Origin of the sequence: Arthrobacter pascens (genome assembly GCF_017052465.1) — a bacterium.
GTDB lineage: Bacteria > Actinomycetota > Actinomycetes > Actinomycetales > Micrococcaceae > Arthrobacter > Arthrobacter pascens.
Genome location: NZ_JAFHKT010000136.1, coordinates 1 through 57,671, shown reverse-complemented (window position 1 = coordinate 57,671; position 57,671 = coordinate 1). Strand labels below are relative to the sequence as shown.

Below are 57,671 nucleotides of genomic sequence, written 5' to 3'. Positions count from 1 at the left end.
CAGGACGCGGCGCGCGCGGCCGAGGGCCGCCGCCAGCGCCACAGCACCGGAAGCAACCGTGAGGGACACCGCCCAACTGGATGCCGCCGTCGTCATGACCAGGACGGCGGCGGCCGCGGCCAGCAGGGTGAGTGGATTGAGCCGCGGGACCACCTTTTCAGGAGTCCTTCTGGACCGGTTTCTTGCCTGCCAGGACGTTGCAGCGGCGCACGAATGGGAACTGGAAGGTGGTGCGGCGGGGAAGGGCGTAAACGAGCATGGCGGCAATGGCGAACACGATGGCCTTGTCCATGGGGTCCGAGATCAGCGCCTGTTTGGTGATGGCGGCAAGCAGAGTATCGCCCATGGCGCGGAAGGCGCTGACGATTGCCCCTGTTCCGGCCCCGGAGGTTCCGCCAAATACGAAGGCCGCGATGGGGGCCGACACCACACCGGCCAGGATTCCGGTGGCAAAGCCGGCAACCGGGGCGAGGTAAAAGCGGCGGAAGAGCCCGTAGCGTGCCGCGGTGCCTGCGAGGAAACCGATCAGCGCGGCTCCTGCGGCAAAGGGAAGCACCGTGGGGTTGATGAAGGACCAGACGATGCTGCTCAGGGCACCGGTGGCGGCCCCGGCTGCGGGGCCCGCGAGGACGGCGATCAGCACGGTGCCGATCGCGTCGAAGTAGAAGGGCAGCCCGCTGGTTCCCATGAGCTGTCCGAGGACGATGTTCAGGACCAGCGCCACGGGCATCAGAACCACGGTGGACGTGGGCAGCGTGGGCAGCACGCCCACAATCAGCAGAGCCGCGCCGAGCAGGAACCCGCCCAGGGCAACGAGTGCAGAGACGCTTCCAAGTCCGCCGGCGATGTCGGCAGGCTGGGTGAGGACGAGGAAGAGGAACGTGGCCGCGATCGCGGCGGCGCCGAGCAGTTCAAGCAGCCGGCGGTTTCGTCCCTCCTGCTGTCCTGGGGTGGGGAGGGTGAGGGAAGGCTGTGACATGGTGGATCCTTAGGCTGATGACGGCGGGCCCCGCCCCGTGGCGTGATCTTCCGCGTGCGCGAAATCTGGCGCCTATGTCACCTCGACGCGGCTACCATCCTACCGATCCGCTGGCCGGCCGTGCTACGGCTGCGCTGCAGGTCGCGGCGCTAGGGCCGCGCCAGTGTGCGGGCCAGGGCCGCCACTGAGGAGATGAGCTCGTCGAAGCACTGCCCGGGATCGTTCGCGGTGACGATCCGGGCATTCGGCGGTTCGTTCCAGATGCCGCGGAAGTCAGCCACCGTGGTGCCGATGAGCCGGGGCGACACGGTTTCCACATGCACGGTGGCCGGCCGCGTCTGCACAGGGGTACGGCCGATGGCGGCGGCTGCCGCGAACGCATCGTGCATGTGGGCGACATAACCCTGGCCGTACAGCCGGTGGAACTCCAGGTAAAAGCGGACGGCGTCCGAGAGGCAGGCCACGAGCGGATTGTCCGAGGCGCTGCGCTGGCCTTCCGGCTGCTCCGGCAGCACGAGCTCCGGTTCCTGTGCCCCGGCAGCCTCCCCCAGGCGTTGCAGGTGCTCGGGCCGGAGCTCAATCCGTTCGGTGGTCTCCAGCGCGCACACCACGGGCAGGCTGTCCGCGGGGAGTCCGCTGTAGGCGGCGAAGACCTCCTGTGCCGCGTGCGGGTCAACCGAGACGTTCCATTCCGCCGTGGGCGTGGTGTTCCCTTGGTAGTTGAAGCACCCGCCCATGATCACGAGGCCCTTCAGCAGCGTGGGCAGAGCCGGCTCGCGGCGCAGGGCCAGCGCGAAGTTGGTCAGCGGGCCGGTGATGAGGCCCGTGATCTCCCCCGGATGAGCCCGGACGGTGTCCACCCACACGTCCACCGCATGCCGCGGAGAAATCTGCTGCGCCGGAAACGGCAGTTCCGCATAGCCGATTCCCTGCGGACCGTGCGTTTCCTCGGTGGTGACCAGCGGAATCTCAAGGGGTACTTCAGAACCGAGAGCCACTTCCACGCCGGATCTGCCGCAAAGCTGCAGCAGTGCCAGGTTGTTCAGCGCCACCTGCCTGGCTCCCACGTTCCCCGCCGTGCAGGTGATCGCCTCGATCCGGACCTCCGGGCGGGACAGCAGGTAAACCAGCGCCAGGGCGTCGTCAATCCCGGTGTCCACGTCCATCAGGACGGAGTGCGTCGGGACGGAGCGCGTCAGGACATCGTCCATCAGAACAGGGCCACCTTGGGTGTCCGCGGGAAAATGGCATCAAGCTCTTCCAGTTCGGCCCTGTCCGGGACCCAGGCCACAGCTTCAGCGTTCTGCCGGACCTGCTCGGGCCGGGTGGCTCCGGCAATGACGCTGCCGACCGCCGGCTGCGCCGCCAGCCAGGAGAATGCGACCTGCACTTCCGTGAGGCCGCGCTCCGCCGCAAAGGCGCTGAACTGTTTCAGCTGCTGCCAGTCGGCGTCGTGCACCAGATGCGTCCGGGTGTGGCTGAGTCGCGAACCTTCGGGGGCCTGGTCCGGCGCATATTTTCCGGTCAGGAGCCCGTTCGCGAGCGGGAAGTACGGCAACACACCGATCCCGTAGGCCTCGGCGGCCGGAACAACCTCCAGTTCCGCGCGGCGGTCCAGCAGGTTGTAGTGGTTCTGCGCCGAGATGAACCGGGAACCGCCACGTGCACGGGCGACGAATTCGGCTTCGGCGATCTGCCAGCCGGCGCGGTTGGAATGGCCGATGTAACGGACCTTGCCGCTCGTCACCAGCTCATCGAGCGCGTCGAGGGTCTCTTCGATCGGCGTGAGCGGATCCGGGCTGTGGAACTGGTACAGGTCAATCCAGTCCGTGCCCAGCCGCCGGAGGGAAGCCTCGGCAGCACGGATGATGTAGCTCCGGGAGCCGCGGGCGCCGTAGTCCCTGCCGTTGGCCCCGCGCATATCCAGGCCGAACTTGGTCGCCACCACAGCCTCGTCCCGCCTGCTGCCGAGCGCCCTGCCGAGCATGGTCTCGCTCAGGCCGGGTTCCCGGCCGTATGAATCCGCGACGTCGAATAACGTCACCCCCGCGTCGAGGGCGGCATGTACGACGGCGTCGGTCCCCTCCTGTGACTCCGTCACCGTATTCGCCCGGCCCAGGTTGTTGCAGCCGAGTCCCACGACGGAGACGGTGAGTCCGGATTTACCCAAGCGGCGGTATTCAGTCATGAAAACACCCTATAACGGCCGTTCGGGGCGGGTATTACAGGGTGAACCCGGCAGCCTGTTTTGGAGAGTGCTTGAGTTTCAGTGCCGTTGGGTCAGTGAACGGGGCGGCGCCGATGCTCAGCTTGGTGAAGTCCAGGTCTTCGCCGCGGATGCAGACCTTGATGGCATTCACGGCTTTGTTCACATCCGGGCACAGGCAGAAAATGTTGAGCTTGGAGTCGCTGAATTCCGAGCGCTCAACCGTGCCCAGGCCGCGCCAGGCCAGGTGGCTGATCAGGGCATCCTTGGCTTTTTCCTCGAGGTACCGGTCCCGGCTGGTGCCTTCCCGGGTCTTGAGGGCGTACTGGGCCACCACCCAGTACTGCTCTTCGTCGGGAATCTCGGCATAGCCGTCCTCGGCGCACTGCGCGGCGAACGCATCCATCAGCCGCTCCGCCGCCTCGGCATCAGCGACGTCGGTTTCATCCGTCTTGCTCTGGTGCCCTACGGTCCCGTGGTTCATGACGAACTGGCTGTAGTCCTCGTCGAACCAGGCCTCCCTGAATTGGAGGACCCCTTCGTCGTCGCGTTTGTAAACCCTGATGATTCCGCTCATGCCCGTCCTTTGGATCGCCCGCGGCCTGTGCCGCCGAACGGTGGGAGTTGTGCCTTTACGGCCTGGTAATTCTTACGGGAGCCGTACTACAGCTTGGGCAGGCTGCCCGTGGTGGGGTGCTCCTGCCCCGGCAGGGGCCGGGCAAAGGGCACCTTGGTGCCCAGGACCTGTGCGACGACGTCGTGGGTGATCTGTTGCGCGGTGAGGCCGACCCGCTCCAGCACCTGGCTGCGGGAGCCATGGTCCAGGAACTCCACCGGCAGGCCCACTTCATTCAGGGCCGTGTCCACGCCGGCCGCGCGCATCTCCTGGCGGATCCGGGATCCCACGCCGCCGGCGCGGACGCCGTCCTCGATGCAGATCACCAGGCGGTGCCGGGCGGCCAGGGCGATGATCGACTTCCGGACCGGCAGTACCCAGCGCGGATCCACCACAGTGGAGCTGATGCCCTGCGCGCCCAGCCGGTTCGAAACGTTCAGGGCGAGTTCGGACATGGCACCCACACTGACAATCAGCACGTCGTTCTCGGTGGAGCCGGCCGGCCGGCGGGCGAGGACGTCCACGCCGTCGGCCAGCCGCTCGATGGCTTCGACCTCGGCCCCGACCGTTCCCTTGGAGTAGCGAATCACGGTGGGCGCATCCTCAACGGCGACCGCTTCGCGCAGTTCCTCCCGCAGCCGCGTGGCGTCCCGCGGGGCCGCCAGGTGGAGCCCGGGAACGATCTGAACCATGGCCATGTCCCACATCCCGTGGTGGCTGGCGCCGTCGGGACCCGTGACACCGGCGCGGTCCAGGACAACGGTGACGCCCGCCTTGTGCAGCGCAACGTCCATCAGCAGCTGGTCGAAGGCGCGGTTGAGGAAGGTCGCGTAGACGGCGACGACGGGGTGCAGTCCGCCGAAGGCCATGCCGGCAGCGGAGGTGAGGGCGTGCTGTTCGGCGATGCCGACGTCGAACACCCGCTCCGGGTGGCGGGCGGCGAACTTGTGCAGCCCCACGGGGATGAGCATGGCGCCGGTGATCCCGACGATGTCCTTGCGCTCATCGGCGATGTCGGCGATTTCATCCGCGAAGACGGAGGTCCAGGACTTCGCTCCCCCGGCCTCGGCGGGCTCTCCGGTTTCGGGGTCGATGATCCCCACAGCGTGGAACTGGTCGGCTTCGTGCGCACGCGCGGGCGCGTAGCCGTGGCCCTTCTCCGTCATGGCGTGCACAATCACCGGGCCGGCGTAATTCTTGGCCGTGGACAGGGCATGTTCCAGGGCCTGCAGATTATGGCCGTCCACGGGGCCGATGTACTTCATGCCGAGGTCTTCGAACATACCTTGGGGAGCCCACCAGTCCTTGATGCCTTTTTTCATGGCATGCAGGCTCTTGTAGGTGAACTGGCCCACCGGGCCGCCGCTCTGGAGCTTTTTCTTCCACCAGTCGAGGGCGACTTCGTAGGCGGGGGCAGCCCGCAGCGAGTCGATGGTGGGGCGCAGGGACGCAAGGTAGTCGGCAAATCCGCCAACAGTGGGGGCATAGGACCTGCCGTTGTCGTTGACCACGATAACGACGCGGCGCCTCTTGTCGGCGGCGATGTTGTTGATGGCTTCCCAGGCCATGCCGCCCGTGAGGGCGCCGTCCCCGACGACGGCGATGACGTAGCGGTCGCCGTCACCGGTAAGCTGGCGGGCACGGGAGATCCCGTCGGCCCAGGACAGCGAGGACGAGGCGTGCGAGCTTTCGACGATGTCGTGCTCGGATTCAGCGCGGTCTGGGTACCCGGACAGCCCGCCCTGCTGGCGGAGGGTGCTGAAATCCTGGCGCCCGGTAAGGAGTTTGTGCACGTAGGACTGGTGGCCGGTGTCGAAGACGATGCTGTCGCGGGGCGAATCAAAGATCCGGTGCACCGCCATGGTCAGCTCGACGACGCCGAGGTTGGGGCCAAGGTGCCCGCCCGTCTGGGAGACGTTGCCGATCAGGAACTCCCTGACCTCGGCGGCCAGCTGATCCAGCTGCGCCTCGGACAACTTGCTCAGGTCCTGCGGATTCCGGATGGTCTCCAAGATTCCCAACGGGCCCTCCTTCGGGTGGTAGACATGCCTTTTAACTCTAACGCCTCCGGGTGGCCGCCCGCGCCGGGCAGGCCGCCGCGGGCGGTCGCCGCGCCAAGCACAGTCACGGGGCCCTGCTTGCGGCGTGAGGTGAAGGCAAAAGCCCCGGCCGGTCATTGACCGGTCGGGGCTCTTTGCCTGATCTGCCCTCGGGCAGGCTCCGCTAGTTTGCGGAGATCTGGCGCAGCACGTACTGCAGGATGCCGCCGTTGCGGTAGTAGTCGGCTTCGCCCGGCGTATCGATGCGGAGGACCGCATCGAACGACTTGACGGTGCCGTCTTCGGCGGTGGCCGTAACCTTGAGCGTCTTCGGCGTGGTGCCTTCGTTGAGTGCTGTGACACCCTCAACAGCGAAGGATTCCGTACCGGTCAGCCCCAGCGTGGCAGCGGACTCGCCGGCCGGGAACTGCAGCGGAAGGACGCCCATGCCGATCAGGTTGGAGCGGTGGATGCGCTCGTAGCTCTCGGCGATGACGGCCTTGACGCCCAGCAGCGCGGTGCCCTTGGCTGCCCAGTCACGCGATGAACCGGAGCCGTACTCCTTGCCCGCCAGGACAACCAGCGGGGTGCCGGCGGCCTGGTAGTTCTGCGCAGCGTCGTAGACATAGGCCTGCGGGCCGTCAGCCTGGGTGAAGTCGCGGGTGAAGCCGCCTTCCACTCCGTCCAGCAGCTGGTTCTTGATGCGGATGTTGGCGAAGGTGCCGCGGATCATGACTTCGTGGTTACCGCGGCGCGAGCCGTAGGAGTTGAAGTCCTTGCGCTCCACACCGTTGGCCAGCAGGTACTGGCCTGCCGGGGTGTCCGACTTGAAGGAGCCGGCCGGGGAGATGTGGTCGGTGGTGACCGAATCGCCCAGCTTGAGCAGTACACGCGCACCGCTGATGTCCTGGACCGGTTCCGGCTGTGCCTTCATGCCCTCGAAGTACGGGGGCTTCCGCACGTACGTGGACTTCTCGTCCCATGCGAAGGTGTCGCCTGCCGGGGTGTCGAGGGCCTTCCAGCGGTCGTCGCCTTCGAAGACACCCTCGTAGCCGCGGGCGAACATTTCCTTGTCGATCGAGGAATCGATGACCTGCTGGACCTCGACCGGGTTCGGCCAGATGTCCTTCAGGAAGACGTCGTTGCCGTTCGCGTCCTGGCCCAGGGCGTCGGTGTCGAAGTCGAAGTCCATGGATCCGGCAAGGGCGTAGGCGATGACCAGCGGCGGGGAGGCCAGGTAGTTCATCTTCACGTCCGGGTTGATGCGGCCTTCGAAGTTGCGGTTGCCGGACAGGACAGCCGTGACGGAAAGGTCGTTGGCCTGGATGGCCTCGGAGATCTCAGCGTCCAGCGGACCGGAGTTGCCGATGCAGGTTGCACAGCCATAGCCCACGATGTAGAAGCCAAGCTTCTCCAGGTACGGCGTCAGTCCGGACTTCTCGTAGTAGTCGGTGACTACCTTGGAGCCGGGAGCCACGGAGGTCTTGACCCACGGCTTGGAGGTCAGGCCCTTGTCGACGGCGTTGCGGGCCAGCAGCGCGGCAGCCAGCATCACCGACGGGTTGGAGGTGTTCGTGCAGGAGGTGATCGACGCGATCGACACTGCGCCGTGGTCCAGCTCGAACTCGCGGCCGTCTTCCATCGTGATGTGGACGGGGCTGGACGGGCGGCCCTCAGAACCGTTGGCTGCGGAAACAACACGTGCCGAATCGGTCGTGTGGGAGTCTGCGTGGGTGAACGACGGTGAATCCGACGCAGGGAAGGACTCGTCGAGGGACTCGTCCACACTGCCGTCTTCGAGCGTGACGTAGTTGTGGATGTCCTTGCGGAACTGCTCCTTGGCGTCCGTCAGCTCGATGCGGTCCTGGGGACGCTTCGGGCCGGAGATGGACGGAACAACGGTGGACAGGTCCAGCTCGAGGTACTCGGAGAACTTGATCTCCTTCGACGGGTCGTGCCAGAGGCCCTGCTCCTTGGCGTACGCCTCGACGAGGGCAACGTTCTCCTCCGAGCGGCCGGTGAGGCGCAGGTACTCGATTGTGACGTCGTCGATCGGGAACATTGCGGCCGTGGAGCCGAACTCCGGGCTCATGTTGCCGATGGTCGCGCGGTTGGCCAGCGGCACTTCTGCCACGCCTTCGCCGTAGAACTCCACGAACTTGCCCACGACGCCGTGCTTGCGCAGCTGTTCGGTGATGGTCAGGACGACGTCGGTGGCGGTGGCGCCGGCAGGAATGGAGCCGGTCAGCTTGAAGCCGACGACGCGCGGGATCAGCATGGAAACCGGCTGGCCCAGCATGGCCGCCTCGGCTTCGATGCCGCCGACGCCCCAGCCGAGCACACCGAGGCCGTTCACCATGGTGGTGTGCGAGTCGGTGCCGACGCAGGTGTCGGGGTAGGCGCGCAGGGCGCCGTCAATTTCGCGGGTCATGATGGTGCGTGCCAGGTATTCGATGTTGACCTGGTGCACGATGCCGGTTCCCGGCGGGACGACCTTGAAGTCATCAAAGGCCGTCTGTCCCCAGCGCAGGAACTGGTAGCGCTCACCATTGCGCTGGTATTCGATCTCCATGTTGCGCTCCAGCGCGCCGGAGTTACCGAAAGCATCAATCTGCACGGAGTGGTCAATGACCATTTCCGCAGGTGCCAGCGGGTTCACCCTCTTCGGATCGCCGCCGAGCTCCTTCACCGCCTCGCGCATGGTGGCAAGGTCCACGACGCAGGGAACGCCGGTGAAGTCCTGCATGATCACGCGGGCAGGCGTGAACTGGATTTCAGTGTCGGGCTGGGCATTTGGATCCCACCCAGCGAGGGCGCGAACGTGATCGGCAGTGATGTTCGCGCCGTCCTCGGTCCTCAACAGGTTTTCAAGCAATACCTTGAGGCTGAACGGAAGGTTTTCTGAACCTTCAACGGAGTTCAACCGGAAAATTTCGTATTCGGTTCCGGCTACATTAAGTTTGCCTTTTGAACCGAAGCTGTCCACAGTGCTCATCGCAGGACTCCTCTCGCAACAGTTTCATCTTTGTCGCGCGGTAGACCGCTTGCTAGTTAGGTCAGCCTAATTAGTACATGGTCCTACAAAAGAGCATGGGGTCAGCCGAGACATACGGCGCGCGACGTGGGACTACTCCGCCCATCCTAGTGGCATCAGCCGCGGGGAGTCAGCAGGGCCACCGTCTCCAGGTGGTGCGTATGCGGGTACAGATCGAACGCCCGGAGCTGCGCGAGGGACCAGCCGCCCTGCTGGAAGTACCCGATGTCCCGGGCAAACGATGCCGGGTCGCAGGAAACATACGCGATGGCCCGCGGGCTGGCGGCCATGAGCTGGTTCACCACGGCCTTGCCGGCGCCGGCGCGCGGCGGATCCAGCACCAGTGCATCGAAGCTCCGGGGGCGCTGGCGCAGCACCCGCTCCACGCGGCCCTGCACGATTTCCACCTGCGGCGCACCGTGGAGATTCTTCCGCGCGTCCCTGCTCGTTCCGGGAGCGCCTTCCACCGACAGCACCGAGCCTGTTTCGCCAACGGCATCGGCGAGCGGGGCGGTGAACAGTCCGGCACCGGCATAGAGATCGGCCACTGCCGCACCAGGCTCCAGGAACCCGCCGTCGTGCAGGAGACCGGTGACGGCGCCCACCAGCGTTTCCGGGGCGTCCCGGTGGATTTGCCAGAATCCGGCGCCCGTGACCCGGTAATCGTGGCCCGCGGCGGACTCCTGTACCCAGGTCCGTCCCCGCAGCTGCAGCGTCTCATCCTTGAGCGGATCATAACTGGCCACCGAAATGTCCGCGGGGAGCTGGGCCAGGATGGAGCTGAGCCGTTTGGCACGGGTGCCGGGCGCAGGCACGAGGAGCACGAGCGGCCGCGATCCGTTTGCCGGTGCCGCAACCTCCACCCGCTCGATGCCCTGCAGATCGATGTCCCACAACCGGAGCGCGTTGACGCCCTCGACCGCGAGCGGCATTTCCCGGACCGGAATGACATGGTCCGAACGGTGCGCGTGCATGCCGAGCTTGCCGCCGGCGGTGATTGTAAAACCGGCCCGGGTCCGCCACGCGAGGCCGGCGCCGCCGTCGTGCGTTTCGCCGTCGTGCGTTTCGCCGCCGTCCGCGGTGGCGCCGCCCACCGCTTCCACCTCAGGTGAAAGATCGACGCCGGCCAGCCGCCTCAGCTGTTCGGCCAGCACCTCGGACTTGAGGCGCCGCTGGCGGGCCAGGGAGATGTGTCCCAGTTCGGCGCCGCCGACCGGCGGCCGCCCGTGCCCCCACGAAGCCGGCGCATCGGCGACGCGCCAGAAGTGCGGGACACGGTCCGGTGAGGGGTCCAGAACCTCCACGACGTCGGCCCGCCAGAATTTGGCGGACTCCCCCGCATCCGTCAGGCGGATCCGCGCCTTCTCCCCGGGGATGCCGTGGCGGACGAATACCACCCGGCCCTCGTGCCGCGCCACGCAGTGGCCGCCGTGGGCCACGGGGCCGATGTCCACCACCAGTTCTGCGCCGGCGGAGGAGGTCAGTGGTTCGGGGTTCATTGGATGTCCTGCAGTTTCTTTGCTTCTTCGGATGATTTGAGCTGCCACGGAACACTGGCCACCATGACGCCGGGTTCGAAGTGGAGCCGGGTTTTGATGCGCAGCGCCGTCTGGTTGTGCACGAGCTGCTCCCACCACTTGCCGACCACATATTCGGGTATGTAGACGACGATCAGGTCGCGGGGCGAGTCCCTGCGCATGTTCTTGATGTACTCCATGATGGGAGTGACAGTCTCGCGGTAGGGGCTGGCGAGGACCGTCAGCGGCACGGGGATGTCCAGCTTTTCCCAGTCCGCCAGCGTGTGGGCCGTCTCTTCCTCGTTGATGTCCACGGTGATGGCATCCAGCCGGGACGGCCGGGAGGCCCGCGCATACGCCAGGGCGCGGAGGACCGGCTTGCGGACGTGCGAAACGAGCAGCACCGCGTGGACCCTGGTGGGCAGGGCCCGCGGCGAGGAGTCCTCGTCCACGGCGAGTTCCTTGGCCACGTTGTCGTAGTGGGCCCGGATGCTCCACATGATGAGGAACAGGACAAACATCGCCAGGAGTGCGATCCAGGCACCCTGCTCAAACTTGGTGATGAGCACGATCACCAGCACCAGCGCGGTCATCCCGAAGCCGATCATGTTGATGGTCCGGGATTTGATGACCCGGAGCCGCACCGCCTTATCCCGGACCAGTTTGAGCTCGCGTCCCCAGTGGCGGATCATGCCCAGTTGGCTTGCCGTGAACGAGATGAACACACCCACGATGTACAGCTGGATCAGCTTGGTGACGTCGGCGTTGAAGGAAATGATGAGCACGAGCGCCCCGGCGGCCAGTGCGAGCACGCCGTTGCTGAAGGCCAGGCGGTCGCCGCGGGTGCGGAGCTGCCGGGGCAGGTAACCGTCCTGGGCAAGGATGGACCCCAGCACGGGAAAACCGTTGAAGGCAGTGTTGGACGCGAAGACGAGGATCACGCCGGTGGCCGCAACCACGATGTAGAAGGGGATGGATCCCGGCCCGAAGACGGTCTGCGCGATCTGGCTGATGGCCGGGCTCTGGATATAGCCCTCGGGAAGCGGACTCCCGTTCAGCAGGAACTCCGTGGCCGGATCCAGCACAATGTGCACCTTGGTGGCATTGGCCAGGTAGATGATCCCTGCCAGCATGGCCGAGGCAATGATGCCCAGGAGCAGCAGCGTGGTGGCGGCGTTCTTGCTTTTCGGCTTCCGGAAATTGGGAACGCCGTTGCTGATCGCCTCCACGCCGGTCAGGGCGGCGGCGCCCGAGGAGAACGCGCGCAGCAGCAGGAACGCCCCGGCAAGGCCGACAAGGCCCTCATCGAAGCCGTCGGCCGGGACGATCGTAAACGCCGCCGATGGCGCCTGGCCCAGCTGCCCTGTCAGGGCCTGGAAAATCCCGACGGCGGTCATGCCCAGGATCGACGCCATGAAGATGTAGGTGGGCACGGCAAAAACGCTTCCCGCTTCCTTGATCCCGCGCAGGTTCACGAGGGCCAGGATCACGACGCCGACGGTGGCGAACGCGGCCTGCTGGCCGTGGAGGGACGGAATTGCGGTGGTCAGGTAGGTCGCGGCCGACGACATGGATACGGCGACGGTCAGCACGTAGTCAACGAGCAGGGCGGACGCCACCGTCAGCCCGGCGTGCTTCCCCAGGTTCACGTTGGCGATTTCGTAGTCGCCGCCGCCTGACGGATAGGCATGGACGTTCTGCCGGTAGGAGGCGACGACCGTCAGCAGCACCACCATGACCGCGAGTCCCACCAGAGGAGAGAATGCCACGGCGCTCACGCCCGCCAGGGCCAGTGTGAGGAGGATCTCGTCGGGCGCATAGGCCACGGACGACAGCGCGTCCGACGCGAAGACGGGAAGCGCGATCCGCTTCGGCAGGAGCGTGTGGGCCATCCGGTCGGTCCGGAAGGGCCTCCCCACCAGCACCCGCTTCACGGCATTCAGAATTGTCAGCACCACACAAAGTTAGTCTGATTCACGCGCGATGTCATGGCGGGATTCCGGCGGTAGAGTCTTACGGAGCAGCAGGACAACTGGAGGAGACACGGGTGGCGCACTTCGTGATCATGGGCTGTGGACGCGTCGGGGCAACCCTGGCTCACACACTCGAGGACGCAGGCCATTCGGTGGCCATCATCGACCAGGACGACCGGGCCTTCCGCCGGCTCCGTTCCGGCTTCACCGGCCGCAAGGTCACCGGCGTGGGCTTCGACCGGGACACGCTGAAGCAGGCCGGGGTCGCAGAGGCGTACGCGTTCGCCGCGGTCTCCAGCGGTGACAACTCCAACATTCTGGCCACCCGCGTGGCCCGCGAAACCTTCCATGTGCAGCACGTCGTGGCCAGGATCTACGATCCCGGCCGGGCCGAGATCTATCAGCGGCTGGGCATCCCCACCGTGGCCGCCGTGCGCTGGAGCGCAGACCAGGTCCTCCGCCGCATCCTCCCCGAACAGCACCTGGCCGGTGATTTCCGGGAACCGTCGGGCCGGCTGGTCCTTGGCGAACTCGACATCAATTCCGCCTGGATCGGCCACTCCGTGTCCTCGATCGAAAAGGCCGCCGATGTGCGCGTCGCGTACCTGACCCGGTTCGGCGAAGGGATGCTTCCCACCGCCGCCACCTCATACCAGGACGGCGACACCGTCCACGCCATGATGCGCCTGGACCGCAGCGCAGAAGTGGCCCACATTCTCGCCCAAGCACCCGCCAAGGAGTCCTAAGTGAAAGTCGTCATCGTCGGGGCCGGAAGCGTCGGCTCCTCGATTGCCCGCGAGCTGCTGGCCCATAAGCACGAGATCCTGCTCATCGATCTCAAGCCGGAGGTCATTGGCCGGAGCGGGCTGCGGGGGGCCCACTGGCTGGTTGGCGATGCCTGCGAACTGAGCACGCTGCAGGACGCAAAACTTGAAGACGCCGACGTCGTCGTCTCTGCCACGGGTGATGACAAAGTGAACCTCGTCGTTTCGCTCCTGGCCAAGACGGAATTCGGGGTCGGGCGCACGGTGGGTCGCGTGAACAACCCGAAGAATGACTGGATGTTCAATGATTCCTGGGGCGTGGACGTCGCCGTCAACACCCCGCAGCTCATGACGGCGCTCGTCGAGGAGGCCGTGGAAATCGGCGACCTCGTCCGGCTGCTCACGCTGCAGACCGGCGTGTCATCCCTCGTGGAGTTCACCGTGCCGCATGACTCGCACGCCATCGGGCTCACCGTGGGAAGCATCGACTGGCCGGAAGACTCCACACTCGTGGCGATCCTCCGCGACCAGGCACCGATTACGCCCAGCCGGGACGATGTCATCGACGGCGGCGATGAGCTGTTCTTCGTCACCACGATTGCCGCCGAGGCGCAGCTGCGTGAGCTGCTGTCGCCTGGATCAGGTGAAGGCCAGGAGCTGGCGCCGGAACCGGAAGAAAGCCAGGCTCAGACTGAATCGTTGGAGGCTGACGGCTTCGAGGGCTGAGTCCCCGGCGGCGCTGCCGGCCGCGTGACCAGCCATGCCAGCCACACGCCCAGGATGTACAGTGGCGCGCCCATGATGAGCCGGGTGGTTGCCAGTGCTGCCAGCCCGTCAGGACCCATGAGGTACAGAGGCACCTGCACCACGAGGCGCAGCGCCAGCACCCCCACGATAATCCAGGTGCCCAGCTGGTAGGCGCGTACCCTTGCCGGGTGCTGCCGCCAGTCCAGGCCTTCGTTGCGGATGAAGCCGAACAGCAGCCCGGCGATGGGCCACCGCACGGCGATGGAGACGACCATCGCCACGATATAGGCGGCGTTGGTCAGGAATCCGGGCAGGTAGAAGTCCTCCGCCTTGCCGGTGGTGTTGGCGAGCCAGGCGGAAATGCCGACGCCGACCACTCCGGCAAGGGCCTGCGTCAAGGGACGGCGCTGAATCAGGCGCACGACGGTAAACACCGCGGCTGCGGCCAGCGCCGCAATGAGCGACGTCGTCAGGTCAGCGGTGATGGTGAACGATATGAGGAAGACCAGGCCGGGGAGGATGCTCTCCGCGATCCCCTGGTAGCCGCCGGCGCTCTTGAGGACGTCGATGCGGCCGTCATCCGTGCGGTGCAGCCCTGCCTTGGAGGCATAGCCCTCGGCCAGGCCCGCCAGCCCCGGAGCGTCCGGTGCCGGCGCGGGTTCGGACCCTTCCGCTCCCGGTTCGGGTTTTTCGGGCAGTGTCATGAGTTCTCCTGGCGGGACAATATTTCGTAGCGGGGATTGAACATGGTCGGCACACCGTCCCGCACGGCCAGCATGCCGTCCAGCCGGACTTCGGTCCCGGGGTCGATGCCCGGTACGCGGCGGCGCCCCAACCAGATGACCCGCAGCCGGCCGTGCTGTGCCGTCGGGGCCGGGGTTGTCCGCGCCGGGCGGTCGTGATCCACAACCGTGGCCGTGAATGCCGCCACCTGCATGGCAGGCACGTACGTCACCGATTCGATGAAGCCGTGGCACAGAACGCGCCCCCGTTCCGGCAGCCCGCTGATGGGTACCGGCCCGTCCTGCGTGCGGCGGCCGGCATCAACCAATCTGGGTGATCTCCGGACCGCGCTCGGGCTGCTCGAATTCCGGCGTGCCCGGAGGCACCGGTCCAGGCGCGTCCTTGGGCAGGCGCAACTGCAGGAGATCCCTGGGCGGCATGGGGTTGTCTCCGCGGATGACCACGATCTTGCGGAACAGTTCCTCGAGTCCGGCGGCGGCGTCCCGGTTCTGTGCCGCTTCGCCTCCGAACACGCCACGGAGAAACCACCGTGGTCCGTCGACGCCGATGAAGCGGGCTACCCGGTATCCCTGGCTGCCATCGCTGGCGCTGGAGGGCAGCTTGGCCACGAGCTCGGTGCCAAAGTCGCCCTGGATTTCTTCGACCTGGCCGCCCTGGCCGCCGACCGACTGCCCAATCTGCTCGCGGATCTCGTCCCAAAGGCCCTCTGACCGCGGTGCAGCGAAAGCCTGGAGCTGCAGGCTGGACGCGTCCAGATCCATGGTCACCGCCACGACCCGTTGCGTTGCCTCCTCCACCTCCAGCCGCAGCTGAAGACCTTCGCGGGGGGCAATGAGCAGGGCGCCCAGGTCCACATAGCCGTCCCGGCTGCTGATTTCGGAGACATCAAAGGGGCCGGTGACGCTGCGGCCGGACTCTGCAGTGGCGGCGTTGGCCGACTCGGCGGCGCCGTCCTCCCGGACGTCCTCCGGCTCTGAGGCCGCTTCTTTTTTGGCTTTCTTGCCCCGCCCAAAAACCATGGGTTGTCTCCTTAGTTGTGATCTTTTCGCACGGGCCCGCGGGGGCCGCATCCTGTCTGGTGCTGGCCGCCTTCGGCCGTCCCGGGAGGCCGGGTCGCGGAAACCCAGGTCGTGGAACCTAGGGTCGCGGAACCGCGAAGCCGCCCGTCGAGCCGAAGCCACCTGCGCCGCGGACGGAGTCACTCAGTTCCCCTACAGAGACAAACTGGGCATACTCCACGCGCTGGATGACCATCTGTGCAATTCTATCGCCGCGCCGAAGCTCAATCGCATGCTCACGGTCCGTGTTCAGCAGCGTCACGGCGATTTCGCCGCGGTAGCCCGCGTCAACAGTTCCGGGCGCATTGACCACCGTGAGGCCGTGCTTAGTCGCGAGGCCGGACCTGGGGTGGATCAGTGCCACGAACCCGTCAGGAAGGGCGATGGAGACGCCGGTGGGCACGAGCCGCCGCTCGCCCGGTTCAAGGACCACGTCCTCACGGGCGCGCAGGTCGGCGCCGGCGTCGCCGGGGTGGGCGTACGACGGCGCTTCCAGGCCGTCGTCGAGCATTTTCAGTTGAACCTGCACAGTTGGCGCTCCATACTCTGCCGCGGGCAGCGCTTCCGCCGAAGCGGGCGTCGCAGCGTCCGGTGCCGCGTGCTGCAGCGTTGGCCTAATGGCTGTTTTTTCGTCAGTCACAGTTCCTCACTCTATCGTCCGCAGCTTCCCCGGACCTACTGGCCGGGACTCCGGGAAGAAGCCCGGAGAGGCCGGGATGAAAAGCCCCGGCAAAGATGGAAAGCTGGGAGCATGCCCGAATCAAGCGCCCCCATGCCTGCCCGCCACCAGCCTCCGCAGGATGACACCGTTGTTTTTGCCGAAAAGCTGTGGCCCGGTGTGTGGATCTGGCTGGTTGCCGCGGGACTGGCCGGCGCGGGCATCCTTGTCTTCGCACCTATCAGCACTGCGGCCGGCTTCACGGCCGCCGCCGTCCTCTTCGCCATCGAAGCGGTCTTGCTGATCCTGTCAACGCCGGCTATATCGGTCACGGGCCGGACGCTCCAGGTGGGGCGGGCCAGCATCGATCGTGGGCTCATTGGCCACGTTGAGGCGTTCCGCGGCACGGAAGCCACCGCCGAGCGCGGTACCCGCCTCAATGGCATCGCCTATCTCTGCATCCGCGGCTGGATCGATCCCGTGGTCCGCATCGAGATCAACGATCCCTCGGATCCCACGCCATATTGGTTGACGTCCACGCGCCGCCCGGAGGAGCTGGTGGCCGCGCTCACCGCGAGGAACGCCGCGGGCCAGTCCTAGCCTGCGCAGTCTTAGCCTTCGCAGTCCCGGCAGTAGAGGCGGCCGTCTTTTTCGCGGGCGATCTGGGAGCGGTGCCGGACCAGGAAGCATGAGGAACAGGTGAACTCGTCAGCCTGGGCAGGCATGACCCGGACCAGCAGTTCCTCGCCGGAGAGGTCAGCACCGGGCAGCTCATACCCCTCAGCGAGATCGGCTTCGTCCTCTTCAACCACAGCCGTCGGTTTGTCGGCACGGCGAGTCTTCAGCTCCTCAATCGAATCCTCGTTGAGGTCTTCTTCCGACTTCCTCGGTGCGTCATAGTCTGTCGCCATGGTCTGCTGCCCACCCTCCGTCGACGCGCGTGGATAATCCACCGTGCACAACGCCGAGCGCCGTCAGTTTGTGCCCGGTCCGGGGCCATTTTTCCCTATGCCGCAAGGAAAAGCCATAGCCCGGCCCGGGGAGCTTCCGGCGCAGTCCCCCGCCGGCGTGACGTCTCTCCGCACGGCCCGAAAGTCCCGGAATTTCGCGGCGCGCCCTTCGTCCTAACAGGAAAAGACAGGCTCGGGTGGCAGAGTTTCGATTGATAGTAATGCCAGGGTGGAGGATTGTATGCAGGATCTACGGCTTGTAGGCGTCCACGACGACGGGGAGCATCTCCTGTTGAGCGGCACCGGCGGCGAGATGTTCCAGCTGCCGATCAACGAAGCGTTACGGCTGGCGGCAAGCCGGCCTTCCGTGCGGAAACCGGCCGGGCCGGTTGCTGCCCTGTCTCCGCGCGACATCCAGGCGAGGATCCGCAGCGGCGCTACGGCCGCGGAGGTCGCCGAAGCTTCCGGGCTGCCGCTGGAAAAAGTCGAACGCTACGAGGGTCCGGTCCTGGCCGAGCGTGAATACGTGGCACAGCAGGCCCGCAGGGTGGAGGTCGCGTCCCCTGCCCCCGGCCATGACATCTACCGGTCGGCTTTCGGCGATAACCCTGCCACTCTGGGCGATATGGTGGGCCACCGTCTGGCCGCCCACGGCATCGCAACCTCCACCCTTGAATGGGATTCCTGGCGGCGCCCGGATGGAACCTGGACGGTGGTGGCAAGATTCGATACCCCGCCGGGCGGGCACGCCAGCATCGGTGAAGAGCCCCCTGCCATGTGGACGTTCAATCCGTCCCGCAAATCCTTGCAGAACGCCAACCGCTGGGCCCAGCAGCTCAGTGAGCTCGAGCCCCTGGACGGTCCGGTGCCCGCGCGCAGGCTTTCGGCCGTTTCGGACCGGCCGTTCGATTTTGAAACCGACGCCGAGGCGACAGCCCGGAAGGGCGCGAACCAGCAGGGCGCGAACCAGCAGGGCGCGAACCAGCAGGGCGCGAACCAGCAGGGCGCCAACCAGCAGGGTGCCGACCAGCAGAAGGACGCTGACGGCCTGCTCGACATGCTGCGCTCCCGCAGGGGTCAGCGGCTGGGCCTCGACGAGGACAGCGACGACGCCCTGGCGCTCCTGCTGACCCACGGGGTCCCGGCGGCGCACCCCCGGCCGGCGGAGATTCCCGCCGCCTCGGAGCGAAACCCGGGCGAACCGGCCGAACGTGATGAACCTGACGAGCCCGCCGAGGCGGAGGCACAGGAGTCCCCGGCGGCCGAGACAGTGCCAGGAACGCGCAGGCGCGACGGCCGGCCCTCCATGATGTCCCGCCTCAGCCTCGCGCCCCGGCATCCAGAGCCTGAAGACGATTCGCTCACGCTCCACGAAGGCGTCAGCACGGACACCCGGGAGATCACCATCGTCCCGTCCCCGCTGCGGCCGGTCGGCAATGCAGGCCGGGACACCCCGGCAGCCCCGGCAGTTCCAGCACCGACCGACAAGCCGGCGGACCGGCCCGCACAGGGTTCCGACAGTCCTGCCGCCGGCAACGCGGGGCTGGACGAACTGCTCGGCCGGGGAACTCCACGCCGCAGGCTTGATAGCGGCAGGGCCGCGGACCAGGGAACACCCGCCCGCCCGGAACCGGACCGTGACGAACCCGAGCGCCAGCCGTCGAGGCCCAAGCGGTCCAGTGTTCCAAGCTGGGACGAGATAGTCTTCGGCACCCGGGGCGACTAGATCCCTGCTAGGCGTTCGCGGCGGTGCTCCCTGCACTGCTACTGGCACCGCGCCACAGGCAGGCGTCAACTTCAAACGGAAGCAACTGGTCCTGCCGGGCCATGATGTTGGCGCCGTGGGCGGTGACCCGGCGCATGAAATGCCGCCGGCAGAGCGTCTCGTACCCGACCGCCGGTCCGGCTGCGGACGCGTCTGCCGGAGAACCGGCGGGCGCCCCGTCAGCGGCCATTTCGACGTCGCCCACCACCACCTGGGCGCCCTCCATGACCATCACGCCGTCCACTGTCCTGGCATTGTGGGTGGCGCGTCGGCCGCACCAACAGAGTGCCTCCACCTGCAGCACCTGGACCCGGTCCGCGAGCTCAATCAGCCGCTGCGAACCGGGGAAGAGCCGGGTGCGGAAATCGGCAGTGATCCCAAACGCGAAGACGTCAACCTCGATCTCGTCCACTATCCGCGCGAGCTGTTCCACCTGCGCGGGCGAATAGAACTGGGCTTCGTCGCAGATGAGGTAGTCGACGCGGACGCCCCGCGTGCGGCGCAGCACCACTTCGTCCCAGAAATCCGTGGTGTCCACCACCTCGACGGCGTCCGTCTCAAGTCCTAGCCTGCTTGAGATGCGTGAGCCGCCTGCGCGGTCGTTGCAGCTGAAGCGGACCCCGCCGCGTCCGCGGGCACGGTGGTTGTAATCCATCTGCAGCGCAAGCGTGGACTTTCCGCAGTCCATGGTGCCGGAGAAGAAGACTAGCTCAGCCACGTGCTCTCCGGGGGCCGGGGGTCTTGCCCGCGGCCTGGAAGCAGAGCAGCGGGACTTCCCGCTCCGCCTTGGTCAGGGACCCGTGCTGCCCCACCACCTCCATGGCGGTGGGACGCACACGGCGGGTGTCATAGAAAGCAAGTGCATCGCGGGCCGCGATCATGACGTCGCCGACACGACGCTCGACGCCGGACCGGACCGGGCCGAAGAGGCCGGCACCAATGGCCTCTTCCCGGGTAAAGGCCCAGATCCGCTCGCCGAACCGGCTCCGCCAGGCGTCCAGGAGACGCTGCCGGGCGGTCCCGGCGTCGGCATTGCCCGCGTCTTCCTCAAGGTAGAGGTGGAGCATGCGGGGTTCCCCCGCGGTGTGCCTGACGCCGGCCACCAGTGCGGGGTCGGCCGAGTAGTCGATCCGCTGGGCCTCCGCCACATCCAGCATGCCGTGATCTGCTGTGAGCAGCACCGTGGTTCCCGCGGGAAGGGTGGAGTCAAGGCGCTTGACCGTTGCATCCAGTTCTTCGAGCTGGTGTTCCCACTCCGGCGACTGCGAACCGTGCCGGTGGCCTGCCTTGTCGAGGTCGTTCACGTAGAAGTACATGAGGGACGCGTCGGAAGCGGCCATCGCCTCCGCAGCGGCAGCCGTACGGGCATGCGACGTTATTCCGGAGACGAAAGTTCCTCCCCGCAGGGCGGCGCGGGTCATGGGCGAGTCGCCGAATTGGGGAAGGCTCACGGTAGTGACGTCGACGTGCTCCGCAGCCCGTTCCAGGATCGTGGGGAAAGGCTGCCAGTCCAGCGGATCCACGCCGGCATCCCAGTTGCCCAGCATGTTGACCACTTTGTCCTGGTCGGGGTCCAGGACGTCATAGCCCACGAGCCCGTGCTGGCCGGGGGCCAGTCCAGTGCCAAGGCTCGCGAGGGAAGCGGCAGTCGTGGAGGGAAACGCGGAATCGAGCCATACCGGGACGTCCCCCTGGCCCCGTTGCATGACGCCGCGGAGGAACGGCGTGTGGGCCGACTTCTGCTTCAGCAGGCTGCGCCCGAGGCCGTCGGCGAGGACAACACAAATCCGCCGGGCCGGCGGCAGCCCGAGCCGGTTCTCGAAGCCGTCAACGCCGATGCTTGCCGCAGCGCTGCCCAGCACCTCGGCCACGGACCGGCGCCCGTAGGCCGGTGCCGGAGGCAGCAGTGTTGCGGAAAGAGGTGATGCGGAAAGAGTTGAGGGGGCGGGGGAAGGCAGGTCGTGTTCCGGCGCCATCTCAGCGCTGGTGTCCGCGGCTGAGGCGGCTGGAGAACACACCCATCCGGGGGCGCGGCTGCGGCGCCCTGCCCCCGTGCGGGACGGGGGCAGACGAACCCGTGTTCACGGCACGCAGGGCGCGGGCAAAAAGCTTGGCGTCCTGGACAGCCTGCAGGCCATCCGCCTCGGCAGAGATACGCAGCACGATGTCCTCCTGGGCGATGGTTCCGCTGTACCCGTGGTCGGCCTCGCACTGTGGGTCGCCGCAGCTGGCCGGGCCCATCTCGAGCCGTTGCCCGCCGGACCAGGCGATGGACAGGGTGACCTCGCGGACGGGGTCCGACGGCTTGTAGTTCTGCGGCTGGGAGTACATGTAGCTCAGCACCACGGAGCGGATCTGCGCCACGGGCACGGACTCGGTGGAAATCTGCGCGACGATCTGTTCGCCCGCATCGTCGAGCTGCTGGTCGTCCACGTGGGTGATCACGAGCATGTCCTCGGTCAGTACCAGCACCGTAATGTGCCGCCGGACTTCGGCCCGGTCAAAGTGTGTTTCGAGGTGAACCAGGTGGGCAAGGCAATCCCGGCCGTCGAGTGCGTCGTCGACGACGTCGGCCACGAGCCTGGGGTAGAAGGCCGCCTGCTGCAGTGCCCCGTCCAGGCTCTGGCCCTGGGCGGTGTGGTTGTGTGAGCTGTGGTGGATGGAAGCCTGGGGGCTGTGGTCCGGTGCTTGAGGCTTCGAGGTGGGAGGCTGGGAGCTCATTTCCCCATTTTCACAGATCGGCTTGGCACATGCTAACCAGCGCTTAGTTGCGCATGGCCCTCCGGGCGCTGTCGGTACGCTGGGCGGCGTTGCCGATCCGGACGTCCGCCGCGAGGATGAACACCCCCTGCGGGGTGGCCAGGACCGGGTTGAACTCCACCAGCGCAATTTCCGGGTGGGTGTCCTTCAGCCGGCTCAGGCGGGCCGCCAGGTCTTCGAGCGCGGCAACGTCGACGGCGGGCAGCCCCTGGTAGCCGAACAGCTTGCGGGAGGCGCGGGGACTGCGGATGAAGTCGCGAAGATCCGCGGCGGACAGCGGCGGCACGCGGTGCGCCCAGTCGTCGAGCAGGTTTACGGCGTCGCCCGCCAGCCCGAACGAGACCACCGGCCCCAGCAGCGGGTCCTCGATGGCACGGAACGTGCAGGCCTGGCCCACCGGCGCCATGGCCTGCACCTCCAGCGACGACGAGCCGTAGGGCTCGAGCGCACGCCGCATTTGCAGGATGTTCAGCCGCAGGGACTCCGGATCCTGGATGTCCAGCCGCACGCCGCCCAGGTCGAGCCTGTGCCGCAGCGTGGGATCCGTGGTCTTCAGCGCCACGGGCCAGCCCAGCCGGTCCGCCGCTGCCACCGCTTCATCTGCTGTCACGAAACCCTCGGAGGGCAGCACCGTGATCCCGTAGTGCCCCAGCAGGCGGGCGGCGTCCGCCGGGTCCAGCTCCTTCAGCTGCTCGCCCCGGACGTCCTTGAGCAGCAGTTCAAGATCGGCATGCACGGCTTCGGCGTCGCAGCCCTGCGGGTCCGCGAAGAGTCCCTGGTCCCGGTGGGCCCACTCGGCGTAGCGCACCACCGCGGACAACGCTGCGACGGCGGCTCCCGGATTCGAGTAGCACGGGACCGGCGCGGCTGGGGCCGCATCCCCCACCATGCCCTCCACGTAGACGGACGGGTCCAGGATGCCGGTGAATGCCGCGACAACAGGTTTCCCGGCCCCGGCCGAGCAGCCGGCGAGCGCGCCCGCGATCTTCTCGACCGTCAGCCCCCTGGCCGGCAGGAACGCCACCACCGCCGCGTGCACGTCGTCGCGGGCAAGCGTTTCGCGCAGCCGGCGCTCCAGTTCGGGCAGGGCGAGGGACATGCCGGCGTCGAGGTCCAGGTCAGCCACAAGCGCCTCCACGCCCAGGCCGTGGGCCGTTGCGCTGTCCGCCACGACCTTGCCCAAGGCGCCTGAATTGCTGAATACGGCCACGCCGGCGCCCCTGGGCAACGGCTGGGCGGAGACGATCTGCGCGACGTCCATGAGCTGTTCGATGGTCTCCACCCGGATCACCCCGGCCTGGCGCATCATGGCGTCGAGGGCTCCGCCCGGAGCCTGGGTGGTGCGCACCGCGTGCCCGGGCGGCAGCTGCAGGCCCATGGAGTTGGACTTGGCGACGATGACGGGCTTGGTGAGGGCCAGGCGGCGCGCCAGCCGCGAGAACTTGCGCGGGTTGCCGATCGACTCCAGGTACAGGCCCACGGCGGTGGTGTCGGCGTCGTCCTCCCAGAACTGCATCATGTCGTTGCCGGAGACGTCCGCCCGGTTGCCGGCGGAGAGGAACGTGGAGATGCCGACGCGTCGCCGGCTTGACGCCGCGTACAGGGCAACGCCGATCGCGGCGGACTGGCTGAAGAGCCCCAGTCCCCCGCGCCTGGCCAGGGTGGGCGCCATCGACGCGTTCAGTGACACGGCAGGATGGGTGTTCACCATGCCCAGCGATGCCGGTCCGATGACCCGCATGCCGTTGGCCCTGGCCTGCCGGACGAGTGCCTGCTGGCGCACGAGGCCGCGGTCCCCGTCTTCCGCGAACCCGGCCGATGCCACTACGATTCCCTTGACTCCGGCCGCGGCGCACTCGTCCACCACCTTGGGGACTTCCTCGTAGGGCACGGCCACGATGGCCAGCTGCACCGGGCCGGGCACCTCCGACAGCTTCCCGAAGGACAGCATCCCGGCCAGCTCCAGCGCTTCCGGGTTGATGGCGTAGACGGGGCCGGTGAACCCACCCTCGATGATGTGCTCAAGGAGCTGGTAGCCGACGGTGCCCCACTTGCGGCTCGCCCCGATCACCGCGACCGACGACGGCGCCATCAGGTCCTGCACGCTCCTCGCCTCCGCGCGGTGTTCCCGGGACTCCATCACGGCGCGTGATTTGTCGGTGGGGTCGATGTTGAACTCAAGGCTGACCACGCCGTCGTCGAAATGCCGTTTGACGTCATAGCCGGCGTCCGAAAAGACCATCAGCATTTTGCGGTTCTCAGGCAGGACCTCGGCGCTGAACCGCCGGATGCCGTTTTCACGGGCAGCGGCGGCCAGATGTTCCAGCAGGATGGAGCCGATGCCGCGGCCCTGGTGCTTGTCGGCGATGTTGAAGGCCACCTCGGCTTCGGAAGGGTCGTCGAGCCGGTCATAACGGCCGATTCCGATGATTTCGCCGCCAATGGTGATCACGAAGGCCACCCGGTTGCGGTAGTCCACCTCCGTGAACCGTTTGAGCTCCTTGCTCGACAGCCGTGCTTTGAACGCGAAGAACCGCATGTAGATTGAGTTCTGCGACTGTCCGGCATGGAAAGCCTGAACGGCGTCCGCATCTGAAGGATGAATGGGCCGCAGGTGTGCCGTTCCGCCGTCCCGCAGGACGACATCGGCTTCCCAATATTCCGGATATACGCCGTCCGCGGGCTGTTCCACCATAGGCTTAGCCTAGCTAAGACTCCCGAAGTGCACCCCAAAAAGGATCCACCAGCCCCATGGCCCGCCGCCAAAGTTCCACCCCGTCCGCGGAAATCGTCCAGGACTACACCGAAAACATCGTCGACATAGACGTCACTTCCGAAATGGAAGGCTCCTTCCTGGAGTACGCCTATTCCGTCATCTATTCCCGGGCGCTTCCCGATGCCCGCGACGGCCTCAAGCCGGTGCAGCGACGCATCCTGTACATGATGAGTGACATGGGCCTGCGGCCGGACCGCGGCCACGTCAAGAGCGCCCGCGTGGTGGGCGAGGTCATGGGCAAGCTGCACCCGCACGGCGACACCGCCATCTACGACGCGATGGTCCGCATGGCCCAGGACTTCTCGCTGCGGCTTCCGCTGATCGACGGCCACGGCAACTTCGGATCGCTCGACGACGGTCCGGCGGCGCCGCGCTACACGGAGGCCCGCCTCGCGGCGGCCGCGCTCACGATGACCGACCACCTCGACGAGGACGTGGTGGACTTCGTTCCGAACTACGACAACCAGCTCACCCAGCCGGATGTCCTGCCGGCGGCATTCCCCAACCTGCTGGTCAACGGCGCCACCGGCATTGCCGTGGGCATGGCCACCAACATGGCGCCCCACAACCTGGTGGAGGTGATCTCCGCGGCGCGGCACCTCATCGCCAACCCGGATGCCACCCTCGAGGACATCATGCGGTTCGTACCCGGTCCCGACCTTCCCACGGGCGGCCGGATCGTTGGCCTGGACGGCATCCGCGACGCGTACGCCGGCGGCCGGGGCTCCTTCAAGACCCGCGCCAAAGTGGAGGTGGAGCAGCTGTCCGCGCGCCGCACCGGCCTGGTGGTCACCGAACTGCCGTACATGGTGGGCCCGGAGAAGGTGATCGAGAAGATCAAGGACGCGGTCAACAGCAAGAAGCTGACCGGCATCAGCGACATTGTCGACCTCACCGACCGCAAGCACGGCCTGCGCCTGGTCATCGAGCTGAAAAACGGCTTCAACCCGAACGCCGTGCTTCAGCAGCTCTACCGCTACTCGCCGATGGAAGACTCCTTCGGCATCAACAACGTCACCCTCGTGGACGGGCAGCCGCAGACCCTGGGCCTGCTCCAGCTGCTCACCGTCTATGTGGACCACCGCCTCAACGTGGTGCGCCGCCGGACGGCGTTCCGGCTCGGCAAGAAGAAGGACCGCCTGCACCTGGTGGAGGGCCTCCTCATCGCCATCGTGGACATCGATGAGGTCATCCAGATCATCCGGTCCTCGGATGAGGCGTCGGCGGCCAGGGAACGGCTGATGTCCATCTACGACCTCTCCGAGATCCAGGCCAACTACATCCTGGAACTCCGCCTCCGCCAGCTGACCAAGTACTCCCGGATCGAACTGGAGAAGGAGCAGGACGAGCTCCGCCGCGAGATTGAGGAACTCGAAGCCATCCTCGGATCGGACCAGCTGCTGCGCGACCTGGTGTCCGGCGAGCTGGCCGAGATCGCGGAGAAATACGGCACACCCCGCCGCACCGTGCTCCTGGAATCCGAGGCGGTCTCCCCCACCGTCGCCGCCGCAGCCGCCGGTGACCTGGGCAAGGCAGGGGTCAAGGGCAAAGCTGTACCGCTCGCCCTCGAAATCGCCGACGATCCCTGCTGGGCCATCCTCACGGCGTCCGGCCAGATTGCCAGGACCTCCAACCAGGACAGCCTCGCGGAGTCCGGACCGCGTTCGAAGCACGACGTGTTCCGCTCCGTGGTCAAGACCTCAGCCCGGGGCGAGATAGCGGCCGTGACCTCCCAGGGGCGCATGCTGCGCATCCAGGTGGTGGACATGCCCGTCCTGCCCCCGATGTCCGGGCTGCCCAACCTGGCCGGCGGCGTCCCGGCCAGGGACTTCATCACCCTGCTGAAGGGCGAGACCCTCGTGGCTTTCGCGCCGCTGGACGAAGTGCTCGCGTTCGGAACGGCCCAGGGCGTCATCAAGCGGGTGCAGCCTGACTACCCGCTCAACCGGGAGGACTGGGACGCCATCGCGCTAAAGGACAAGGACACGGTGGTGGGCGTGGCCCCCGCGGGCGACGACACCGACCTGGTGTTCCTGACCCGCCAGGCGCAGCTGCTGCGGTTCAGCGCTGGCAGCGTCCGTCCCCAAGGGCGGACCGCCGGCGGCATGGCGGGCATCAAACTGGCCTCCGGCGACCAGGTGATCTTCTTCGGTGCCGTTGCCCCCGGCGACGACGCCGCCGTCGTCGTCACTATTTCCGGGACCGACGGCGCCCTGCCGGGCACCGCGCCGGGAGCCGCGAAGGTCACCGCGTTTTCCGAATACCCGGCCAAGGGCCGGGCCACGGGCGGAGTCCGGGCGCACCGCTTCCTCAAGGGCGAAGACACCCTGCTGCAGGCCTGGGCGGGCCACGGCCCGGCGAAGGCGTCATCCCTGGCCGGTGTGGCGCGTTCCCTGCCCCAGGAGCACGGACGCAGGGACGGCTCGGGCATTCCGCTGTCCCAGGCCGTGGAGGCCATCGGCCCCAGCATGACGTGGGCGGAGCCCGAGACCCAGGACGCCCGGACCGAGGAAGCCTAGACTACTGGCATGCCTATCATTCCGGATGAAAAAGACTGGACCTGGGTCCTTTCCCGCCCGTGCAGCGAATGCGGTTTCGAAGCGTCGACGGTCACGCCGTCCACCGTGCCCGGCAGCGTGGAAAGCATGCTCCCGCGCTGGCGCGCCGTGCTCCGCCGCCCGGACGCCGCAGAGCGCCCCGATGACAGCACCTGGTCGCCGCTGGAATATGCCTGCCACGTCCGGGACGTCTTCAGCCTCTTCGACAGGCGGCTGAACCTGATGCTCACCGATGACCACGCGAAGTTCGAGAACTGGGACCAGGACCGGACGGCCGTGGAGAACGACTACGCGGGCTCAGACCCCGCCGTGGTCAGCGCCGAACTGACGGCCGAGGGCCAACAGGTGGCGGCATCCTTCGCCCGGGTCAAGGAATCCCAGTGGGGCAGGACCGGGCTCCGCAGCAACGGTTCGGAATTCACGGTCCTGACCCTCGCGCAGTATTTCCTGCACGACGTGGCCCACCACCTTGCCGACGTGGACGGATAGCTCTGCCGCTCAGGCAGGCTGGCCCAGCGCTTTGTGCCAGGCCAGGCTCTGGTTGACGGGTTTATAGCCCATTTTGAGGTACAGCGCCAGCGCGCCCGTGGGATTTTCGGAGTCGACGTCCAGCGAGGCGACATCGAATCCTTCCGCAGCGAAGCGCCGCATGGCATCCGCGAGCAGGGCACTGGCGATGCCGCGGCCGCGGAACTCCCGCCGCACGCCCAGCAGGTCGGTGTAGCCTTCGCTGAATCCCCGCGTGACCGCGCTTTCGGCGTCGTGGGCGGCCAACTGGTAGCCCGCCACCGTCCCGGTGCTGCGCTCGAGGACCACCGCGCTGAGGTCGGGCCGCGCCTGGGGGTCGTTCACGATGAATCCCCATGATTCCTCGTCCTTGGGTTCGCTGCCCCAGTGGTCCCGGAAGGCCTCGTTGTGTGCCAGCCGCACGGCCTCGCTGAGTTCAGGTCCCATGGTCACCAGCTCAAGCCCCGGGTCCAGGACCACATCAGGCAACGGCGCCGCCAGCGGCCGGTGCATCTCATTGAAATACCGCACCACCTCGTAGCCGTGGCTGGTGAAGAGTGCCGCCTGGTGCTGGTGCTGCTGTTCGTTGTGGATCCGCAACCGTGGGGTGGCAGTGCCGTTCTGCGTTCCCTCACCGACGGCCCCGGCGTCCTCCGCGAAACGCTGCCGGGTCCGCGCCTCCAGCCACTCCAGCAGGGCGGAGCCGACGCCGCGGCGCTGCCACTGCGGATCGACGCAGCCAAAGCCGTACGCCTTCTCGCTGTCCGTGTTCTTCGTGATTCGCGCATACGCCCGGACGACGCCGTCCGGGTCGAATCCCAGCACGGTGTTGTGCTCCGGCGGATTTTTCCGGGACTCCATGATCTGTTCCAGCTCCGGCTGGTGTTCAAACCACACCGGCTTCTCGACGGCCGCGGTCCGGGCGATGAGGGCCGCCCACGCCTGGACATCCCCGTTCCCGGCGCTCTTCCAGCGCAGCAGCGGAAAGTCAACGGTGCAGCCGTCGGCAACCTCGGATCGCGTCATGGGAACAGGCTAACCGGAGGTCAGCGACGGCGCCATCTCCTCCGCTGCCGGGGATTCACCGCTCTGGCGGAGGGCCAGCAGGGCGTCATCAGGGCTGATGTCCGCGGGGTTGTGGGTCACAAGCACCACCGTGCGGGAACGGAGCCCGGCGCGGAGGTCCGCCATCAGCGCACGGCCGGATTCGGCGTCGAGGTGGGCGGTCGGCTCATCCAGCAGGATCACCTCGGCCCGGGTCATGAGGGTGCGTGCCACGGCGAGGCGCTGCCTTTCGCCACCGCTGAGGAATGCACCGCCGGGTCCAATCCGGGTGTCCAGCCCGTCATCAAGCCGCTCCAGCAGGGGCCCCAGGCCCACTGCGGTGAGCGCCTGCTGCATCTCCTGTTCGGCGTCTCCGTCCCCCGATACCTCCCGATCCCGGCGACCCAGCAGCAGATTGCCCCTGATCGTGGAGTCGAAGAGATGGGCTTCCTGGGGACACCACGCCGCTGCGCCGGTCACCGCAATGCGCCCTTCACGCGCCGGAAGGAAACCCAGCATGACAGCGAGCAGCGTGGACTTGCCGGCACCAGAGGGACCGGTGACCGCCAGCCAGCGTCCCGGTTCCGCCACTGCGGACAGGCCACTGAAAACTGGGGAGCCGCCGGGCCACGCGGCCGCGAGCCGGCTCAGCTCGACACCCGGACGTCCCTCCTCCCGCGGCTCCGGCCTGGACAAGACATCAGAAGCCGCTGCGTCGGTGTCCGCTGCACCCAGGACCCCGGACTCACCGATGCGGCGGAGCACGGAGCGCAGAGCCGGGTATTGGCGGACCGCCGTCGTCATGGCCGCAAAGGGCTCAACGAGTGCCAGCTGCATCAGGACGACGACGGCGGCTGTCGGGGCCGCGACGGCACCTGCCAGTACGTGCGGCGCGGCAAGTGCGGTGCACGCCAGCGCACCGGCGCCGCAGGCGGCGACGGTAATCGCCTGGCCGAGTCCCTCTGCCCAGGCGGAGCGCTGGGAGGCCCGGGTGGCTGAGCGGTCGTCCGCGCGGATACGGTCCAGGACGGGCGCCGCCACGCCGTTGGCGTGCAGTTCCGCCCGTGAGTCGAGGGCAGCCGCGACGCGGCGCAGGACTCCGGACCGCAGGGACTGCTCCGTCCCGGCAGACATCCGGTCGGCCAACAGCGCGACGGCGGGAGCCACGGCCAGGCTGACGGCAGCGGCAGCCACGACGGCCGGCAGGGCCGCCGGCACCAACCAGGCCGAGGTTCCGGTGGCGGCCGCGGCCACTGCCATGGCTGTCACCGGCGGAAGGACCACCCTCGGCAGCAGGTCCCGGACCGTGTCGACGTCGTCGATGACGACGCCGAGCACGTTCCCGCCCTGGAGCAGCCGCCGGAGGGACAGGGCCCGCCGGCTCAGCGACGCCCACAGTCGCCCGCGGAGCAGAGTCAGCGATGCAAAGACCGCGTCATGAAGCACGAGCCGCTCGCAGTAGCGCAGGACGGCCCGGCCGATGCCGAAGAACCGCACTCCCACGATGGCCGTAAGCAGGTACAGGATGGGCGGCTGTTCGCTGGCCCTCAGGATGAGCCAGCCGGAGAGCCCGGAAAGGGCAACCGCAAAGAGCGAGGCAAGGGTTCCCACGACGCCTGCACCCGCAAACCTGCCACGCACCGGTGAGAGCAGCCTCCCCAGCAGCCCGGCCGCCGGCACCGTTTCAGCCGGCGGCTGCTGCGCTGTCCGGCCAAACTGCGCTGTCCCGCTGGAACCCGCGGCCGCTGCTCCAGCATTTGAGTGCGCGGTGGGGACGGCAGGGAGTGCACGATCGTCCGGGCCGGCGTACACGGCAGGACCGGCGACGGCTGCCGCGGAGGTGTGCCCGGCCGCAGCAAGGGGAACGACGTGGTCTGCAAGTTCCCGGGTTCGCCGGTCGTGGGCCACCAGAATTACGGTCGCCCTGCCGCGGAGGTCCCGGATGGCCGCCTGGACGATGTCGGCGGAGGCCCGGTCCAGGTGCGCGGTGGGTTCGTCCAGCAGCAGCACGGTGGCTCCCGCCGCGATGCGGGCAAGTCCCCGGGCAAGGGCGACGCGGCGCAGCTCCCCGGGGCTCAGTTCGGCCGGGTGCTTCCCTGCCAGGTGGGCTGCGCCTGCCGCTGCCAGGCACTCCTGGACGCCTTTTTCGAGGTGGAGCCGGTCCTGCGGAGCCCCGGCGGCCAGATAGAGCAGGATCTCCTCGCGGACGGTGTCGGCCACCATCACGGGATGCTGGGGCACCAAAGCCACGCCGGCCGGGGCGAAGCCGCCGAGCGTTCCGGCCACGGCGGTGCCTCCGCCGGAACCGATGGTCCCGGCGAGGACACCCAGCACCGTGCTCTTGCCGGCCCCGCTGGGCCCGTCCAGGGCAGTGATCCGCCCGGCCGGCGCGGTAAAGCTGAGGGGGCCGACGGCGGCTCCCTGCCTTCCCGCGTAGCTGACGGTGAGTCCGCTGACCGTCAGGTCGTGGGCAGATGGCACGGGCGCTGGCCGGGGATCGAGGCGCCGCTGCTCCGGCGAGTCCAGCACCGCCGTCGTCTCCGCGAGCGCTGCCCGGCCGTCGTCGCTGGCGTGGTGCGCCGTTCCCAGTTCCCGGAGCGGAAGGTAGCAGTCCGGCGCCAGGATCAGTGCGAGGAGCCCGGCCTCCAGCGCCATGTCGCCGTGCACCAGCCGCACGCCGATGAAGACTGCCACCACGGCCACCGAGATTGTGGCTATCAGCTCCAGCGCCAGGGCTGAGAGGAACGCAGTCCGCAGGGTCCCCATGGTCCTGGACCGGTACTCTTCGGAAATATCCTCCAGCGCCCGGCGCTGGGCGGAGGCCCGGCCCAGTCCGACCAGCACCGGAAGCCCTTTGGCAAGTTCCAGCATGTGCCCTGACAGCCGGGACAGGGCCGCCTGCGCGTCCTGTACCTTGTCTTCCGTGTAGCGGCCGATCAGCACCATGAACAGCGGCACGAGCGGCACCGTCAGCACAATGACCACGGCGCTGACCCAGTCGGCAAACAGGATCCGGGCGCCCAGCAGCAGCGGAATCGCGGCGCAGTTCACCAACGCCGGAAGGTACTGCGTGTAGTAGCTGTCCAGGGCGTCGAGGCCGCGTGTGGCAAGCACGGCGAGGCCACCGTCGGCAGGGCCGGCAGACCGGACGCCGTTGCGCAGCGCATGTTCCAGGAGCTGCGAGCGCAGCTCCTCCTTGACACCCAGGGCCGCCCGGCGGGAGGCAATGCCCTGCGCCCAGACGGTGGCTGAGCGCAGGACCACACCGGCCATTCCCCAGACCAGCTGGTCGGCCCACGCAGGGTCCCGCACCATGAGGCCGGCGAGGACCGACGCGATGGCCTGGCCCATGAGCACCAGCGCGAGGGCCTTGAGCGCCGCGAGCACGCCAAGGCCATACAGTGCGGCGCGCGTTGACGGGCCTGCGGGGAACTGCGGCTTCACGGGACCTCAGTCGTTCCGGATGAGCGCCTTGGCGGCGATTGCTGGAAGGAAGCTGTGGGCCTCCGGGATGTGGGCCGCGCTGACACGGCGGCGGAAGACCCAGTAGGTCCAGGCCTGGTAGGCAATGACCAGCGGCAGTCCGACGCAGGCCACGATGCTCATCAGCCCGAGCGTGTAGTCAGAGGACGACGCGTTGGCGACGGTGAGGTTGAACGCAGGATCAATCGTGGAGGGAAGCACCACCGGGAACACGGCGCCGAAGATCGAAGCGGCCCCGCCCAGCAGGAACACCCCCGTGGCCAGGAAGGCGCGGCCTTCACTGCCCTTCCGGGCCAGGAACCAGGCGGCGACTGCGGCCACGACGGCGAGCACGAGGGCGGCCAGCGTCCACGGCTCCCCGCTCAGGAGCTGCACGCTGATGGCCCAGCCCGCCATGGGGAGCAGCAGGACGGGAAGCAGCCGCACGAACCAGCGCCGGGCGCGGTGCCGGACCTCGCCGTCGGTCTTCAGGGCGAGGAACGCCAGGGCATGCAGCAGGGCGAACCCTGCCACGGCAAAGCCGCCGAGCAGCGCGTAGCCGCTGAACCAGGAGAAGGGGCCACCATCGCGGTCACCGTTGGCATCCAGTGGAAGGCCGGTGGTGCTGAGGGCCAGGGTGGCGCCTACACCGAAGGAAGCCACGAAGGAGCCGACGGCGATGGCCCAGTCCCAGGTGTTCCGCCACCGCTCGGTATCCACCTTGCCCCGGTATTCGAAGGCAACGGCCCGGAAGATCAGTGCCACGAGGACCAGGAGCAGCGGCAGGTACAGGGCCGAGAAGAGGGACGCGTACCAGAGGGGAAAGGCGGCGAAGGTCGCGCCGGCGGCCGTCAGCAGCCAGACCTCGTTCCCGTCCCAGACCGGCCCGATGGTGTTGAGCAGCACGCGGCGTTCAGTGTTGTCGCGCGCAAAGAGCTTCATCAGCATGCCGACTCCGAGGTCGAAGCCTTCAAGGAAGAGATAACCCGTCCAAAGAACGGCGATGGCGATGAACCAGGTGGTGGGCAACAGTTCCATGTTCCGTATCCTCAGGTCTTAGTAGGCGAAGGCCAGGACGTCGTCGGCTGTTCCCGCTTTGCCGGGCCCGCCCGGTCCGGGGGTGGCGTCCTCGTTCTCGTCGACGGGCGCGCTCACCAGTTCCGGCATGGCGGAGACCACGCCGCCCCGGACGTACTTGACGAGGAGTTTCACCTCCACCACGAGCAGCACGGCATAGATGGTGGTGAGGACGATCAGCGATGTCAGGATCTCCCCGGCGGAGACCCCGGGAGAAACTGCTGCCGCGGTAAACATGAAGACCTGGTCGATGCCGTTGAGGTCGGGATTGGGTGCCACGACGAACGGCTGCCGTCCCATTTCGGTGAAGATCCAGCCCGCGGCGTTCGCTCCGAAGGGTGCCAGGATGCCGAACACGGCCAGCCGCATGAGCCAGCGGGACTCCGGCACGGTTCCACTGCGGGTGACCCAGAGGGCCAGCAGTGCAGCCAGGGCGGCGACTCCGCCGAAGCCGATCATCATGCGGAAGCCCCAGTAGGTGACCTCCATGACGGGCACGTACTCGATCTCCTGCCCCGCCCGCTCACCGTAGATGGGATTGTCCGGCAGGTGCGTGCCATAGTCGGCCTTGTACTGGTCCAGGAGGCTGTTGACGCCCTTGACTTCGGTGGTGAAATCCCCCTTGGCCAGGTAGGAGAGGATGCCCGGGACCTCGATCAGGGCCACAATGTCGTCGCAGTTGCGGGACCCGATGTTCCCGACGCTGAGGACCGAGAATCCCGTTCCGTCGTGGCAGGCGGCCTCGGCGGCGGCCATCTTCATGGGCTGCTGTTCGAACATCAGCTTTCCCTGGAGGTCTCCGGTCAGCGCCGTGCCGGCGAACGAAATCATGGCAACGACGGCCCCGATCCGCAGCGAGCGGATCCATACGGTGTGGTCCGTGCGGTCCCGGCCGGGAATGTCCGCGGAACCGGCGATGACCTTGCCGTCGGCGCCCACGGTGTCGATGCCGTCCCTGCGCCGCCGCCAGAGGTGGTACCAGGCAATGCCGAGCAGGAATCCGCCGGCGACGGCCAGGGCACCGAAGAGCGTGTGCGGAACGGCGACCAGGGCGGTGTTGTTGGTGAAGACCGCCCAGGCGTCCGTCATGACGGGCCGGCCGTCGACCATGTCCACACCCACGGGGTGCTGCATCCAGCTGTTGGCGACGATGATGAAGTACGCGGAAAAGAACGAGCCGATCACGGCGATCCAGAGGCAGGCCAGGTGCACGCCCTTCTTCAGCTGCTTCCAGCCGAAGATCCAGAGGCCCAGGAACGTGGACTCGACGAAAAACGCGAGCAGGGCTTCGAGGGCCAGCGGCGCACCGAAAACGTCACCGACGAAGCGGCTGTACTCGCTCCACGCCATGCCGAACTGGAACTCCTGCACAATGCCGGTGGCCACGCCCATGATGAAGTTGATGAGGAACAGCTTTCCCCAGAATTTGGTCATGCGCAGGTAGGCCGGGTTGCCGGTCCGGTACCAGATCGTCTGGATCACTGCTACGACGAGGCCCAGCCCGATGGTCAGCGGCACCATCATGAAGTGATAGACCGTGGTGATTCCGAATTGCCAGCGTGCGATTTCCAAGGCTTCCAAGGCGGTCCCTACTGTTGGCTGGGTCTCAAGCTCTCAAGCGCTGTTTTCTACGTCGCGTAGAACAGCAACTTCTACAGAGTGTAGAACAACGTGCCCACGCTGTAAACCATCGTTACACCGTCACGGAGGGCCTGCAATGAGGCGCGGCGCGCCGCATGTTCTACCTCATGTAGAAAGAAACGCGCAAACGCGCTAGATTTGAAGGTGAAGTATTGGAATCACAGCACGTGGCGGCCAACCGGCCGCAGGCGGCGCGTTGTCAAAAGGATGTAGAGATGGCAAGTCTTGGGGAACTCGAACGGGCAGTGATGGACCTGCTCTGGGCTGGCCGGGAAGCTGCAACCGCCAACACGCTGCGCGACCTGCTGGCACAGAGCACGGTGGCCCAGGGCGGCGCCGCAGGCCATGTGGGCAAGGACCTGGCCGTCACCACGGTCCTGACCGTGCTGTCGCGCCTGGAAAAGAAGGGCCTCGTGGAGCGCGAACGCGGTATGCGGCCGCACCGGTACCAGGCTGTTTCCAGCCGGGAGGACCACACTGCCGAGCTGATGCACGAGGTGCTGGGATCGGCTCCGGACCGTGAAGCCGTGCTGGCCCGCTTTATCGGCTCCGTGACGGAGAGTGAAGCTGAGACGCTGCGCAAACTGCTTGGCCACAGCTAGCGGACGATGTTCTGGACCTCATACTTCCTGGCGGTCCTGGCGATAGTACTGGCCTGGCCGGTGCCTATCCTCCTTTCCCGCGCCCACTGGCCTGCGCGGGATCCTTTCACGGCCATGTTGCTGTGGCAGGCCATCGGCCTGGCCGGTGGCCTGTCCATGATCGGGGCCATGCTCGTTTACGGGCTGGAGCCGGTTGGGGACAACCTGATCGCGGGCCTCAGGGCACTCGCCGGGATGGTGTTCCAGAACGCCCCCACCACGGCGCTCGGCTTCTGGCATCTCTTCGCGTTGTCGGCAGCGGCACTGCTCACGGCGCACCTGGTATTCACCCTGCTGCTGACCTACTACAAGATTGAGCGGCAGCGCAGGCGGCACCGCGAGCTGCTGGCGCTGCTGGCTTCTCCTTCCACAGATGGCACGGGCACCGTGGTGATCAACCACGACTCGCCCGTGGCCTACTGCCTGCCGGGCGGCGCGCGGTCCGTCACGGTACTCTCCGACGGGCTCATGGCGGCCTTGGAACCGGCCGAGTTGCGTGCCGTGCTGATCCACGAGAACGCCCACCTGAACCAGCGCCACCACCTCCTGCTGTGGGCCTTCGCCGCCTGGCGCCAGGCCCTTCCCTGGCTGCCCACGACGCGCCTGGCGCAGGAGGCTGTCAACTCACTGATCGAAATGCTCGCCGATGACGTCGCCCTCAAGACGGAGAGCAAGGCCACGCTGATCAAAGCCATTGCCATCGTCGCGAGCGGGTCCGCCGTCCCGCAGGCAGCGCCCGCCATCGGCCGGGGCGAACTTGCCGGGCAGGGTCTGCAGCTGCCCGACGGTGCGGGTGGATCGGGCTCGGCCAGCACGACGGCGTCCCGCGTCAGCCGCCTGCTCTCGCCCCGCGCGCCGCTTCCGGCTCCCCTCCGGGCGGCCGTGCTGGCGGTCTGCGTCCTGCTGCTGGCCATGCCCACAGCGCTGCTGATAGTCCCGGGCCTGCTGGGCTAGGTCTGCTGCTGCGGAGCCAGGCTCACCTGCCGGCCCTGCACGGGTCAGGCGTCGATGCGGTCCCTGTCCAGGCTGGCAGCCCCCGCAACGATGAAGTCCTTCCGGGGGGCAACATCCGATCCCATGAGCAGGTCAAAGGTGGCCTCCGCGCGCTGGGCGTTCTCGATGTTCACCTTCCGGAGCATCCGGTGCCTCGGGTCCATGGTGGTTTCGGCGAGCTGCTCGGCGTCCATCTCCCCCAGGCCCTTGTACCGCTGGATGGGTTCCTTGTAGCGCTTGCCTTCCTTGGCCAGCCGGGCCAGGAGCGCGTGGAGCTCCGCCTCCGAGTAGGTGTAGATCATCTCGTTGGCCTTTTGGCCCGGGTTGATCACTTCCACACGGTGCAGCGGGGGCACAGCCGCGAAGACCCTGCCCTGCTCGACCATGGGGCGCATGTAGCGGAAGAAGAGCGTGAGCAGCAGCGTGCGGATGTGGGCGCCGTCGACGTCGGCGTCCGTCATCAGGATGACTTTCCCGTAGCGGGCAGCCTCGATCGCAAAGCTGCGTCCCGAGCCGGCACCGACCACCTGGATCAGCGCGGCACATTCGGCGTTGGAGAGCATGTCCCCCACAGAGGCCTTCTGGACGTTCAGGATCTTGCCCCGGATCGGCAGCAGTGCCTGGAAGTCAGAGGACCGTGCCAGCTTCGCGGTGCCGAGGGCGGAGTCACCCTCGACGATGAACAGCTCGGAGCGGTCAACATCGTCCGTCCGGCAGTCCGCGAGCTTCGTAGGCATGGAGGAGGTCTCGAGCGCGGTCTTGCGGCGCTGCGTTTCCTTGTGCACCCGGGCGGAGATGCGGGACTTCATCTCGCTGACGATCTTCTCCAGGAGCAGGGCCGACTGCGCCTTGTCGTTGCGGTTCGAGGAGCTGAGCTTGGCGGAGATCTCACGCTCCACGACCCGCGCCACGATCGCCTTGACCGCCGACGTGCCCAGGATCTCCTTGGTCTGGCCCTCGAACTGCGGTTCGGCCAGGCGCACGGTCAGCACGGCCGTGAGGCCGGCAAAGATGTCGTCTTTTTCGATCTTGTCGTTGCCGGCTTTGAGTTTCCTGGCGTTCGCTTCCACTGCCTTGCGGAACGTCTTGACCAGGGCCTGCTCAAGGCCGGCCTGGTGGGTGCCGCCCTTCGGCGTGGAGATGATGTTCACGAAGCTGCGGACAGTGGTGTCGTAGCCGATCCCCCAGCGCAGCGCGACGTCCACCTCACAGTCGCGTTCCACTTCGGCCAGCTTGCTGTGGCCCCTGTCATCCAGCACCGGGACCGTTTCCTTGAACTTCCCCGCACCGTGCAGCCGCCAGACGTCCGTGACGCCCGCATCGATGGCCAGGAATTCCGCGAACTCCGAGATGCCCCCATCGTGGTGGAACACTTCCTCGTGCGGGCCGTTTTCCCCCGGGGTGCCGGGGAGCTTGCGTTCGTCGCGGACGGTCAGTTTCAGGCCCGGAACCAGGAAGGAGGTCTGGCGGGCACGGGCCGCCAGTTCGTCGTAGGAAAATTTGGCGTCCGGCGTGAAGATCTGCCTGTCGGCCCAGTACCGGATCCGGGTACCGGTCACGCCCCGCTTGGCCTTGCCGACGACGTCGAGCACGGAATCATCAACGAAGGGCGTGAACGTGGCCGAGGGGTCCGGGCGGGTGCCGGTGTCCTTGAACCTGCCCGGCTCGCCCCTGCGGAACGACATCTTGTACGTCTTGCCGCCGCGGTCCACTTCGGCGTCCAGCCGGGCGGACAGGGCGTTCACCACAGACGCGCCGACACCGTGCAGGCCGCCCGATGCCGTGTAGGAGCCGCCGCCGAACTTGCCGCCGGCATGCAGCTTGGTGAAGACGACTTCCACGCCGGTGAGGCCGGTCTTGGGTTCCACGTCAATCGGAATACCGCGGCCGTCGTCGTGGATCTCCACGGAGTTGTCCGCGTGAAGGATGACCTTGATGTCGTGGCCGTAGCCGGCCAGGGCCTCATCCACGGAATTGTCGATGATTTCCCACAGGCAGTGCATGAGTCCGCGCGAATCCGTGGAGCCGATGTACATGCCCGGACGCTTCCGGACAGCCTCGAGGCCCTCCAGCACCGATAGGTGGCGGGCGGTGTAATCAGAACTCGGTGCCACGGGTAGTGAACTCCTTCAGCGAGGGCCCGGCAGGGCATTAAATGGCTTCCTATAGCCTAGTCCCGCGGCCCACGATAGCCGGACTGCCACTCCACACGCGGCTCCAGCTCCTGCCTGCCGTTACGCAGACGTGATACGCGGACAGCGAAAGTGACACATCCTTGCCATAGTTTGGCACCGAATGCTGGTTATATAGATGTACAGATCTACTAAGGAGGCCGACATGACAACAGCAGTTGCCGACCGCACACTCACCGCAGCTGACCGGTGCGACCGTTGCGGTGCGCAGGCATACGTCCGGGTTGTACTCGAGTCCTCCGGAGGTGAGCTGCTCTTCTGCGCTCACCATTCACGTGCCGTGGAAGCTACGCTCAAGCCACTGAGCTCGGAGTGGCACGATGAGTCGGGCCGGCTTCACGAGAGGGAACCGGTACCGGTCGACTAGACCCCGCAGCTGAGAAGCGCTAAAGCAGGAAAGCGCGAAGCAGGAAAGCCAGGCTCCCGGCAAGGGACCCTGGCTTTTTTGCTGCCCGGACTGGGTCCGGGTTTGAAAACAGCAGCATTCAAAACAACTGAAAGGGGCTGCCGCCGGTGCATCCGGCGGCAGCCCCTTGCTGTGGAGACGGCTTCCTAGTCCAGGTAATCCCGCAGGACCTGGGACCGCGACGGGTGCCGCAGCTTGGACATCGTCTTGGATTCGATCTGGCGGATGCGCTCACGCGTAACGCCGTAGACCTTGCCGATTTCGTCTAAAGTCTTCGGCTGGCCGTCCGTGAGGCCGAAGCGCATCGCGACCACGCCGGCTTCACGTTCGGAGAGCGTGTCCAGCACCGAGTGCAGCTGTTCCTGCAGCAGCGTGAAGCTCACGGCGTCAGCCGGAACCACGGCTTCGGAGTCCTCGATGAGATCGCCGAACTCGGAGTCGCCGTCCTCACCGAGCGGCGTGTGCAGGGAGATGGGTTCGCGGCCGTACTTCTGGACTTCAACAACCTTTTCCGGCGTCATGTCCAGCTCAAGGGCCAGCTCTTCGGGCGTGGGTTCACGGCCGAGGTCCTGCAGCATCTGGCGCTGCACACGGGCGAGCTTGTTGATGACCTCGACCATGTGCACGGGGATACGGATGGTGCGGGCCTGGTCAGCCATGGCGCGGGTGATGGCCTGCCGGATCCACCAGGTGGCGTAGGTGGAGAACTTGAAGCCCTTGGTGTAGTCGAACTTCTCAACTGCACGGATGAGGCCGAGGTTGCCTTCCTGGATCAGGTCCAGGAACAGCATGCCGCGGCCGGTGTAGCGCTTGGCCAGCGACACCACGAGGCGGAGGTTCGCCTCGAGGAGGTGGTTCTTGGCGCGCTTGCCGTCGTGGATGATGAACTCGAGCTCGCGCTTGTACTTCGGGTCCATGGAGCCGTCATCGGCGTTGATCTTCTCTTCGGCGAAAAGGCCGGCCTCAATCCGGAGGGCGAGGTCAACCTCCTGTTCGGCGTTGAGGAGGGCAACCTTGCCGATCTGCTTCAGGTAGTCCTTGACGGGGTCGGCGGTGGCACCTGCCGACATGACCTGCTGTACAGGGGCGTCATCGTCGTCGGCATCGGAGTAGACGAATCCGGAGCCGGTGGGTGCGGCGGCAGCCTTGCCGGCTTCGTCGCCTTCCTCAGTGAGCTCGGCGGGATCGGGCGATACGTCGTCGAGATCCTCTTCGACATCCACATCGACGTCGTCATCCGACGTTGAGCGGCTTCCGGCGGCTTCGGCTGCCGCCTTGGCGCCGGGCTTGGGGCCACGCTTCTTCGGCTCGGGCTTGCCGGCGGCCGACGCAGCGTCGCCACCGACTGCGGCATCCTTGACAGCCTTGTTCGCGGCGCGGGTGGCTGCACGCTTGGCGTTGGTTGCCGCCTTCTTATCCTCGGCCAATACATCGGCCTGGGCGGCGGGTTCCTTCTTCGCGGAAGACGGGGTCACAGAAAACCTTTCTAGCGGCGGTCTGTGGAATCACCATACGGGCAACACCACTATGACCCTGTCAAGTCCGTGATTGACATCAGGTGCAACCACGACCGACAGAGTCATTAAGTAGAACTGCCGAGGCGGCCGCAATGTTCCCGTTTCCGGGTGCCACTGCAAGCACTGATTCACGGACCCAACCGGGTCTCGGCAACCATTGTCTCATGATTTTCCCCGTCAGGGGCCGCCGGGACCGTAATGTCCGGCGCGCCTTCGCTGGCCGGCGACCCTGATGCGAGGCACTGACCTTGCCACCAGGCGCCTTTGCCGCCAGATGCCTTGCAGTGCGGCGCCAGTTCCGGCTCTATGCGGCGTCCGTGCCGAATTTCTGCCAGGCCGCCTCCCTTCGTGCTGCCCAGCCGCAGATCGTTCCCCGCCGGACCACCTCGGAAAGCAGTTCCGCCAGCCGGTACCCAGGGGCGGCCTCAAGGGCGCGGCCCAGGGAGGCATGGGCGTATGAGCCTCTCCCCCGGCACCATTCGATCCAGGCTTTGGCCGTCCAGGCAGCCGCCTGCGCTTCCCCCGGACCGCAGTGTGCCAGCTGCAGCATCGCGTCTTCAAGGGACTTCATCCTCGTCCAGTCCGGCACCAGAGGAGTCAGGCCGAGGAGGACCTCGCCGTAGCCAGGGACCTCCTGATTGTCCGGGACCTCGCCGTTGCCAGGGACGGGGGATGAACCAGGCTCCGCAGCTCCGGCCGGCTGGACCGAGGGACGCGCCGTCACCGCAGGCACCTCCATGCCGGACGGCACTGTTGCGGGCGGACCGGGCAGGGCCGAGAAGATGCCGAACTCCTCCGCACCCGCCACCGCTGCAGGGCGGCCCGCCGCAGCCATGACCAGGACGGCGTCGCGCCACGACGGAACACACAGGGTGGCACGCAGGAAACCCGCGACTTCGTGGGGCAGCCGGGTGGTGCCTGATTTTGCCGCCAGCGCCGACTCCCAGGTATCCAGCACCCTTTCGAACTGGGGCCGGCTGGCCCTTTTGCCGCAGAGTGTTTCCGTCCAGCGCTGCTCCGCGGCAAGCACCGCCGGATTCTCCTCAGGTTCCGGTCCCCCCGCGGGGCCGTCCCCGGGCGGCGCCCCCACGCTGCTCCCCAGGTACACCATCTCTGCGTTGAGGCGGCTGTCCCGGATCTCGGCAAGGGGCCGCCCGGGCAGCGGGCAGCAGCCGGTATCCGTGCAATACACGTTCCGCCAGTATTCGGCGCCGACATACCAGGCGTCCCGCACGGGCATCCCTGCGAGACCCAGGGCGGTTTCAAGGTCAGCGAGCAACTCCCGGCCGCCAGGCGGACCGGAGGCGTCCGTCCAGCCGTCGTCCGTGAAGAACATCAGGAGGGTGCCGTTGGCGTCGTCATCCGCGAGGAGGTACTGGGCGACAGTCCGGGAGAAGTCCTCGAGGCCGTGCCTGGACGACGCACCCTCCGGCAAGTCGACACGGAGCGTGGCCCCGAGCCGTTTACCCTGCATGGTCATGGCCACGAGGCTGCGGGACGGCCAATATCCCAGGCTGTGCGGAACGTACCCCAGGATATCTTCGGGGCCGGTGATGGTGAGGTGCTGGGGTGCTGTCATGCCTCCAGCCTGAGACAGCGCGTTACCGTCTGGTAGGCCCGACTTTCGCTATGTGCATTGTGGTGGGATAGTGCCGGCCGGGCACTGCTGGTCGCGGGCCTACTCGCGGGACGACGCCTTCCGCCGCGCGTTCCTCGCCCTGCGCTGTTCGGCCATCGCCTGCAGCAACGGCGCCACCACCACTCCCTGGGCGGCCATCTGCCGGCGCACCTTCCGGCGGACCACGAGCATGGCCACGGAGCCGACCCCCAGGATCAGGAAGTGCACGCTCAGGGCGATGCGGAATGGCTCGAGGCCGTACAGCACTCCGTTGGAGAACCCGGTGGAATACAGGATGTCGAGGACGGCGCCGATCAGGTAGATGGTAATGAGCGCTGCGAAGAAACCGCCGACGTTGACAATGCCCGTGGCGGTACCGATCCGGTGCGCCGGGTTGAAGGTACGGGCAAAATCAAAGCCGATCATGGAACCCGGACCTCCGATGGCCAGCACCACAACCAGCGCGGCCAGCAGCCACAGCGGGGAGCGGCCCGGGTAGAGCAGCACCGCCGCCCAGGCAACAGCGGTGGCGGCGACAAGCAGGAGAACCATGGTGGAGCGGCGGAGGGGGTGCCGGGAGACAAACCGGCCGATCAGTGGTCCGGCACCGATGGCACCGGCCACGTAGAGAGACATGAGCGAGGCCACCGTCGATGAGTCCAGGCCCTGCGCTGAGATCAGGAAGGGGTATCCCCAGGTCATGGCGAACACGGTGCCGCTGAACTGGATGGTGAAGTGGCTCCACATGCCCAGCCGTGTGCCCGGCTGCTTCCAGGCACGGGAGAGCGACACACCGGTGGCGCGCAGGCCCTTGCTTGACTCCTGCCGGGGAGTGCCTGGAGGCACGTCCTGCAGCAGCAGAACCACCAGGACGATGGCGACGCCGGACAGTCCCGCCAGCGACAGAAAGGCCGGGCTCCAGCCCGCGGCGTGGAGGACGAAGGCGAACGGCACCACGCTCAGCAACTGCCCGAGCTGCCCGGACATTCCCGTGAGCTGGGTCAGCAGCGGCACGCGGGCCGGAGCAAACCACAGCGGGATCAGCCGGATGACGGAGATGAACGTCATGGCGTCGCCCGCGCCCACCAGGACGCGGCCGAGCACGCCGGCAGGGACGCTCTCGGCGAAGGCGAGCTGGAGCTGGCCCAGCCCCATGAGCAGGGCGCCGCCGGCAATCATGGCCCGGGAGCCGAACCTGTCCACCAGCACGCCCACGGGGATCTGGAGCCCCGCATAGACAAGGAGCTGCAATACGGTGAAAAACGAAATCGCCGAGGCACTCGCGTGGAACCGTTCTGTAGCCTCGAGTCCGACAACACCAAACGACGTACGCTGGGTCACAGCCACCAGGTACGAGAAAATGCCAATGGACCAAATGAGCCAGGCGCGGGGTGCAGTCACCTTTTTATTATGCCCGGCCTGCGCAAAAATCCTATTTAATTCCGGGCTTTAGTGACCCATATTATGGCGTCGGATTTTCGCGGGCCAGGTACGCCTCCACAGCGGCTCCGAGCGCATCAGCGTCCGGCAGTTCATCGTTCTCGTCGGCCAGCAGGGAACGGCGGACGGTACCCTCCGCCTTCTCGTCGTAGCGGGCCTCCAGCTTGGCGACCACCTGCTGGACATCCTCCGACGCCTCGACCTGTTCGGCGATCTGCCGCCCGACGTCGCGGCCCGACTCCCGCAGCCTGTCGGTGGGGAGCATGAGGGAGGTGGCTGCGCCGAGGTATTCAAGGCCCGCCACGGCCGCCGTCGGATACTCGGCCTCGGCCAGATAGTGCGGGACATGGATCACGTAGCCGGCCACGTTCCGCCCGGCATCCGCAAGGCGCAGTTCCAGCACGTGGCCCACAGCGGCGGGCACTTCCACCGTGGGCTTCCAGGCGGAGATGCCCTCGATCAGCTCGGGGCGGTTGCCATGCACCGTCACGCCCACCGGGCGGGTGTGCGGCACAGGCATGGGGATCGAGTGGATCCACGTCACCAGGTTGACGTCCAGGGACTCCACGATCTGCACGACGGCACGCGCGAAGCGTTCCCACTGCAGGTCAGGCTCGAATCCGGCAAGGAAGAGGAACGGCCTGCCCAGGCCGTCGATGAGCCGGTAGAGGGCGAGGCTGGGCGCCTGGTAGTCCTCGAGGTGGTCCTCAACGAAGGACACATGCGGCCGCCGGGACCGGTAGTCGATGAGCTGGTCGGCATCAAACACGGCGACGCGTTCGGAATCGAGGTTGTCGAGGAGCTCGGCCGTGATCTGCCTGACCACATGGCCCGCGTCGGCGAAACCGGTGAAGCCCATCACCAGATTCAGCCCGCGCAGTTCGGGGCTGTGGAACAGCTCAATGTTCTTGGCGTAGAGCGCGTCGGGGTCCAGCAGCGAGCCGGAAATCCGTTCAAACACGGCGAGTTCCTTTCATGGTCGGAGGGGTTAATGTCCATAACGCTGCGCGCGTCCGGGGCATTCCTTGGGCCGCAGTGGCGCGGCTCTCACTGAATCCGGCTGTGCGGACGGTGAGAGACTACGATCGGAAGTGGCCTTCGCTGAGGGCCACCGTTGCCGGCGGACTCCCAGGCGGACGGCGTCCGGGCACCCACGGCAGGGCGCCTTTTACTTTGCACTTCCCGCACGAATCGTCACAGAGAATTGAGGACTGATCCTCGTGGTCAAGAATAGTGAAATCAACCTTAGCGCCATTGCGCGCGACCTCAAGAAGGCTGCCAGCGACGCCGTCGTCATCGGCGTGGGACAGGGGGCGGACGGCCCCGTCCTGCTTGAGAACCCGCTGACGGCCAAGTCTGCCGAAGCGCTGGCCGAATCGTTGAAGGTTCTTGGCATCACCGGGGCGGCCGACCAGGCCGTCCGCCTTCCGGGTCTTCCCGAGGCAGGCAACGGCGTCGTCGTGCTGGCGGGCGTCGGAAAGGTCAGCGCGGGCCAAAAGCTGACCCGCGAGGCACTGCGCCGTGCAGCCGGTTCGGCGGTCCGCCAGCTGGCGGGGCTCACCACCGTTACGCTGGCCTTCCCGACGGCGGATGTCGGCGACGTCGCCGCCGTCGCGGAGGGCGCGGCGCTGGGCGCCTATTCCTTTACGGAGTACCGCTCGTCCAAGGACGGGCTGAAGGATCCCGTCCGCAATGTGGTGATCTTCACGGACCTGGCCGGCGACAAGGACCTTGAACCGGCGCTGAAGCGCGCGGCGCTCCTTGGGAAGGCAGTCAACGCCACCCGCTCGCTGGTGAACGAACCACCCAGCCACCTCTACCCGGAATCCTTCGCGGATGCCGCCAAGGAACTGGCCAAGGGCCTTCCCGTCAAGGTGACCGTGTGGGACGAGAAGCGCCTCGAGAAGGAAGGCTTCGGCGGCATCATGGGCGTCGGCAAGGGCTCCTCGCGCCAGCCCCGCCTCGTCAAGGTTGAATACGCGCCGGCGAAGGCCACCCGGAAAATCGCCCTCGTGGGCAAGGGCATCACGTTCGACACCGGCGGCATCTCCATTAAGCCTGCCCTGGGCATGGGTGACATGAAGAGCGATATGGCGGGCGCCGCCGTCGTCCTTAATACGGTGCTGACCCTCGCCGGCCTGGGCCTGCCGGTAAAGGCGACCGCCTGGCTGTGCATTGCGGAGAACATGCCGTCGGGCGCGGCATCCCGTCCGGCAGACGTCCTCACGATGTTCGGCGGCAAGACGGTCGAAGTCCTTAACACCGACGCCGAGGGCCGGCTGGTCATGGCGGACGGCATCGTCGCGGCGAGCCAGGAGTACCCGGACGCGATCATCGACGTCGCCACGCTGACAGGGGCACAGCTCATCGCCCTCGGAAACCGCACCGCGGGTGTCATGGGCGCCGACAGTGTCACCGGCCCGCTGAAGGCGGCGGCAGACCGTGCAGGGGAGCTCGTCTGGCCCATGCCGCTGCCGGAGGAGCTGCGGCCGAGCCTCGACTCCCAGGTGGCCGACCTCGCCAACATCGGCGAACGCCACGGCGGCATGATGACGGCGGCGGTGTTCCTGCGTGAATTCGTGGGCAAGGGCAAGGACGGCCAGCCGATCCCCTGGGCGCACATCGACATCGCCGGCCCCTCCTTCAACAACGGGGCACCCTATGGCTACACCCCGAAGCAGGGCACGGGCTGCACGGTCCGGACGCTGGTGGCGTACGCCGAGGACCTCCTGGCCGGGGCCTGACCGGCACAGTTACTGACACTGGTACGGGCACTGGTACCAGGTGTGGCGGGCGGAATGATCCTTCCGCCACACCGCCGCGTGACACTCGACACAAGCGCTCCACAAATGTCGCGGCAAGGTGGAGCATGGATAAGTGGTTCGCTAAGGTGAACCACGGTAGTCACAAATGAAAGGGAACCGGCCTGCTGGCATAATCACGGCAGAGCAAGTTCCAAGACCAGATGATGCGTACTCTCGTGTCATCGTTCACGCGAGGGAGCGTTTAAGTGGCCGATCAGGCAACTGCGCAAGAATTCGACATCCTGGTACTCGGTGGCGGCAGCGGCGGATACGCCACCGCCCTCCGGGCCGTTCAGCTTGGCTTCTCCGTCGGCCTCGTGGAGAAGGGCAAACTCGGCGGAACCTGCCTCCACAACGGCTGTATCCCCACCAAGGCGCTGCTGCACTCGGCTGAACTGGCCGACCACGCCCGTGACTCCGCCAAGTACGGCGTGAACGTCACCCTTGACGGCATCGACATCACGGCCGTCAACGCCTACAAGGACGGAATCGTCGCCGGCAAGTTCAAGGGACTGCAGGGCCTCATCAAGTCCAAGGGCATCACGGTCATCGAGGGTGAGGGCAAGCTCCAGGGCACCGACACCGTCGTCGTGAACGGCACCGCCTACAAGGGCAAGAACATCGTCCTCGCCACGGGCTCCTACTCCCGCTCCCTCCCGGGCCTGGAGATCGGCGGCCGCGTCATCACCTCCGACGAGGCGCTGACCATGGACTACATCCCCAAGAGCGTCATCGTACTCGGCGGCGGCGTCATCGGCGTCGAGTTCGCATCCGTGTGGAAGTCCTTCGGCGTGGACGTCACGATCGTCGAAGGCCTGCCTTCGCTGGTCCCGAACGAAGACGCCACCATTGTGAAGAACCTCGAGCGCGCCTTCAAGAAGCGCGGCATCAAGTTCTCCACCGGCACCTTCTTCCAGGGCGTCGAGCAGAACGACAACGGCGTCAAGGTCACGCTGGTTGACGGCAAGACGTTCGAGGCCGAACTCCTGCTGGTGGCCGTTGGCCGCGGCCCGGTCACGGCCAACCTCGGGTATGAAGAGGCAGGCGTCACCATCGACCGCGGCTTCGTCATCACCAACGAGCGCCTGCACACCGGCGTCGGCAACATCTACGCCGTCGGCGACATCGTTCCCGGCGTCCAGCTCGCGCACCGCGGCTACCAGCAGGGCATCTTCGTCGCCGAGGAAATCGCGGGCCTGAAGCCCGTCATCGTCGAAGACGTCAACATCCCCAAGGTCACCTACTGCGAGCCCGAGATCGCCACGGTCGGCTACACCGAAAAGGGTGCCAAGGACAAGTTCGGCGAAGACCAGGTCGAGACCCAGGAATACAACCTCGCCGGCAACGGCAAGAGCTCCATCCTGGGCACCGGCGGCCTCGTGAAGCTGGTCCGCCAGAAGGACGGCCCGGTCGTCGGCGTCCACATGATCGGCTCCCGCATGGGTGAGCAGATCGGCGAAGCCCAGCTGATCGTGAACTGGGAAGCCTACCCGGAGGATGTGGCCCAGCTGCTGCACGCCCACCCGACCCAGAACGAGGCGCTGGGCGAAGCCCACCTCGCCCTCGCGGGCAAAGCCCTCCACGGCTAAAAGCAGCTCCGCAGTACCACAGGGCTTAGTGCACCCGGCATGATCCGCAGGGTGCACTAAGCTCGAACAAGCCAGCAATCATCCGCACAAAGATCAATAAGGAGAACGGGGACGACATGTCTGAATCCGTTAACTTGCCCGCCCTCGGTGAGAGCGTCACCGAAGGAACCGTCACCCGCTGGCTCAAGCAGGTAGGTGACCGGGTAGAGGTGGACGAGCCGCTGCTCGAAGTCTCCACCGACAAAGTAGACACTGAAATCCCCTCTCCGATCGCCGGCGTCATCGAGGAAATCCTCGTTGCCGAAGACGAAACCGCAGAAGTTGGTGCTCCCCTGGTCCGCATCGGCGATGGCTCAGGTGGCGGGTCCGCTCCCGCTGAGGCCGCCCCGGCCGAAGAGGCACCGGCCGCAGAAGCCGCACCCGCCGAGGAAGCGCCCGCGGAGGCTCCGGCTGAACAGGCTCCCGCCCAGGAAGCGCCCGCTGCGGAGGCTCCCGCCGCCTCCGGCGAATCCCACGAAGTGACGCTCCCCGCCCTGGGCGAGAGCGTTACCGAGGGCACCGTGACGCGGTGGCTCAAGGCCATTGGCGACTCCGTGGAAGTGGACGAGCCGCTGCTCGAGGTCTCCACCGACAAGGTCGACACCGAAATTCCGTCCCCGGTTGCCGGTACCCTCCAGGAAATCCGCGTCAACGAAGACGAAACTGCCGAGGTCGGCTCCGTGCTTGCGGTGATCGGCTCCGGCGCAGCCGCGCCTGCCGCCGCACCCGCCGCGGCACCCGAAAAGCCTGCAGAGGCTCCTGCCGCTGCACCGGCTGCTGCACCCGAAAAGCCGGCCGAAGCACCTGCCTCTGCCGCACCCGCCCCCGCTGCTCCGGCAGAGGCCGCTCCGGCTCCCGCGGCCCAGGCCGCTCCCGCCGAGGCACCTGCCGCCGGCGGCGAATCCGGCTACGTCACTCCCCTGGTCCGCAAACTGGCCAACCAGCACGGCGTGGACATTTCCGCGGTGTCCGGCACGGGCGTCGGCGGCCGCATCCGCAAGCAGGATGTCCTGGCCGCCGCCGAGGCCAAGCCTGCCCCGGCCGAACCGTCCGCCCCTGCCGCTGCTGCGGCCCCGTCAGCAGCGTCCGCCGCGGCATCGTCGCTGCGGGGCACCTCGCAGAAGGCCCCGCGCATCCGCCAGGTCATTGCCCGGCGCATGCGCGAGTCACTGGATGTCTCCACCCAGCTGACCCAGGTGCACGAAGTGGACATGACCAAGGTGGCGAAGCTCCGCCTCAAGGCCAAGAACTCGTTCCAGGCCCAGAACGGCACCAAGCTGACGTTCCTGCCGTTCATCGCCAAGGCCGTGGCCGAAGCGCTGAAGCAGCACCCCAAGCTCAACGCTGCCTACGACGAAGACAAGCAGGAAATCACCTACCACAACGCCGAGCACCTGGCGATCGCCGTCGACACTGACAAGGGCCTGCTGGTTCCCGTCATTTCCGACGCGGGCACTCTGAACCTTGCCGGCCTGGCCGGCAAAATCGCCGATGTTGCAGACCGCACCCGCAACGGCAAGATCGGCCCGGACGAGCTGTCCGGCGGAACGTTCAGCATCACCAACATCGGTTCGGTGGGCGCCCTGTTCGACACCCCGATCATCAACCAGCCGCAGGTCGGCATCCTGGGCACCGGCGCGATCGTCAAGCGCCCCGTGGTGGTCCAGGACGTAAACGGCGATGACTCCATCGCTGTCCGCTCCATGATGTACCTGTCGCTGACGTACGACCACCGCCTGGTGGACGGCGCGGACGCCGGACGCTTCCTGCAGACGCTGAAGGCACGCCTCGAAGAGGGCGCGTTCGAAGCGGACCTGGGACTCTAGCCTCCAGTAATTCACGACGGCGACGGCCGTCCGGGACGCGGTGGGAAACCACCGGCTGACCGGGCGGCCGCCGCCGTTTTTCGTGCCTGCTGCTTGCGGTCCGACCCACCGCCAGTCCTACTACGGAGCGTAGAAGTATCTGGCTACACTGGTGCCATGAACATCGTCTATAACATCATGGTCTTCCTGCACATCGTCGGCGCCGCCATGATCGTCGGCATCTGGATCGCCAACATGAAGAAGCCCACTGTCCACCCGCGGCAGTTCGACGGCGCCGCCCTCCAGCTGCTCACGGGCATCGTCATGATGGGCCTGATCCCTGCCCTGGACATGGACGCCAACTACGTCAAGCTGGGCATCAAGTTCGCCGTCGCCCTGGCCGTCGGCGTGCTGGCCTTCATCGGCAGGCGCAAGTATAAGAAGGACGAGCCCGTCTCGGCGGGCCTCGCGCACGCTGTCGGCGGCCTGGCCCTGCTGAACATCGGGATCGCCACGCTCTGGCAGTAGCACCGGTCATAATCCTCTGACAGCGGACAACCCGTGCACGGGCGCCGGCTAGTCCATAGGATTGTGCAGGAAGGACCGGGCGTCAGCCGGATCCTGAACTGAACCCAAGCTAAGGAGTGGACATGGCAGCAACACGCACCGCACACACGGTATGGAACGGCGACCTGATGACGGGTGCCGGCAACACGACCCTCGACAGCTCCGGCCTGGGTACCTACGAGGTCACCTGGAAGGCCCGCACCGAGGCCGCTGAAGGCAAGACCAGCCCGGAAGAGCTGATCGCCGCCGCCCACTCCGCCTGTTTCTCCATGGCGTTCAGCCACGCACTCGCCCAGGCCGGCCACACGCCCGACGAGGTGCACACCAAGGCTGACGTCACGTTCAAGCCCGGCACCGGCATCACCGGCAGCCACCTGACCCTGAACGCCAAGGTCCCCGGCATCACCGAAGAGGAGTTCCAGAAGATCGCAGCGGAAGCCAAGGTCGGCTGCCCGGTCTCGGGCGCCCTCGCCAGCATCGACATCACCCTCGACGCCACGCTCGCCGCTTCCTGATTGCCGGCGTCCCGCTGCCAGCAGCGGGAGGCACGCAGCAAAGGCCCTGGGCCCCGTTCTGGAGAATCCAGTACGGGGCCCAGGGCCTTTCCTGTGGCGCCTGCTGTGGCGCCGGGAGCCGGACCTCAGACGGCACTTCAGCCGGGCCTCAGCCGTTCGTGTCTTGGCGGGCCGGCAACCGCCCGGGCCGCAGCCGGCGGTAGCCTTCGCGTGCCGGCGGACGGTCGGTGGGGATCTCCTGCACCATTTCCTTCAACGCGCCGATGCCGTACTCCAGTTGCGGGTCCCGGCCGGCAGCATACGCATGCGGCGGGAAAGTCACCTCGATGTCCGGGGAAACTCCGTAGTTTTCAACGTTCCAGCCCACGCCGCCGGCAAACCAGGTGGCATAGCGCGGCTGGGTGACCCCGGTGCCGTCCGCGAGTGTGAAGCGGCTGTCGATGCCCACCACTCCGCCCCAGGTCCGGGTCCCGATTACGGGCCCAATGCCCCTCAGCTTCGATACCTGCGTGATGATGTCGCCGTCGGACCCTGCAAACTCGTCGGCGAGGATAATGACCGGTCCGCGCGGCGCGTGGTGCGGGTAGGTCCGGGGCTTCTCCCCGCGCGGCATGCTCCAGCCTGTCACCTTGCGGCCGATCAGCTCAGCCACCAGCTGGGAGGTGTGCCCGCCGCGGTTCCGGCGCACGTCGACGATCAGCCCGTCGAGCGCGGTTTCGGTGTCCAGGTCACGGTGCAGCTGGGCCCAGCCGTTGGCCATCATGTCCGGGACGTGCAGGTAGCCGAAGCTTCCGCCGGACGCCTCCCGTACGGTGCGGCGGTTGGCGGCCACCCAGTCCTGGTAGCGGAGGCGTTCCTCGTCCCTGATGGGAACCACGGCAATGCGCCGCTGGTCGCCGGCTGCCGGGCCATGGCCCGCGCCGTTGCGGATGGTCAGTTCCACCGTCCGCCCGGCCGCGCCGACCAGCTGCATGGCGGGAGTCAGGCTTTCGGTGAGCTGAACGCCGTCGACGGCGAGCAGGACGTCCCCGGCCTTGGCGGCGGCGCCGGGGCGGGACAGCGGCGACGTCGCGAGGGGATCCGACGATTCGCCCGCAAGGATGCGGATAATTTCCCAGCCCTCGCCGGTAAACGCCAGGTCCGCGCCGAGGCGGCCTTGCCCGTTGCTGCCGTTTTCGGTGGCCGCTGCCGGCCGGACGTACGCATGCGACGTGCCCAGCTCGCCGTGGAGTTCCCACAGCAGGTCCACGAGGTCGTCATGCGAGCCGAGCCTGTCGACCAGAGGCCGGTAGCGCTTATGGACCGATTCCCAGTCCTGGCCTGCCATGTCCTCGGTCCAGAAGAAGTCGCGCTGCAGCCGCCACGCCTCGTCAAAAGCCTGTCCCCAGACTCGCAGCGGATCCATCAGCACCCGGATGCGTGCGAGGTCCACCTTGACCGCCTGGCCGGATTCCTCGTCGGCCTTGGCGTCGGACGGCACCACCCGGATCTGCTTGTCATGGATCACCACCACCTTCTTGCCGTCACCGGAGAGCAGGTAGCTGTCCAGCGAGTCAACGATGGTGGTGCTCTTGCGCTTGGCCAGATCGAAACGGACCAGGCTGGGTGCGGCGTTTTTGTCCTCCAGGCTGGCTTTGCCGTCACCGGTCACCCCGGCAAGCGGGCTGTCCAGCCACAACAGCGCGCCGTCGACCGCCGTCAGGGAGGAGTAGTTGCCCTGCGGGACGGGGACGCTGACAACGCGGTGCGAGAGACCCTCGGCGTCAACGTTGACCGGCACCGGCTGGCCGGTCTCGCCGGCGTCGCCGTCCTGGCCCGTTTCCGACTCGAAGGAAAGGTCCACGCTTGGGCCGAAGGGAGATGCCGTATCCGCTGCCAGGGCCACGAGGTAGGGCTTGATCGGGCTGGGGAAGGAGAGGTCGAAGGAATGCCCGTCATAGACCGGATCGAAACTGCGGTTGGACAGGAAGGCGAGGAACTTGCCGTCCGGCGTGAACGACGGCGACTGGTCGCGGAAACGGCCGTCCGTCACGTCGATTATTTCTGGCGCCCCCGTACCGGTGCCTGCTGCGCCCGGACCGGCCGTGCCCACCCGGGTCAGCCTGAGACGGCTGCGGGAGCCGAAGGACGTCACGGGTTCCGACCAGGCCAGCCAGGCGGAGTCCGGCGACCAGCACAATGCTTCGATGCTGCCTTCGCCGATGCTCGTCACTGCGGTGATTGAGCCTGCCCGCGTATCGGCCACGTAGACATCGCCGAATGCGGTGCCCACGGCAATCCAGCGACCGTCGGGACTGGCTTCCATGGCGCTGGCCCGCGAAGGCTTGGGGAAGGCGATCCGGCTCGGGGCCGGGGACACGGAGCCGGCGCCCGGACCCTCCTGGTCCCCGGTGCCGGCGGCAGGAGCGACGTCCGCCTGCGAATCGTCAGCCACGGCGACATCAATGCGCTGGCCGGCGGTGCCGGCAGCCGGGACGGGACTGGGCAGTGCCGGAGCACCGGACGGCTGCTGTCCCGCGGCCTCCCCGGTGACCTGCCCTGTGGGCGGCACTCCGTGATCAGCCCGTGCTTCCGGTGCTTCGAGCTTTGGCGCGATCTCCCTGATGAACAGCGCTTCGTCTCCGTCGTGGTCCGCAACGTACGCGATGCGGCCCTCCGTCAAAGGGCGCGGCAGCCTGGCCCGAACGCCCGGTGTAGCTTCAACCACCCGCGAGGGCCCGTCCTTGTGCCGCAGCCAGTGGATGGTTCCGTGCGCCTCTACTGCACTGGCCGCTCCTGAGACGTCAGGGCGGACGTCACCGAGGTGCTTCTCAACCTTCAGCAGGGACGGACGGCGGCCCTGGGATGCCGATCCCAGTGAAATCTCCAGCCGGACGGCGTCGGAGGCAAGGTCAGGAAGAATCCACAGCTCACCGGCTGACTCGAAAATGACGCGCTTGCCGTCGGTGGATGCATGGCGGACGTAGAAGTCCTCATGGTCCGTGTGGCGCCGGAGGTCTGTGCCGTTGGGCAGAACAGAGTACAGGTTGCCGTAGCCTTCGTGGTCCGAGAGGAAGGCAATGCGCCCGTCGACCCACATGGGGTCGGCCAGGTTGCCGTCCAGGTCCGGAAGCAGCCGTGCGAACTCACCGTTGCCGTCGGCATCGATCCAGAGCTTCCCGGCCGTGCCGCCGCGGTAGCGCTTCCACCATGCGGGTTCCCGGGACAGAACGCTGGCCACGACAACGGGCTTCTCGTCGCCGACCTCGGTGCCGAAGGCCACGGATTCAACGGGCCCGAACGGCAGTTCCTCGGCCCAGCCGCCCTCCGTCGGGAGGCGGTAGGCATGCGTGAGCCTGCTCTCGGCCTGGCGGAACGCGCTGGTGACCACCACGTCGCCGGAGGCCGTGAAGCCTTTGACCCTGGTGGTGCTGTGACCGAAGAAAGTCAACTGGCGGTACCCGCCGCCGTCGACGTCGGCGATGACCACCTCAGGCGCCGTTCCCTGCACGACCGTCCAGACGAGCCGCTTGCCGTCCGGCGTGAACCGCGGGTTCCGGGCCGGGAGTTGCAAGGAGGAAATCCGCCAGGCACGGCCTCCGCCGAGGGGCGCGATCCAGACATCGTCCTCGGCCACAAACGTGACCAGATCGCCGTGAACATGCGGGAATCGGAAGTAGCTCGAAGAGGTCATCGTACGATCATAGTCAAAGTCACTAAGGCCGGCCGGGAGGTGCCCTGCCGTGCCGGGCCGTGTGGTGAGATGGATCATGCGAATCGTCATGGCCGGCTCCTCCGGGCTCCTCGGTACCGATCTTTCCGCCCATCTTCTCGCTGACGGACATGACGTCACGCGGCTGGTCAGGAGGACCCCTGCCTCGCCGGCGGAAGTGCGCTGGGACCCGGCCGCCGGCCACATCGACCCGTCCTGCCTCGAGGGAGCCGACGCCGTCATCAATCTGTCCGGGGCTGGCATCGGCGACAGGCCCTGGACAGGCCGCCGGATCGACGAGCTTTTTCGCTCACGGCTGGGCCCGACGCGGACCCTGGCCACGGCAATGAAGCATCTGGACGCGCCACCGAAAACCTTCATCAGCCAGTCCGGAACGGGCTATTACGGAGACGCAGGCAACGACGTCCTGCACGAGGAATCGCCTGCAGGGTCCGGCGTCCTGGCCCGGGTCTGTGTCGAGTGGGAAGCCGCCGCCCATGAGGCGCCGGCCGGTGTCCGCGTGGTGACCCCGCGGACTGCGGTGGTGCTCAGCCGGTCCGGCGGAGCCCTGGGCAGGCTGCTGCCGCTGCTGCGCCTGGGCGTCGGCGGGCCGCTCGGCAATGGCCGCCAGTACTGGCCCTGGATCACCCAGCCGGACCTGTCCGCAGCCCTTGGTTTCCTGCTGACGTCCACGCTCTCCGGGCCCGTTATCGTCGCGTCCCCCGAACCAGCCGACGTCAACGCCCTGGTGGGCGAGCTGGCCAGGGCCCTGCACCGGCCGGCGCTGCTCCGCGTTCCCGCGCCCGCACTGCGCCTGGTGATGGGCAAGCTGGCCGACGAGCTCGTGCTCGCCAGCCAGAAAGTGGAGCCGGCCCGGCTGAAGGATGCCGGATTCGTGTGGCGGCATCCTGCCCTGCGGCAGGCCGCCGAATGGGTGGTGCGCGGCGCCTGAGGGCCTGGCATCGCACGGGTCATGGCGCCGGCAGGATCTCTGAGATCAGCCACCTGCCATCAATGCGGAGCAGGACCAGCCGCAGATCGAGTGACGGCTGAGGAAGGCCGGTAGCCACCACGGCCCCCGCAGCAGACCGCTCCACATAACCGGACGTTGCAGCGGTCACTGCCACCACCGCTCTTGCCCCCGTGCTTTCCGGCAGGCTGCGGATGCGCACGAGGCTGGTGGTGAACCCGGCCAGGACAGTCCGGGAGTCCCGCAGCCGGACGCTGATCCGGCGGTCCGCCGCCGCTGCCGGAGAGTTCGGGGCGTTGACCTCGGCGAGCAGTTCCAGCCGTCCCTCGCTGAAGGCAGTGGATCGCAGCCAGGCCAGTCCTTTGACGGCTTCCACGGGATTTCCCGCCCGGAGTCGGCTGCGGACGGCAGCCGGGATCCCGGCCATTGTCGCCGCAGGAGCAGGAGTCGCAGCAGGAGCAGGCGCCGGTGAGCCGTCACGCACCAGGGAAGGCCCGGTGCCGGTACCGCCCGGAAGCGGGTCCGAGGGTGGCGCCGTCGGCAGCAGCCATGCGCCCGCAATGACGGGAGCGGCCAAAAGGCCTGCCCAGGCGGCTCTCCGACGGCGGGGCGCGGCAGCCGCGCCCCGCGAGGCGCGCCGCCGCTGGCCGGAGAGCGGCGCACCCCGATCTGACCGGGCGTGCCGGCCATGCCTGCCTGGCAACAGGCCGTCCGGAGCGCTGGCCAGGGAACCGGCCGATAGCCGGCCACCGAGCGGCTCTTCGGAGGTGCCCGGGCGCTTCCGGAACGCGGCGGCGGGCGCGGACGTGCGGAGGCGCCTCCCCCAGGCACCGAGCCGTTCCCGCATCCGGCCGCGGGCCGGCTGCTCCGGCTTGCGGGTCAGCAGCTCCGGCAGGACGGTCGGATGCACGGAGCGTGAAAGGTCGACCGGAAGTGCTCCCGCGCTCCGGTAGATGGCCGTGGCCAGTTCCGCGGCGTCCGGCCGCTGCCGCCGGTCCTCGCTGAGGCCTGCCTCCAGCGCCGCAGCAAGATCATGGGGGACGTCCGGCACCAACAACGACAGCGGCGGCCTGTCGGGTGCAGGGAGCGGCGGCGCTCCGGTGAGGCAGTACCAGCCCAGCGCGGCGGCGGCGTAAACGTCGCGGCCGGGCTGCAGTCCCGCCCTGAGTGCATCGACCGGTGAGGGATCCCGAAAACCGTCGGTGCCATGTTCGGAAACGCCGGCAGGATCTCCCACCATCCGTGCCAGGCCAAGGTCGGCGAGGAGCGGTTTTCCATGCCCGGAGAAGAGCACGTTTCCGGGCGAAACGTCTGAATGCGTGAATCCCCTGCCGTGCAGATAGGCCAACGCCTGCGCAATGGGCGTCAGCACCGTCACAGTTTCCCCGACACTGAGCCTGCCCCGGGCGCCGACAAGTTGCCGCAGTGAACCGCCCGGCGCGTAGTCCATGAGGATCCCGACGACGTTCTCCGTGGCCCCGCCGATGGTGACAACGTCGATAGTGACAACGTCGTGCGACTTCACCAGGTGACCGTGGTCAAGGACCGACATGATCAGGATCTCCCGGCGGATATCCTCCTCCGCATGCTGCACCGCCCCGCTCCCCGGTCCAGTCCCGGATGCCGTGCCGAAGCACTTCAGCGCCAGCTTGCGTCCGCTCGCCTCCTCGGTCACCAGCCACACCACGGCGCTGCCGCCGCTGCCGAGCCGCCTGCACACCCGGTAGCCCGGAACCTGCGGCTCGCGTTCCCCGGAATGATCCGTGTCCTGACTCACGTCGTCCATGGCTTAATGCCTACCCGAATCGGTGAGTTCCTGCAGAAGTTATCCACAGGCGGCGGACGCCGGCGCGGGCCGGGCCGCCGGGGGGGGGTGCCTCTATGGTTTTCGTCAAGCGGCTGAGGGTAGGTTCCGTGGCTCAGGTTCTTGGTAGAGGGTTCCGTCTCGGAGCATGGCGAAGAGTACGTCTGAGCGGCGTCTGGCGAGGGCGATGAGGGCTTGGTTGTGA

Annotated in this window: 44 protein-coding genes (1 of these 44 running past the window's edge); 15 read left to right on the top strand and 29 right to left on the bottom strand. The window is 67.2% G+C overall.

Annotated elements, in window-relative coordinates; genetic code table 11:
* The 9 genes from JYA52_RS10855 to JYA52_RS10815 all read right to left on the bottom strand — a co-directional run.
* A protein-coding gene (locus JYA52_RS10855) for an energy-coupling factor transporter transmembrane component T family protein (protein WP_205653198.1) crosses the window boundary here: on the bottom strand, window positions 1–153 show its 5' end (the start). Its footprint begins 606 nt before the window's first position; only the first 153 of its 759 coding nucleotides appear in the window; the start codon lies at window positions 151–153; its stop codon lies beyond the left edge, outside the window.
* 4 nt (window positions 154–157) lie between these two features.
* Window positions 158–979, bottom strand: a complete 822-nt coding sequence (locus tag JYA52_RS10850) for an ECF transporter S component (RefSeq protein ID WP_205653197.1) — start codon at window positions 977–979, stop codon at window positions 158–160.
* Window positions 980–1,128: 149 nt separating this feature from the next.
* Window positions 1,129–2,190: a nucleoside hydrolase gene (locus JYA52_RS10845; protein ID WP_240460204.1), complete on the bottom strand. Its 1,062-nt coding sequence runs from the start codon at window positions 2,188–2,190 to the stop codon at window positions 1,129–1,131.
* Window positions 2,190–3,167 (bottom strand): aldo/keto reductase, encoded by a 978-nt coding sequence (locus JYA52_RS10840; RefSeq protein ID WP_205653196.1) that lies wholly within the window; start codon window positions 3,165–3,167, stop codon window positions 2,190–2,192. The genes JYA52_RS10845 and JYA52_RS10840 overlap by 1 nt, the downstream gene beginning before the upstream one ends.
* A 34-nt stretch (window positions 3,168–3,201) precedes the next feature.
* Window positions 3,202–3,762, bottom strand: coding sequence for a hypothetical protein (locus tag JYA52_RS10835; protein WP_205653195.1), 561 nt, complete (start codon window positions 3,760–3,762; stop codon window positions 3,202–3,204).
* 86 nt (window positions 3,763–3,848) lie between these two features.
* The gene (gene dxs, locus JYA52_RS10830) at window positions 3,849–5,822 is read right to left on the bottom strand and encodes a 1-deoxy-D-xylulose-5-phosphate synthase (RefSeq protein WP_205653194.1); all 1,974 of its coding nucleotides are present in this window, start codon (window positions 5,820–5,822) and stop codon (window positions 3,849–3,851) included.
* A 202-nt stretch (window positions 5,823–6,024) separates the two neighbouring features.
* A complete protein-coding gene (acnA, locus tag JYA52_RS10825; RefSeq protein WP_205653193.1) occupies window positions 6,025–8,835 on the bottom strand; it encodes an aconitate hydratase AcnA in 2,811 nt (936 codons plus the stop codon).
* A gap of 155 nt (window positions 8,836–8,990) precedes the next feature.
* A complete protein-coding gene (locus tag JYA52_RS10820) occupies window positions 8,991–10,373 on the bottom strand; it encodes a class I SAM-dependent RNA methyltransferase (RefSeq protein ID WP_205653192.1) in 1,383 nt (460 codons plus the stop codon).
* Complete coding sequence (locus JYA52_RS10815) at window positions 10,370–12,346, bottom strand: APC family permease (RefSeq protein ID WP_307869360.1); 1,977 nt, start codon at window positions 12,344–12,346, stop codon at window positions 10,370–10,372. Before JYA52_RS10815 ends, JYA52_RS10820 begins: the two co-directional genes overlap by 4 nt.
* A gap of 92 nt (window positions 12,347–12,438) precedes the next feature.
* Here JYA52_RS10815 and JYA52_RS10810 point away from each other — a divergent pair, with 92 nt between their 5' ends.
* On the top strand, window positions 12,439–13,110 hold the full coding sequence (locus JYA52_RS10810) for a potassium channel family protein (protein ID WP_205653191.1): 672 nt from the start codon (window positions 12,439–12,441) through the stop codon (window positions 13,108–13,110).
* Window positions 13,111–13,854, top strand: coding sequence for a potassium channel family protein (locus JYA52_RS10805; RefSeq protein WP_205653190.1), 744 nt, complete (start codon window positions 13,111–13,113; stop codon window positions 13,852–13,854).
* Here the strand turns inward: JYA52_RS10805 and JYA52_RS10800 are convergent.
* From JYA52_RS10800 to dut, 4 genes are all read right to left on the bottom strand, one after another.
* A complete protein-coding gene (locus tag JYA52_RS10800) occupies window positions 13,815–14,579 on the bottom strand; it encodes a DUF3159 domain-containing protein (protein ID WP_205653189.1) in 765 nt (254 codons plus the stop codon). The genes JYA52_RS10805 and JYA52_RS10800 overlap by 40 nt on opposite strands.
* Window positions 14,576–14,926, bottom strand: a complete 351-nt coding sequence (locus JYA52_RS10795; RefSeq protein WP_205653188.1) for a single stranded DNA-binding domain-containing protein — start codon at window positions 14,924–14,926, stop codon at window positions 14,576–14,578. The genes JYA52_RS10800 and JYA52_RS10795 overlap by 4 nt, the downstream gene beginning before the upstream one ends.
* Window positions 14,919–15,638: a DUF3710 domain-containing protein gene (locus JYA52_RS10790; protein ID WP_205653187.1), complete on the bottom strand. Its 720-nt coding sequence runs from the start codon at window positions 15,636–15,638 to the stop codon at window positions 14,919–14,921. Before JYA52_RS10790 ends, JYA52_RS10795 begins: the two co-directional genes overlap by 8 nt.
* Before the next feature lie 118 nt (window positions 15,639–15,756).
* Entirely contained in the window at window positions 15,757–16,284 is a 528-nt protein-coding gene (gene dut, locus JYA52_RS10785; RefSeq protein WP_372433798.1) for a dUTP diphosphatase, read from the bottom strand.
* 144 nt (window positions 16,285–16,428) lie between these two features.
* On the opposite strand from dut, the gene JYA52_RS10780 reads away from it, so the two are divergent.
* On the top strand, window positions 16,429–16,935 hold the full coding sequence (locus JYA52_RS10780) for a DUF3093 domain-containing protein (protein WP_205653186.1): 507 nt from the start codon (window positions 16,429–16,431) through the stop codon (window positions 16,933–16,935).
* Between the two features lie 11 nt (window positions 16,936–16,946).
* Here the strand turns inward: JYA52_RS10780 and JYA52_RS10775 are convergent, their stop codons facing one another.
* On the bottom strand, window positions 16,947–17,246 hold the full coding sequence (locus JYA52_RS10775; RefSeq protein ID WP_205653185.1) for a DUF4193 domain-containing protein: 300 nt from the start codon (window positions 17,244–17,246) through the stop codon (window positions 16,947–16,949).
* A 280-nt stretch (window positions 17,247–17,526) separates the two neighbouring features.
* On the opposite strand from JYA52_RS10775, the gene sepH reads away from it, so the two are divergent.
* Complete coding sequence (gene sepH, locus JYA52_RS10770) at window positions 17,527–19,011, top strand: septation protein SepH (RefSeq protein ID WP_205653184.1); 1,485 nt, start codon at window positions 17,527–17,529, stop codon at window positions 19,009–19,011.
* Window positions 19,012–19,018: 7 nt separating this feature from the next.
* Here the strand turns inward: sepH and JYA52_RS10765 are convergent, their stop codons facing one another.
* From JYA52_RS10765 to JYA52_RS10750, 4 genes are read right to left on the bottom strand one after another with little or no spacing between them, the layout of a single operon-like run.
* Entirely contained in the window at window positions 19,019–19,768 is a 750-nt protein-coding gene (locus tag JYA52_RS10765; protein WP_205653183.1) for a thymidine kinase, read from the bottom strand.
* Complete coding sequence (locus JYA52_RS10760) at window positions 19,761–21,026, bottom strand: alkaline phosphatase family protein (protein WP_205653182.1); 1,266 nt, start codon at window positions 21,024–21,026, stop codon at window positions 19,761–19,763. Before JYA52_RS10760 ends, JYA52_RS10765 begins: the two co-directional genes overlap by 8 nt.
* A gap of 1 nt (window position 21,027) precedes the next feature.
* On the bottom strand, window positions 21,028–21,771 hold the full coding sequence (locus tag JYA52_RS10755; RefSeq protein WP_205653181.1) for a DUF5998 family protein: 744 nt from the start codon (window positions 21,769–21,771) through the stop codon (window positions 21,028–21,030).
* Window positions 21,772–21,814: 43 nt separating this feature from the next.
* Window positions 21,815–24,505 (bottom strand): bifunctional acetate--CoA ligase family protein/GNAT family N-acetyltransferase, encoded by a 2,691-nt coding sequence (locus JYA52_RS10750; protein WP_205653180.1) that lies wholly within the window; start codon window positions 24,503–24,505, stop codon window positions 21,815–21,817.
* Window positions 24,506–24,561: 56 nt separating this feature from the next.
* Between JYA52_RS10750 and JYA52_RS10745 the strand changes: the two genes are divergently transcribed.
* Window positions 24,562–27,105: a DNA gyrase/topoisomerase IV subunit A gene (locus JYA52_RS10745; protein WP_205653179.1), complete on the top strand. Its 2,544-nt coding sequence runs from the start codon at window positions 24,562–24,564 to the stop codon at window positions 27,103–27,105.
* Between the two features lie 9 nt (window positions 27,106–27,114).
* Window positions 27,115–27,633 carry a DinB family protein gene (locus JYA52_RS10740; RefSeq protein ID WP_205653178.1) on the top strand — a complete coding sequence of 173 codons (519 nt, stop codon included), beginning with the start codon at window positions 27,115–27,117 and terminating at the stop codon, window positions 27,631–27,633.
* 9 nt (window positions 27,634–27,642) lie between these two features.
* On the opposite strand, the gene JYA52_RS10735 is transcribed toward JYA52_RS10740, so the two are convergent.
* Genes JYA52_RS10735 through JYA52_RS10720 form a run of 4 tightly spaced genes read right to left on the bottom strand, consistent with a single transcriptional unit; the run spans window position 27,643 to window position 34,815 of the window.
* A complete protein-coding gene (locus JYA52_RS10735; protein WP_205653177.1) occupies window positions 27,643–28,677 on the bottom strand; it encodes a GNAT family N-acetyltransferase in 1,035 nt (344 codons plus the stop codon).
* Between the two features lie 9 nt (window positions 28,678–28,686).
* On the bottom strand, window positions 28,687–32,139 hold the full coding sequence (gene cydD / locus JYA52_RS10730; protein WP_205653176.1) for a thiol reductant ABC exporter subunit CydD: 3,453 nt from the start codon (window positions 32,137–32,139) through the stop codon (window positions 28,687–28,689).
* 6 nt (window positions 32,140–32,145) lie between these two features.
* A complete protein-coding gene (cydB, locus tag JYA52_RS10725) occupies window positions 32,146–33,195 on the bottom strand; it encodes a cytochrome d ubiquinol oxidase subunit II (protein ID WP_205653175.1) in 1,050 nt (349 codons plus the stop codon).
* A gap of 18 nt (window positions 33,196–33,213) precedes the next feature.
* On the bottom strand, window positions 33,214–34,815 hold the full coding sequence (locus tag JYA52_RS10720; protein WP_205653174.1) for a cytochrome ubiquinol oxidase subunit I: 1,602 nt from the start codon (window positions 34,813–34,815) through the stop codon (window positions 33,214–33,216).
* A 275-nt stretch (window positions 34,816–35,090) separates the two neighbouring features.
* On the opposite strand from JYA52_RS10720, the gene JYA52_RS10715 reads away from it, so the two are divergent.
* Both JYA52_RS10715 and JYA52_RS10710 read left to right on the top strand, forming a co-directional pair.
* Entirely contained in the window at window positions 35,091–35,477 is a 387-nt protein-coding gene (locus tag JYA52_RS10715) for a BlaI/MecI/CopY family transcriptional regulator (RefSeq protein ID WP_205653173.1), read from the top strand.
* Window positions 35,478–35,483: 6 nt separating this feature from the next.
* Window positions 35,484–36,470, top strand: a complete 987-nt coding sequence (locus JYA52_RS10710; RefSeq protein WP_205653172.1) for a M56 family metallopeptidase — start codon at window positions 35,484–35,486, stop codon at window positions 36,468–36,470.
* Window positions 36,471–36,514: 44 nt separating this feature from the next.
* Here the strand turns inward: JYA52_RS10710 and JYA52_RS10705 are convergent, their stop codons facing one another.
* Complete coding sequence (locus JYA52_RS10705) at window positions 36,515–38,623, bottom strand: DNA gyrase/topoisomerase IV subunit B (RefSeq protein WP_205653171.1); 2,109 nt, start codon at window positions 38,621–38,623, stop codon at window positions 36,515–36,517.
* A 223-nt stretch (window positions 38,624–38,846) separates the two neighbouring features.
* On the opposite strand from JYA52_RS10705, the gene JYA52_RS10700 reads away from it, so the two are divergent.
* Window positions 38,847–39,068, top strand: coding sequence for a DUF7455 domain-containing protein (locus JYA52_RS10700; RefSeq protein WP_205653170.1), 222 nt, complete (start codon window positions 38,847–38,849; stop codon window positions 39,066–39,068).
* Between the two features lie 185 nt (window positions 39,069–39,253).
* Here JYA52_RS10700 and JYA52_RS10695 read toward each other — a convergent pair whose 3' ends face one another.
* The 4 genes from JYA52_RS10695 to JYA52_RS10680 all read right to left on the bottom strand — a co-directional run bounded on the left by JYA52_RS10695 (window position 39,254) and on the right by JYA52_RS10680 (window position 44,643).
* Window positions 39,254–40,582, bottom strand: a complete 1,329-nt coding sequence (locus JYA52_RS10695) for an RNA polymerase sigma factor (protein ID WP_205653169.1) — start codon at window positions 40,580–40,582, stop codon at window positions 39,254–39,256.
* Between the two features lie 346 nt (window positions 40,583–40,928).
* Window positions 40,929–42,203, bottom strand: a complete 1,275-nt coding sequence (locus JYA52_RS10690) for a DUF4192 domain-containing protein (protein ID WP_205653168.1) — start codon at window positions 42,201–42,203, stop codon at window positions 40,929–40,931.
* A gap of 99 nt (window positions 42,204–42,302) precedes the next feature.
* On the bottom strand, window positions 42,303–43,643 hold the full coding sequence (locus JYA52_RS10685; protein WP_205653167.1) for an MFS transporter: 1,341 nt from the start codon (window positions 43,641–43,643) through the stop codon (window positions 42,303–42,305).
* 61 nt (window positions 43,644–43,704) lie between these two features.
* On the bottom strand, window positions 43,705–44,643 hold the full coding sequence (locus JYA52_RS10680; protein ID WP_205653166.1) for a proteasome assembly chaperone family protein: 939 nt from the start codon (window positions 44,641–44,643) through the stop codon (window positions 43,705–43,707).
* A 259-nt stretch (window positions 44,644–44,902) separates the two neighbouring features.
* On the opposite strand from JYA52_RS10680, the gene JYA52_RS10675 reads away from it, so the two are divergent.
* The 5 genes from JYA52_RS10675 to JYA52_RS10655 all read left to right on the top strand — a co-directional run bounded on the left by JYA52_RS10675 (window position 44,903) and on the right by JYA52_RS10655 (window position 51,001).
* Window positions 44,903–46,426 carry a leucyl aminopeptidase gene (locus JYA52_RS10675; RefSeq protein ID WP_205653165.1) on the top strand — a complete coding sequence of 508 codons (1,524 nt, stop codon included), beginning with the start codon at window positions 44,903–44,905 and terminating at the stop codon, window positions 46,424–46,426.
* A 266-nt stretch (window positions 46,427–46,692) separates the two neighbouring features.
* Entirely contained in the window at window positions 46,693–48,075 is a 1,383-nt protein-coding gene (gene lpdA, locus JYA52_RS10670) for a dihydrolipoyl dehydrogenase (protein WP_205653164.1), read from the top strand.
* Window positions 48,076–48,191: 116 nt separating this feature from the next.
* Window positions 48,192–49,940, top strand: coding sequence for a 2-oxoglutarate dehydrogenase, E2 component, dihydrolipoamide succinyltransferase (gene sucB / locus JYA52_RS10665; RefSeq protein WP_205653163.1), 1,749 nt, complete (start codon window positions 48,192–48,194; stop codon window positions 49,938–49,940).
* Between the two features lie 156 nt (window positions 49,941–50,096).
* Window positions 50,097–50,447, top strand: coding sequence for a hypothetical protein (locus JYA52_RS10660; RefSeq protein WP_205653162.1), 351 nt, complete (start codon window positions 50,097–50,099; stop codon window positions 50,445–50,447).
* 122 nt (window positions 50,448–50,569) lie between these two features.
* The gene (locus JYA52_RS10655; RefSeq protein WP_205653161.1) at window positions 50,570–51,001 is read left to right on the top strand and encodes an OsmC family protein; all 432 of its coding nucleotides are present in this window, start codon (window positions 50,570–50,572) and stop codon (window positions 50,999–51,001) included.
* Between the two features lie 148 nt (window positions 51,002–51,149).
* Here JYA52_RS10655 and JYA52_RS10650 read toward each other — a convergent pair whose 3' ends face one another.
* Complete coding sequence (locus tag JYA52_RS10650; RefSeq protein WP_205653264.1) at window positions 51,150–54,674, bottom strand: S41 family peptidase; 3,525 nt, start codon at window positions 54,672–54,674, stop codon at window positions 51,150–51,152.
* A gap of 76 nt (window positions 54,675–54,750) precedes the next feature.
* Between JYA52_RS10650 and JYA52_RS10645 the strand changes: the two genes are divergently transcribed.
* Entirely contained in the window at window positions 54,751–55,644 is an 894-nt protein-coding gene (locus tag JYA52_RS10645; protein ID WP_205653160.1) for a TIGR01777 family oxidoreductase, read from the top strand.
* Window positions 55,645–55,663: 19 nt separating this feature from the next.
* On the opposite strand, the gene JYA52_RS10640 is transcribed toward JYA52_RS10645, so the two are convergent.
* Window positions 55,664–57,448 (bottom strand): serine/threonine-protein kinase, encoded by a 1,785-nt coding sequence (locus JYA52_RS10640; RefSeq protein WP_205653159.1) that lies wholly within the window; start codon window positions 57,446–57,448, stop codon window positions 55,664–55,666.
* Between the last annotated feature and the right edge of the window lie 223 nt (window positions 57,449–57,671).

Coding starts and splice junctions, on each gene's coding strand:
- JYA52_RS10840 (WP_205653196.1), bottom strand. CDS start 3,167: ATGACTGAATACCGCCGCTTGGGTAAATCCGGACTCACCGTCTCCGTC.
- sepH (WP_205653184.1), top strand. CDS start 17,527: ATGCAGGATCTACGGCTTGTAGGCGTCCACGACGACGGGGAGCATCTC.
- cydB (WP_205653175.1), bottom strand. CDS start 33,195: ATGGAACTGTTGCCCACCACCTGGTTCATCGCCATCGCCGTTCTTTGG.
- sucB (WP_205653163.1), top strand. CDS start 48,192: ATGTCTGAATCCGTTAACTTGCCCGCCCTCGGTGAGAGCGTCACCGAA.
- JYA52_RS10820 (WP_205653192.1), bottom strand. CDS start 10,373: ATGAACCCCGAACCACTGACCTCCTCCGCCGGCGCAGAACTGGTGGTG.
- JYA52_RS10645 (WP_205653160.1), top strand. CDS start 54,751: ATGCGAATCGTCATGGCCGGCTCCTCCGGGCTCCTCGGTACCGATCTT.
- JYA52_RS10845 (WP_240460204.1), bottom strand. CDS start 2,190: ATGGACGATGTCCTGACGCGCTCCGTCCCGACGCACTCCGTCCTGATG.
- JYA52_RS10835 (WP_205653195.1), bottom strand. CDS start 3,762: ATGAGCGGAATCATCAGGGTTTACAAACGCGACGACGAAGGGGTCCTC.
- JYA52_RS10640 (WP_205653159.1), bottom strand. CDS start 57,448: ATGGACGACGTGAGTCAGGACACGGATCATTCCGGGGAACGCGAGCCG.
- JYA52_RS10690 (WP_205653168.1), bottom strand. CDS start 42,203: ATGACAGCACCCCAGCACCTCACCATCACCGGCCCCGAAGATATCCTG.
- JYA52_RS10710 (WP_205653172.1), top strand. CDS start 35,484: ATGTTCTGGACCTCATACTTCCTGGCGGTCCTGGCGATAGTACTGGCC.
- JYA52_RS10775 (WP_205653185.1), bottom strand. CDS start 17,246: ATGGCGACAGACTATGACGCACCGAGGAAGTCGGAAGAAGACCTCAAC.
- JYA52_RS10850 (WP_205653197.1), bottom strand. CDS start 979: ATGTCACAGCCTTCCCTCACCCTCCCCACCCCAGGACAGCAGGAGGGA.
- JYA52_RS10755 (WP_205653181.1), bottom strand. CDS start 21,771: ATGAGCTCCCAGCCTCCCACCTCGAAGCCTCAAGCACCGGACCACAGC.
- JYA52_RS10740 (WP_205653178.1), top strand. CDS start 27,115: ATGCCTATCATTCCGGATGAAAAAGACTGGACCTGGGTCCTTTCCCGC.
- JYA52_RS10700 (WP_205653170.1), top strand. CDS start 38,847: ATGACAACAGCAGTTGCCGACCGCACACTCACCGCAGCTGACCGGTGC.
- JYA52_RS10715 (WP_205653173.1), top strand. CDS start 35,091: ATGGCAAGTCTTGGGGAACTCGAACGGGCAGTGATGGACCTGCTCTGG.
- JYA52_RS10745 (WP_205653179.1), top strand. CDS start 24,562: ATGGCCCGCCGCCAAAGTTCCACCCCGTCCGCGGAAATCGTCCAGGAC.
- JYA52_RS10780 (WP_205653186.1), top strand. CDS start 16,429: ATGCCCGAATCAAGCGCCCCCATGCCTGCCCGCCACCAGCCTCCGCAG.
- JYA52_RS10735 (WP_205653177.1), bottom strand. CDS start 28,677: ATGACGCGATCCGAGGTTGCCGACGGCTGCACCGTTGACTTTCCGCTG.
- JYA52_RS10750 (WP_205653180.1), bottom strand. CDS start 24,505: ATGGTGGAACAGCCCGCGGACGGCGTATATCCGGAATATTGGGAAGCC.
- JYA52_RS10655 (WP_205653161.1), top strand. CDS start 50,570: ATGGCAGCAACACGCACCGCACACACGGTATGGAACGGCGACCTGATG.
- acnA (WP_205653193.1), bottom strand. CDS start 8,835: ATGAGCACTGTGGACAGCTTCGGTTCAAAAGGCAAACTTAATGTAGCC.
- JYA52_RS10790 (WP_205653187.1), bottom strand. CDS start 15,638: ATGGTTTTTGGGCGGGGCAAGAAAGCCAAAAAAGAAGCGGCCTCAGAG.
- JYA52_RS10760 (WP_205653182.1), bottom strand. CDS start 21,026: ATGGCGCCGGAACACGACCTGCCTTCCCCCGCCCCCTCAACTCTTTCC.
- JYA52_RS10650 (WP_205653264.1), bottom strand. CDS start 54,674: ATGACCTCTTCGAGCTACTTCCGATTCCCGCATGTTCACGGCGATCTG.
- JYA52_RS10800 (WP_205653189.1), bottom strand. CDS start 14,579: ATGACACTGCCCGAAAAACCCGAACCGGGAGCGGAAGGGTCCGAACCC.
- JYA52_RS10660 (WP_205653162.1), top strand. CDS start 50,097: ATGAACATCGTCTATAACATCATGGTCTTCCTGCACATCGTCGGCGCC.